The following is a 57,671-nucleotide window of genomic DNA, read 5'->3' as shown; positions in this document are numbered from 1 at the left end:
TCGTACACTTCCGAGTTGTTGTTATATACGTACGGATTTCCGTTGACATCGTGGTTGTACGTTTTCTGCACATCCCAGTGACGGAAGTCGTTGCGTGTCCGGTAGTTTACCTCACCGAAAGTTTTCCAGCCTTTTACAGGTTCAAAAACCATTTGCAGTTGCTGGTACAGAAAGTCGGTCTGGTTGCGGTCCTTACCTCCCTCGGCCATTCCCAATGCAGGCGATGGCGAGCTGAACAGGAATCCATTCGGATCGTAGAGCGGCAAAGTCGGCCAACCCTGGCGACCCAGGTCCTGGTAAAAACCATTCGTCAGGTTAGACGGGCGGTTGTAGTCTTCACGGATAAAACGCGTGCTGTAGTTCACAGAAAGTTGGTCCGTGAGCTTGGTGTTGATCTTCGCAGTAGCGCCGTAACGTGTAAAATCGTCCTGGTTGAAGCGCATCAATCCCTGCTGTCCCATGTAGTTTCCGGAGATATACACCTGCGTTTTCTCGCTTCCGCCGCTCAGACTGAAATTGTGCTCCTGAGACAATGTCCTATTTCTGAACATTTCCTTGTACCAGTCCACATTCGCATTGCCGTAGCCGTAACCGTCAGCCCAGTAAGCTGCATTGTTCGGGTTCACGATCACTGAATTTTGAAGGGTGCCACTCTGGTAATCGCGGATCCGCTGTAAATGCTCTGTATTGAAATGCGGCGCGCTGCCTCCATTCTGTCCTGCGTCGTTGAAATACAATGCAAAAGTGTACGAATCCATCATCTTCGGCATCAGTACCGGCGTAGTCGAGCGAAAGCTGTTGTTGTAGTTGACAGACAACTTTCCGGCTTTTCCTTTTTTAGTAGTAACAAGGATTACCCCGAATGCGGCGCGAGACCCGTACACAGCCGCAGCAGCTGCATCTTTAAGCACCGAAATGCTCTCGATATCCTGCGGGTTGATCGCATTCAGCGAACCCTCCATTCCATCGACCATGATAAGCGGACTGGAAGAAGAGTTGCCGATGGTACCCGTACCACGGATATTAATGCTGGGGTTACTTTCAAGGGAACCGTTGTTTTGAGAAATGTTCAAACCTGTAACCAAGCCCTGTAAAGCCTGGGTTGCATTACGTACCGGCCTGTTCTCGATTGCCTTTGCGTCAACCGTGGCGACCGCTCCTGTCAGGTTCACCTTCTTTTGGGTACCGAAACCAACCACAACGACTTCTTCAAGATTGTTGTTGTCGTTATCGAGCGCCACATCCAGTGAGTAAGTGCCGTTTGCATTTGGAGCGAGTCCGGTCAGGCTCATCTCGCGTGCCTGGTAGCCGATGAATGTAAACACGAGCACCGCATTGTCGGCCGCGTCCAGCTTGTAAATCCCGCTGGCGTCTGTGATCGTGCCGGTAGAAGTTCCTTTAACGACTACGCTCACACCCGGCAACGGGCCCTGAGCATCTGTGACGGTTCCTTCCACTTTTACTGTCTGGGCATATAAGGCTGTCGACGACATCAATGCAGCTAGCATGAGCATCAACACTCCCGTCCTGCCAAAAAGATGGAGTAGTTTTCTTTTCATTGGTTAGAAATTCGGTTTGGGTAAAAAATTGGGTATTCTGGGAAAAGGACAATTATGGCATTTGTCAGAACAACTACTTACTTAGCAGATGTAAAATGACGTTTTAGCCAAATGGTCAAATAATCATTCGAATTATTCAAAATTAGAGAAGCGGGAATGTTCAAAGCGGGTGTTTTTCGTCAGATTCCGGGTGAAATCAGGCAGGCGGGTTGAAATTTTTTGAAGATTTTTAAAAATGAGGAGCAGGATAACGGGAAGCAGATACGTGAGGAGAATGCGCTGGCAATACGCAGGCGCAGAGGTGAAAAAGGGGTTTTGGTACTTGTCTTTTTTACTGATTTTTCTCAGTTCAGGTCAAGGTACAAGGGCGCAAAGCAATGCGCCGCGCTTCCGTTTTGAGCACATTACGGTTGACGACGGACTCGCGCATAGCGACGCTATGACGGTCGTGCAGGGAAGCAGCGGATTTATATGGATTGGTACAAATAACGGGATAGATCGTTACGATGGCTATGATCTCAAACACTACCAGCTGCCTGCCAGTGAGCCTACCGGCGTGGCAACGAACAGGATGCAACTGCTGTCGGTGGATACGCGGGGCAAGCTCTGGGCAGGGACTGAAAATGCGGGTTTGTATTTTTATGATCCGGGGAAAGACCAGTTTGTAAGACCCATTTACAAAGACAAATCCGGTCCTTCGGGTCAGGCTATCTTCGAGCTGAACCGCAGCAATGTGCGGTCCATCGTAATGGACAAAGCAGGCCAGTTGTGGGTGGCGACATTCAGTCACGGCGTTTTTGTTTTGACACTGGACGGTGATGGTGCGGTTTCCAGACTGAGCCGGGTGGTCCTGGGCCAATCAGGCGCAGCCAACTTTGATGCAACTTCCCTGGTCCTGAGTCCGGCCGGTAAGCTCTGGATCGGCACGCCGGGAGAGGGTCTCTGGGAGCTTGATCCCCATGCAAAGGAGGGTGGATATGTACGTCAAGCTTCCAGGAATAATCATATTACAGAAAGTGATATTCGTGTACTGAGTAAAGATAGGCGAGGTAACTTCTGGATCGCATCCAACAACTATGTGTACCGCCTGTCTGCCGGCAATGCCGGGCAAGCCGGTAATGCTATCAGGTTGCCGCAGCTTTTCCACGGGATCCAGTGCCTGTATTCCGATTCTTTCGGCCGGCTCTGGATAGGCTCCGATTTCGGGTTGAGCATGATCGAAGATGTGGACAACTACCTCGCCGCGCCAGGAGCGTCGGGTGTGCATCACTACGCACCCAAAGATACTGACCCGCAAAGCATCAACTCGGGCCGCATTCACCAGATCACGGAAGATTCCTTCGGTAACCTCTGGCTGGCAGCTTCGGCCGGAGGCGTAAATAAGATCAGGCTTCAACCCAAAGGTTTTCACCACCTTAACCGTGAGGTTTCTGAAAGAACTACCCTCAGCAACAACTTTGTCAATGCAATTGCGCGCGACGATTCCCGCGGGCAGCTCTGGATCGGTACACGGAACGGGTACTCTGTTTATGACGAAAAGACGGGCACCTACCGCAATTTCCTGAGTCGCGCCGGTGGTGGAAATGTGACGGGTACAGACGTATCGAGCTTTTGCCTGATCGATGGTCAGATGTGGATAGGCACGCGTTACGCCGGACTTTACCTCAGTGCGGCAGACGGGCAAAAAGCCCCGGTAGCTGTGCGGACAGGCACCGGCCTCATGCCCTGGAACAACATGAGCATTGAACGGATTGTGACGGATCAGCATGGGAATGTGTGGGTAGGTACCTTCGGGGGTGGCTTGAACCTGTTTTCACGGACGGGCAGGTTGATCAGGAGCTTCAACCGGTTCAACAGTCCATTGCCCACCAGCGATATCAGCTTTCTGTTAATCGATCCCAGCCGGGATGTGATCTGGGCAAGTACGGCCGACCAGGGCGTACTGAAATTGGCGTACCGTGGTGGAAAGCTGCTTTTGCTCAACCAGTTCAAGCATGATCCTGCTAATATGAACAGCCTGCAGGCGGACTTTGCGTGGCCGCTGCTGCGCGACCGGAAAGGCAATATCTGGATCGGGACGATAGGCGGTGGTTTACATCGGCTATCTGTCGAAAACGGCAAAGAGACGATCCGGAGGTACCAGCACCTTGTGCCGGACAATGATGTTGAAAGCATCCTGGCCGACCCGGCGGGCAATTTATGGCTGGSGGGTTCCGGGTTGAAGCGCTTTAATCCCGAAACCGGGGAGCTGGTTCGCTATGACGTAAGTGACGGGCTGCAAAGCAACTCTTTCAAGGTGGGCGCATCTTTTCACTCCGCCGGCGGAAACATGTATTTCGGAGGTACTAATGGGGTTACCTGGTTTAAACCCGAAGAAATTCAGCCTAATCCTGTTGCGCCGCTCGTGCGCATTACGGGGCTGCGTGTGCTGAACAAAAACAGGGACGCGACGCAAAAGCAGGCTGGCAGTTCTATGGTAAGCAGGCAGTTTTCAGAAGCAGAAGGAATTACTATCCACGCGGCTGAAAATGACTTTTCATTCGAATTTGTAGGTCTCAACTACATCAATCCCCGGAAGCAATCGTATGCATTCATGATGGAAGGTTACAGCCGGGACTGGATACAGCTTCCTGCCGGACAGCGCGTGGCCAGCTTTGCCAACCTTCCTGCGGGCGATTATGTGTTCAGGGTTAAAGCCAATAACGGGGAAGGCGTTTGGTCGAAGGTACCGGCTTCCGTGCGTGTAAAGGTACTGCCGCCCTGGTGGCAAACGTGGTGGGCTTACCTGCTGTATATCGCTGCATTTTCGGCCGCATTGATTTGGTATAAAAAATTAAGTACCAGTCGTTTGAAGCTTGAAAACAGGCTTGCTCTCGAAAAGCTGAAAGCAGATAATGAACGTGAAATGGCCGAAATGAAGGCAGCGTTTTTTACGAGCGTTTCGCACGAGTTCCGGACTCCGCTTACGCTCATTCTCGGGCCGATGCAGGAGTTTGTCAATTCACTTTCCGAGTCGGAGGCGGTACGTGAAAAGGCACGTATGATGCACAAACAGACGCGGAAGTTGCTGGATCTTGTGAATCAACTGCTCAGCTTCCGCAAAGTGGAGTCGGGTACGATGCAGCTCGCGACGGCCAGGCAGGACATTGCGGTGTTTATCAAGGAAATATTTTCGATTTTCAGGATCAAGGCAGATGAGCTCCGGGTTGACTACCAGCTGCATTTACCCCAACAGGAGCTGCCGCTTTATTTTGATTGCGGGAAAATGGAGGTGGTGATTACCAATCTGTTGTCAAATGCATTCAAGTATACTGCCCCGGGCGGACTGATCAGCTTGTCCGTGCGGGTTATCGGCTCAGCGGAAGGAGAAGGGGTTTGGTTGGAGCAAAAATTGCAGGATAACTACCTCGAAATAGCTGTGTCCGATACTGGTAAAGGAATTGGTGAGCAAGAGCGCGAGCGCATTTTTGATCCATATTTTCAGGCGACAAATACCCGCTCTGACATTACAGGAACCGGAATTGGTCTTGCATTGGTGAGGGATTTTGTAAAAAGACATTCCGGGGATGTGACAGTGAATAGCCGGGTAGGAGCAGGTACCACCTTCATTATCCGACTTCCATTTGGCAAAAACCACCTGAACCCGGGTGAAATCGCCGAGCCAGGTAATTTGCGTCCATTCGCGGTTGAGCCGCTTGATAGCACGCGTTTGTCCGACGCTACAAGTATAGTGGGCAACAAGTCGCTCAAACTGCTCATTGTGGAAGACAATGCGGACCTGCTGCAATACCTCGGCGGTCTGTTCCGCGATCATTTCCAGGTTTTCCTCTCTGCCGACGGCGCGGAAGGCTGGGGCCAGGCGCTCGACATTTTGCCCGATCTGATCATCAGCGACGTGAATATGCCGGGGCTGAATGGACTGGAACTGAGCAGGAGAATCAAACAGCATTTGAAAACCGCACATATTCCTGTCATCCTGCTTACCGCACGCGCCGCTGCCGTGCAGGAGCTGGAAGGATTGGAAACGGGCGCGGATGATTACATTGTCAAACCGTTCAATGAGGATATTCTCAAAGCGAAGGTTACTACTTTGCTTCGGAACAGGAACAGGTTGCAGGAATACTACCAGCGCCAGATCCTGCTGCAACCCACCGAGATCGTAATCCCCGACGAAGACAAGCTGTTTCTGGAAAAAGCAATGGGGATCGTGGAGGCAAACCTGACAGACAGTGACTTTAATGTGCAGACACTGGTAAGTGGCATGCACATGAGCCAGTCCGTTTTTTACCGGCGGATCAAAAGCATTACCGGGCAATCGGTGATTGAATTCATTAAAGATATCAGGCTGAAAAGGGCGGCTCAGCTGCTGCTAAACCCTCACGCGCGTGCTGCGGAAGTCGGCTTTATGGTAGGCATTGAAGATCCCAAGAACTTCCGGGTTTCCTTTCAGAAACTATTCGGAATGTCGCCGACGCAGTATGCCAAGCTGCACCGCTCAGGTGAGAAAGCGCCGGCTGTTCAGGCGGAGGATTGATTTCATAAAAAAAAGCAATGTTACTTGGCTTCTTTAACCGCATTCATGATTTCAGCCAGCGTACCGCGTACATTCATGACCATATTGCTGTTGTCGAGCATTTCGCTTTCAGACTTCACTTTGCCCGTGAACTTGTAGAGAAAACCGGTATCTTTTTTATCGGTCAGAATTTTCCAGCCGCTTTTGAGAATGCTGCCGTCGATCACCTTGGCGTGCATGGAAACATTCTGAGTTCCTTTTGCAGGAATGCTGATTGTTTTTTCCAAAACCCCATTCATTTGTAAAGCATCCTCAATGCTGAAAACGAACGCGCCGTCACTCAGTTTTAATGGGAACAGGTTTGGATTAAAAACCTCTACTTCCACATCCATCCCTTTACTTTTCATTGAAAGTGCATTCAGGTCTACATGTTTCACCTTGATTTTAGGGATTCTCAAAGCTGGTAATTTTCTGGACACATCCATGGTGAACTTCTTTTCACCGGCAACAGGCACATCCACTTCAAAGCTCGTTGTCATCGCATAATCTGCGCTGTCGATCTTGTTATCATCAAAATGTTTCAGCACGCGGGCCATTGGTTTAGCGAGCAGCTCCATCGGCAGTGTGATCGTGGAGCTATCGGAAGACCGGATACTGATCGGTTTTTCATAACTATCCTCGATCACTTTAATGGAATCTATATAGATCACATAGTTGAGGCGTTTTGTATTGATATCTACCGGCAGCGGATTGTAAATCGTGACCTTGCTTTCCATTTTAATCCGCTCTGCATCAATATCCCGGATGTTCAGGGAGGCAACTCCGACCGTAGGGGCCAGTTTATCTCCGGCTTTTTGTTTCGTCTTGTCAGATGAAGGCGACTTCCACCACCAAATGCCGGCTCCGACCAGGACGATCAGTACCAGCAACAAGATTAACCCTTTGCTAATGCGCATATATTATCAGTTTATGAGTGATAATGATTTCGATTAATTCCGTGGCATTGATAATTTCCGTGCCATTTGAAATCAGGCGCGAACGGGAATTATTCATTGCAGCTTCATATTATTTGAAAAAGCGGCTGGAATCGAGAAAATCGTACATCAACAAACTGAAATACAGCGGTACTGGTTACAATGGGATATAAATGCTGAACGTAGTTCCCTGTCCCGGCTCACTGGCAACGGAAATGCCGCCGCCGTGATTGGCAGCAACCCTTTCACAGATAGCAAGACCGATCCCCGTGCCCGAGTACTGACTTCTGCCGTGCAGGCGCTGGAACAACTGGAATATGCGGTTGGCATACTGCTGTTCAAAACCGATTCCATTATCGGTGATATCTATCCGGTAGTACAAGGCCGAAGTCCGCGTTACGACCAGGTTTGAAGGCAGCAATCCGCCGGATATCAGGTCGCTTGAAATGCTGATCACCGGGCGGGTATCAGGTTTTCTGAATTTGATTGCATTGCTGATCAGGTTCAGGAACAGCTGGTTGAGCTGCATCTGGTCGCCCAGGATTTTGGGCAGGTCACCCACCCGCACTACTGCTGAGGTTTCGGTGATAGCCACTTCCAGGTCGCTCAGTACCTCGTTCACAACCTTGGTGAGCGATACCGTGGTGTTCATTTCATTATGTGCGGTAATACGCGAGAATGCGAGCAGGTCTTCAATAAGCTGTGACATGCGCGAGGCGGCCGTTTGCATTCGCTGCAGATAGGTTATGCCATCACCCAGCTTGTCGGAGTAGCGGCTGATCAGCAGATCGGAAAATGACCTGATCTTGCGCAGGGGCTCCTGCAGATCGTGCGAAGCTACGTAGGCAAATTGCTGCAGGTTCACGTTGGACTGCTGCAGCATATTGTTGGAAGTAGAGAGCTCCTCGTTGGTAGATATATATTCCTCATTAATGGCCGCCAGCTCTTCATTAATTGCTTCCAGCTGCTCGGTACGCTGCTGCACCAGCTGTTCCAGCGCCAGTTTGATTTTGCGCTGAGCAGTGACGTCCTGAGCTGTGCCTATCATGTAGCGCGGCTCGCCCGATTCATCGTAAAGTACCCTTCCCTGTACGTGCAGGATGCGGGCAGAGCCTGTTTGTTTCTCGTTCAGGGTATATTCCCGGTCGTAAGTTCCGTTGGCGCCGGGTTCCAATGTCCGTTCTACGGCGTCTATCACATCCTGCCTGTCGTCATCACAGATAGCGGCGTACATGGTTTCAAAGGTGATCTCTGATTTGTTTTTTACCCCAAACCAGTTTCGCAGCCTTTCCGAACAATCAACAATGCCCGTTTTCAGGTCAATAGAGTAGGTGCCCAGCTCGGCGAGCTCAATCGCGCCTTGCAGAAATGCCTGCGTTTCCTCTATTTTCTTGCGGTTAACAACATGGTCGGTCAGTTCTGTGGCCACCACGAGCACACCGAAAATATTTCCCTCCGAATCGCGCTGAGGCTGGTAAGCCAGGTTGACGTAAATCGTTTTCAATACGCCATCGTAGCTGATATTCACAGCCTGCTCCTTGGATATGAAAGGGATACCCGTGGAAATTACATTCTGAAGAAGCTTGTCAAATCCCTGGCCCTGGATTTCAGGCATGGCTTCAAGCAGCGGTTTTCCGAGAATATCCTCCGGCGCGCGGCCAACCAGCTTCGTGTAGAATGGATTGGCCATCGTGAAGGTCAGGTTGTCCTTATGGATCATCGCAATACCGATGGGCGACTGCTCGAACAGGGAAAGGAGCTGCATCTGGCTCTCCTCAATCTGTTTTTCAATGTTCACGCGCTCTGTCACATCGATTGCGATGTCAAGGATTGCATATACTTTTCCCTGACTGTCGTAAACAGGAGAGTAGGTGATATCATAGTAATTGTGGGTCATAACACCCTGCTGCACAATGTCCACCTGCGTTCCATAGCTTTGGTACGTCACTCCCGTGGTATATACATCGTCAAGGATTTTCAGGAAAGGCTGGCTGGCCAGTTCCGGCATTACTTCGCGCAGCGGCATGCCGACGATGTTCGCGCCTTTGCCCACAATATCAATAAATGCCTGATTGGGTAGCTCCACCAGCAAATCGCGGCCTACAAACAACCCGATTGCTGCCGGTGCAGAGGCTATGACCGCTCTCAGCTTGGATTCACTTTCTTCCAGTGCTCTGAGCGCCAGCACCTGGGAGGTAACATCAATGGACATATTGATAATGCCGTAAATGTTGCCTTCACTATCGAAAATGGGCTTGTATGTAAAGTCGAAATAGTAAGTACCGAGCTCTCCATCCACCTCAATGTCTACGGCTGCGCTCTTGGCACTGTACGGAATGCCGGTCCGACGAATTTCCGCAAGGATATCCAGGAAAGGTTGTCCGATCAGTTCGGGCATAGCCTCGCTCAAGGGTTTGCCGATCACCGTTGCATCCTTGCCCCAGTATTCGATCATCGGCTGATTGGCAAGTTCCACAACCATATCGTTGCCTACGAACAAGCAGGTAGCAACCGGTGCCTGATCGATCAGCGCCTTGAATTTGGCTTCGCTGGCTTCCAGCTTTTTCCGGGTCTGGTACTGCCGCGTGACTTCATGCGCCATGATCATGATCTTGTCTACATCACCTGCTTCCGTGCGGACGGGGGTATATACAAAATCAAAATACACATCTTCCAGCTGTCCGTTGCGTTCAAGCCGCGCCGGCACTCCGGTTCCGATGTAGGGTATCCCTGTATGGTAAACGTTGTGTAATAATTCTATAAAGCCCTGATCCTTGATTTCAGGCAGCGCTTCTTCCAGCTTCATGCCGGTAATGGATGCATTTTTTCCCCAAACCTCAAAAATCCGTTCATTGCCAAGCTCGATCACAAGGTCGGTGCCTTTCAGCAATCCCAGTGCCATGGGCGCTTGTTCTACAATGGTCTGGAAACTTCGTGCGTGCTGCTGGTGCTGGCTGAGTTCACTCCGGTTGTTAACTTCTTTGGTAATATCAATGAAAGTACCCAGCGCGCGGGCAGTGCCCGGCGCCCCGCCGGCCAGCAATCTGCCTTTGCAAAGCAGCCAGCGATCTTCCTCCGGAACAGCCGAATTGGTACGGATTTCAGCGGAGAAGAATGCAGGCAGTTCCTGGTTTTCTTTTAATGCTATTTGCTCGGAAAACGAGTCCCTTGTATCTGTATGTATCTGTGCAAGAAGCTGATTCAGCTCAATGATGTCGCCACCTTCGAATGAGAAAAGTTCTTTGCTCCTGTCGCACCAGCGTACCTGGCCCGTTTGAAGATCCAGCTCCCAGGTTCCTATCCCTGCGGATTCCAGAGCAAGTTCAAGACGTTGTATTTCCAGGGCATTATCGGTGTTAAAAGGCTTGGAAGCGGTGGTCATGTACGCGTTTTTTCAAGGCAATGAAGTAAACCAAAAACTTACGGCGCACTTGCCGGCTGGTTTCAGGCAAGAAAACATTGTGCCACAAAGGCGGGATTACCAGTTTCCGTCGTGAAAGTATAGCGTAGTTTTATTAAGTGGGTAATATCAGGCTTTTTCTGCAAGGTCGGTCACGATCCGGTCGCAGTTTTCCATTGTAAGTGGTTTGGAGAGATAGCCGATCACCTGTCTGTATGCCACGGCGGGCATTACTACCCGGCCTTCCGCGGCCGAACTGACCAGCAGAATGCTCGTTTGCTCGGAGTAGGGGCGGCCCTGCAATGCTTCCAGGAACTCCCAGCCGTTCATCACGGGCATATTGATGTCCAGCAGCGCGTAGTAAGCTGTTTCCGGCTCGCAGCTGTCCATAAATTCAATGGCATCGCGGCCGTTGTTCAGGGTATGTACATTGGTGATAATGCCCGCCTTCTTCAAAAGGGTCTTGTGAAGAAAAAGTACAACAGGATCATCGTCAATGAGGAGGACCTTAACTTTCTGGTTCATGCGTTGTTTCTGCTGTATGTACAATCTCACGTATTACTTTGTCCAGCTCACATGCCGATTGATGCACGTAATCCAAGAGGTCCTGCTGGGTTAATTCTTCATAGCCGCCTTCTTTGAGCAGTGAAACCAGCCCCATGATCCTGGCAAGCGGGGCGCGTACCACGTGAGACTGTGTCCAGGCGATCTTCGTGAGCGTCTCATTTTGCTTGTTGATCCGCTGCAGATTCTTGCGGTATGCGGTCGCATCTTTCACATGCCCGATTGCCCGGACAGCAGTGCCCTCTTCGTTCCGCAGGAAAATGACCCTATGCTCAACAATGGCAATACTACCGTCGGCTTTTATGTAATCATATTCAAGGTCGATCATTTCCGTCCCGGGATCGTTCCTGGCCATGCTTACCTGCTGCACCGCACGTTCCTTGTCGTGGGCGCAGATGTAATTTGACCACGACGAGGGATCAGGAGACGAAAATTTATGTCCGAATATGTCTGACAATCCTTCACCCCATTCCACCGATTCCTGCACGATATCCCAGTCGTAAATCGCCTGGTTGGCGGCCTTCATCAGTAGTTTATAGCGGTCATTGCTTGTCTTAAGTGCATTTGATTGGTTGAGCAGGTCGGTGATCTCCGTGGAATTAATAACAATGCCAACCACAGCCTCCTCGTGCGTCAAATTGGTCGCTACTGTGGAAATCCATCGCCAGCGTCCCTTCACATCGGGAAATCTGTAAGGATCGATCCGCACCTTTTCACCGGGCGCCAAAGATTGAACTGTGCTCGCAATACGCGCTTTGTCTTCGGGGTGCAGATAATCGAGGAGATTATGGCCGATCAGTTCATCTGCATGAAAGCCCAATACGGGCAGGATGCTGTCGGCAATAAAAATGCATTTGCCTGACGGCTCCATGATACCCACCAGGTCTGCGCCTTCCTGAGCAAGTGCTTTAAAGCGTTTTTCGCTGGTGCGCAGGAGATTTTGCTGCCGCACGCGTTCGGTAACGTCCTGGATAATGCCATTGATTGAAACGGGCTCGCCGTTTTCGTCACTTTCGAGGTGCAGCCGCTGGAAAACCCAGCGTATCTCGCCTTTCTCAGTTACAATGCGGTGTTCGTAGTCGGATATCCCTTTTTCGGCGAGAATTTTAAAAGCTTGCTGATCAAGTAAATGGCGGTCATCGGGGTGAAAGCATGAGCGTACGTTATCGTAGGTGGGCACAAAGGTGCCGGGATCCCTGCCGTAAATCACGTACATTTTCTCAGACCAATCTGAAATATCTTCACTCATTTTCCTGCTCCAATACCCAAGTTTGGCTATTGCCTGCGCATCTTGCAGCTTTTTTGTAGCGGCAGCCACTTCCTTCTGGGCGGCGAGGGTGGCAGTAACATCTGCGGCAAGGATCAGTTCTGCATTCCGGCCCGCATAGCGGATCTTGCTTCCCCAAACCTGCACGTCGATTATTTCGCCTGTCTTCTTGCGATGTTTGTAAATGCCGGTGGAGAAATCTTCAATGGCGGATTTGAGCTTGTTGATTGCCTGTTCCAGAACAGCGACGTGTTCGGGCGGGCGGATGTCCTTGATTGTGAGGGCTAAAAACTCTTCTTTCCGGTAGCCATAATGCCTAAGCGCCGCTTCGTTTACATTCAGGACCTGGTAAGTATCAATGTCATACACCCACATGGGGAGCGGGTTCAACTCAAAGAGTACTTTATAGTTTCCATCAAACTCGATAAATCTTTCCTGCTGTTCGCCCGGACCACTCTCGAAAATCATTCGGCATTAAAAAGTTTTGCGCCCAACAAATCTTAAATATAGAATGCTAATCTTTATTTGTAGTGTCAATGTAGAATTATTTGATTAAAAAGTGATTAAAAAGGCGCATTAATTGGTAAAAAGAACAATAAGCCGTTTTCAGGGCACTCATGCCGCTCCTTTTACATTTTCGCAGGATTTTGTTATATTTGTTCAAATCAAGCGGTTTGCTGACTGGGAAATTAAAGTCAGCTCTTCTATAAACGCATCTGCCGAAACGCCGGCGGATTTAAAAGCTGAATTTTGAATTTCGACGAATTTGAACTCCACGAGGACGTGATAAACGCCGTGGAATCTATGAACTACAAACAAGCCACACCTATTCAGGAGCAGGCAATCCCTTATATTCTTGACGGTAAAGACCTTCTTGCCTGCGCGCAGACAGGTACCGGTAAAACAGCCGCTTACCTGATTCCGATCCTGGACAAGGTGGCGCACGAATCCAATGTACATACAGGTGCATTGATCCTGGTACCTACAAGAGAACTTGCCGTGCAGATCGACCAGCAGATCCAGGGACTGGGGTACTTTGTTGGCGCAACCAGCATTGCGGTCTACGGCGGGAACAAAGGCCCGGAATGGGACCAGCAGAAAAAAGCACTTACACAAGGCGCAGATATTATTATTGCAACACCCGGACGTTTGATCGCGCATTTGCAGCTTGGCTACGTCAGTTTCAGTGACCTGAAACACCTGGTACTCGACGAGGCCGACAGGATGCTGGACATGGGCTTTTTGGGAGATATCCTCAAAATAATGAGCTACCTGCCTGCAAAACGGCAAACGCTCATGTTTTCTGCGACCATGCCTTCCAAGATCAACGAGCTGGCCAAGCGTATCCTGCAAAATCCGGAAGAAATCAGGCTGGCAGTTTCACGCCCTGCGGACCGGATCGATCAGCAGTTTTATCTGGCAAACGACGAACAGAAGCTGCCGCTCCTCATTCACCTGCTCAGTCAGGTACAAAGCACAAGCATGGTACTTTTCACCTCGCGTAAATCGACGGTGGAGCCTATCGTGAGATCATTGCGGAAGCTGGGAATGGACGCACATGGTATCTCTTCGGATTCCGAGCAGGCCGACCGTGAAATTGTTTTGAGGAACTTCAAAAACAGGCAGTTTCCGGTACTTGTCGCCACAGACGTGCTATCACGCGGGATTGATATTGATAACCTGAGCCACGTGGTCAATTACGATGTACCGCGCGATCCGGAGGATTATGTTCACCGGATAGGCCGTACTGCCCGGGCTGAGTCCAAGGGAACGGCGATCACTTTTATCAATGAGCAGGACCAGAAATACGTCCTGAAAATTGAGCGTCTTTTTGAAAAGGAATTAGAGAAAAAATCCGTTACAAAAGAGCTGGGCCTGGGCGAAGCTCCTGCTTTTGAACCCAAAAAGCACAGGGCACCAGCGGCTGGTGGCAGAAAGCGGCCGCCGGGCAGTAAGGAAGGATCCGGAAAACCTTCCGGCAGCAGACCAAAGCGCCGCAAACCCAAAAAAGAACATAATAACCCTTCTCAGGCATAAGTTGTTTTCAGCGTTCGTCGGATGTTAAGCGAAAGAGAAACGCAGATCTGTGATTATACCAATGTTCCTTATAATGAAAACAATGATATAACCACAGGTTGCTAATTTTCCCTTTCATTTGTCTTGCCTAATAGTCGACAGCATGAACTTAAACTAAGTACGTTTGGACCGTTTAATAGATTGGATAAGAAATTACAAGTTTAGCGTCGCCGATCCTCCTATCATCACCATGGAGGGTTTGTTCTCGCTGCTACTGCTGCTTGTTCTGAGTCTGGCAGCCGTATTTTTTCACCTGATCCGTATTCTTTTCAATGCGCCCGTTGATTTTTCAATGGACTGGAACCTGTTCCTGAGCTGGATTCCGCTTCTTATCGCATTTGTCGCCGACAGTCTTACCAAAAGATATACCGAAATTCCCGTGGGGCTCTCGCTGCTGAGCGTAACCTGGCTGGCGTTTTTCCCCAATGCGCCTTACATGATCACCGATCTCGCGCATCTAACGGTTGATTATCAGCGGGACCTTACCTGGCATGATACCATCATGCTTTTTTTCTATGCGGAAGTGAGCCTGTTCAATGGGCTGGTTTCCCTGTACTGGATCCACCGCGCATGGCGGAGGGTGTTTGAAAGACGGCCGGCTAATATCATGCTGCTGGTTTGCCTTCCATTGGCAGGTTTCGGGGTTTATCTGGGGCGTGTCAGGAGAATGAACAGCTGGGATATCATCCACGAACCCGGATTGATCGTCACCAACCTGATCGAAAGCATTATGGACCGTACTGCGCTGGTATTCAGCTTCGAAATCGGTTTGCTGCTCGGAATTTTATATCTGGTACTCTGGGGGATTATCCGTTTCAGGATCAGGTACAACAAGAAACACCAGTGATTTTCGATTAGCCTTATCAAGAAACCCTGTTTGTATTGAAATATGCAGATTTCTGAAAATGTAAAAGGATCCTACTCTTCCCAGTACGACCAGAGTACGGTAGCATGGCGCAATACCGGCGCCAAATACAAAGCGCTGAATATCGTCGAGCTTGCTAAGGGAATAACTTTCAGGAATGTACTCGAAGTAGGTGCAGGGGAGGGCAGTATCCTGAAATGGCTGGACGAATGGAATTTCAGTCAGGACCTGAACTGCGTCGAAATTTCCGAGAGCGGCATTGAGCTGATCAAATCGAAAAACATCCGCAACCTGCGCGACATTCTGCTTTTCGACGGTTACAAAATTCCGTATCCCGACAACCATTTTGATCTCGTGATCTGCTCCCATGTGCTGGAACATGTGGAACACGAACGCACGCTGTTGCGGGAGATCAAGCGGGTATCCAGGTATCAGATCTTCGAAGTACCCATTGATTTTTCATTTTACGTAGATAAGAAGGTTAAACATTTTCTTTCCTACGGGCATATCAATATTTATACACCTGCGCTGTTCCGTTTCCTTCTTGCGACCGAAAGTTTTGAAGTCAGGAAAGATATTTGTCATTTGTACCACGACGACGTTTTAAAACTTCTTTACAAAAACAACAAAGCGGCGCTCTATATCACGCAGGCCAAATATGCATTGCTGCGGCTGTTTCCTTATCTGAGAGGGATCAAGCCCAGTTCTTATGCGGTATTGACCGAAAAAACAGACAAGCAGCTATCGATCTTTTAAGCTGTTTCAATGGACGATCTTCCAATCATTTTCCGGGACGAATTCCTGATCGCTGTCAACAAACCGCACGGCTTGCTTGTGCACCGGTCTTCCATTGCCGCCGATACCGACCAGTTTGCAGTTCAGATCCTGCGTGACCAGATCGGCCAGCATGTTTATCCCGTACATCGCCTCGACCGTAAAACCTCGGGTGTATTGCTTTTCGCATTGTCCGACGAGGTAAATAGTTTGATGCAGCAGCAGTTTCAAAACGGGGTGGTTAACAAAACCTACCACGCCATTGTACGGGGCTTCACACCAGATCAGCTTGAAATTGACTATCCCCTCAAAAAAGAGAATGGGACTATCCAGGAGGCTTTCACCTCCATGCAAACTCTGCTGCATTCCGAGGTCGCCTTTGAAATCGGGAAACACCCGACTTCGCGTTATTCGCTTGTTGAGCTGAAACCTACCACCGGCAGAATGCACCAGCTGCGGAAGCATATGGCGCACATTTTTCACCCGATCATCGGCGACCGGCCTTACGGCTGCAACAAGCAGAACAGGTATTTCAAGGAGCAGTTCGGAATGATGGAAATGATGCTGCACGGGTCGGGACTTTCGTTTACGCATCCTGTGCTTGGAAGCACGCACACGCTCAGCGCACCGTATCAAGATGCATTTGCCGGAATGCTGGACCTGCTAGGGTTTGATGTGGAAGTAAGTCTTAATCGTATGATTCAGTAACATCAGCGCGTTCTCAAATCACGTTTACACAGCTTTATCAATGGAATCGAGCTACTTAACAAGTGTTTTAAAACAATTTCGGTACTACAAGCACCTGGGTGAAAAGGCTATGGCGCAGCTGCCGGAAGGCAAACTTTTCTGGCAAAATGATCCGGAGAGTAACAGCATTGCTGTAATTGTAAATCATTTGGCGGGTAATATGCTGTCGAGATTCACCGATTTTTTGACTTCCGACGGAGAGAAGCCCTGGCGGAACCGGGACGCGGAGTTTGAAAATCCTTTTGCCAATGCCAGGGAGCTCATGGAACAATGGGAGAAGGGATGGAAAACTCTGTTTGAGGCTATCGAGGTACTCAAGGAACCCGACCTGGAAAGCATTGTGTACATACGGAACGAGGGGCACACTGTCGTGGAAGCATTAAACCGACAGCTGGCGCATTACGCGTACCACATTGGTCAGATTGTGTTTATCTGCAAGATGGTCCGTGGTACGGAATTCGAATCATTGTCCATCCCGCGAAGTCAGTCATCGACTTACAACCAACAAAAATTTTCTCAACCGCAAAGCAAGCGGCATTTTACAGATGACATGCTGCGGGGAAACTCAAGTGAAACCGGCCCGGCAAATTAAGCTACCGCCTTATGTAGGTTATTTATTTAACTTATATTCAGCGATCAGGGCATTGGCCGGAATGTGCAGGAGTTTACTAAATCTGCGGATCATTGTTAAGGAAAGCGCTTGCTTGTAGTTCAGTACCTTGCTGATCGTCCCCTTATCGCCATATTCATTGGCAAGATCAACTGGTTTGTAGCCAAAATCTTCCATTCGTATTTTAATAAGTTCAACCGGATCGACTTCGGGAAGGTCACTGGTTTGATCTTCATAGGCTGAAATGAGATGGGCCAGTAAAAGTTTCTCCTTGTGCAGCTCTGTCCCACGGACTGCATGTTTGATTTCCTCGTAACGGGTTAATGCAGCTTCATATTCCTGCTCGTTCTCAATCAGAAACCAGTTTGATTTTGCTTCTTCCATATTCAATGTGGTCAAATGTTAGACAGTTGAAGCATCAACCGTATCATATTCTGCGTGTGTTCCTATAAACCGGACTTCAACAATTCCATCGTCGAAATCTATTTCGACAATCAGGCGATACTTATTCCCAACAATTTTGAACCTGGCGCGACTACCTGGGATTAGTGTCGCGTTCGGGAAGTCTTGTAGTACATCTGTTCCTCTGTGCCAGCTTGCTTCTTTTACAATCGTCTTCCAAACTGTCAAACTCTTACCGGCATCTGCGTGCTTTCTGGCGAAGTGATCCAGCTTGTGCGCTAAAATTAAAATCATTATGTAAATGACTGCGTTAACTAATTGGAACTAACGTGTTCATATTCATAGTCGGAAGTAGTCAATGAGTAATTGTAGGCCTCACAAAATTAGAATTTAGTTGGTAAACTACCAACTAAATATTTGAGATTACTCAGACCAAACCGCCAATTCGTAACCGTCGGGATCGGTGAAGTGGAAGCGGCGGCCGCCTGGGAATTCGAAGATATCCTTGATGATCGTGCCGCCGGCACTTTCTACTTTCTTTTTGGTGGCAACTACGTTTTCGGAGTACAGGATCACCAGGATACTGCCATTTACGGGCTCGCCCGTTGTGAAGCCGCCATCGACAAAGTCGCCCTCGAATGCAGTGTACTCAGGGCCGTAGTCGGTGAATGCCCAGCCGAAACTCTCGGAGTAAAACCTTTTTGCCGCGGCCAGATCGCGGGAGAGAAATTCAATGTACTGGATCTGCTCGTGCCTGAGCCTTTTTTCCGGTGATTCCATGAGGTATGTATTTAAGCTTGAACCGCTAAATATAGAAAGATTGTGCAGACTGCTTTTTAAGTCAGCCGTGAATAAAGTTTCGGTAAAATAATGCTTTGCAAATCAGTAGAATGCAGCCCCCTCTGTCTCACGTTGTAAAGTCACGCTTTTGCGCTGAGTCCGTTTTGTACAACTGAAAAGTTAATAAATCCGCTCTCTGCCGCTATGTTATCGCTTGTTCCAAAAGGGATTTTGAGATACTTCAATCAACATATCACACCCTTTTCCGGCCTGGTCAGGCTGGTTCTTTGCATGGTTGCGTCTGTCGGACTGCTGGCTGTGTTGCATGGTTGTGTTCAGCCTTTTTCTCCGCCTGAGATTAATTCCAACAAGAGTTACCTGGTGGTTGACGGGTTTTTCAATGTAAGCACGTCGGATTCCAGCCGGGTTGAACTCAGGTGGACACAGAATGTAAACCATGTAACCCAGCCCCCGGTGGAGACAGGCGCCGCAGTCAGTGTTGAAGAGGAGGAGGGACAATCGTACACTTTTACGGAGCAGGCCAAAGGTGTGTACGTATTGCCTCCCGCAGTGTATAATGTATCGGGCAAGTACCGGCTCAGGATCAAAACACGGGGCGGGAAGGAATATCTGTCGGAGTATGTGGCGGTGAGCCGCACGCCTGATATCGACAGTGTAACCTACAAGCTCAATGCTGCGGGGAATGCAATGGTATTTTATGTAAATACCCACGACGCGCAAAACCGGACACAGTTTTACAGGTGGAAATTCGAGGAAACGTGGGAGTATGTTGCGACTTACTATTCTGCATTGAAAGTGGAGAACAAAAAGGTAGTGATCCGGGATGAAAATATCAACCGGTGCTGGTCCAGCCAGAAGTCGGGCAGCATTTTGCTGGGGAGCACTGTACGCCTGAGCGAGGATATCATCAAAGATCTTCCGTTAAACATCGTACCCATCGCTACGAACAAGCTTTATATCAAGTACAGCATTCTGGTTAAGCAATATGGTCTGTCGCGGTCTGCATTTGAATACTGGACCAGTCTCGCCAAAATAACACAGGGAACCGGCAGCCTTTTTGACGCGCAGCCTTCGCAGGTTACGGGTAACATCACCAACGCGGCTGATCCCCGCGACTTCGTGTTCGGATATTTCAGCGCTTCCACCGAGGCAACCAAGCGCATTGTAATTAGTCCGAACCTGGGCATCTTCCCCAGATGCACCGAACCCGACACGCTTCCGATTGCATGCAATGGCCGGGGAGACGTGAATTGCGGATTGAACACACCCGATATGCTGCTTAGCTACTGGGGCATTCGCGCCGACTCCGTTCTGGTGGCCAATGCATCCTGTACCGATTGCCGCCTGGAAGGAGGTACCATTCAAAAGCCGCCTTTCTTTTGAAATCACTTCTTTATATTCTCCATCAATCCTCATGCTCCTGCTGCATTGCTTAAACCTGGCGAACCAATGCAAAAGGCGATACTGCATTACATTGTAGTAGTAATGTAGTGGTGACATTTTCAAGAAAATCTTCCATTTATCAGATGTGAGGTAGTAATGTAGTAATGCATCTGCTACTGCTGTCGCAGCCCTCCACATACCTTTGTTGCTATAACAGTATTGTTACTATTTCAATAATTAATTGGGCAAATAGCATTTGCCGTGTCTACTAATTAATAAAAACATCTATGAAAAGAAAAATTGTACTATTGTGTAGCCTGTTAATGCTATACGGTATGGTGCAGAGCGCTTTTGCCCAAAGCAGGACTGTGAAGGGCAAGGTAACTGTGAAGAATGGAGGGGAGGAATTGGTAGGAGCCACCGTGTTAGTAGAAGGAACCAACCAGGCGACGATTACCGACGCCGCCGGAAATTACTCAATCGACGTGCAGCCTGAGGCGGTACTTGTCACGAGCTTTATCGGAATGGTCACTCAGAAGGTACCGGTTGGCAACCAGAGCGAGATCAACTTCCAACTGGTTGAATCAAGTGATAACCTGGAAGAAGTAGTGGTGGTAGGTTATGGTGCCCAGAAGAAGAGTGTAGTAACGGGCGCCATTTCCAGTGTGAAGGCAAGCGACCTGGAAACAATGCCTATCAACAGGCTGGAAGAAGCATTGCAGGGACGCACCTCGGGGCTTACCATTGCGGCAAACTCCGGACAGCCGGGATCGGCGGCCACGGTGCGCGTGCGTGGTGTGACTACGCTGAACAACAACAATCCGCTTTGGGTGGTAGACGGCGTGGTGGTTGATAACGGCGGTATCGGTTATCTGAACCAGTCGGACATCGAGTCCATTGAAGTATTGAAAGATGCAGCTTCACAGGCAATTTACGGCGCGCGTGCTGCAGCAGGGGTTATTCTGGTCACTACCAAAAAAGGTAAAGCAGGCGGCATTCGCATTAATTACAATGGTTATGTAGGTACGCAGGCACCTGCGAGAAAACTGGATCTGCTGGATGCGAGCCAATATGCAACGATCCGGAATGAAGCCGCAGTGGCAGCCGGACAGGCGCCTGTGTACGCAGATCCCGCTTCTCTCGGAAAAGGAACCGACTGGCAAAAGCTGATCTTCAACAACAATGCGAAGCGTCAGAACCACGAGCTGAGTATTAGCGGCGGATCGGAACGCTCCACATTCTACCTGTCGTTTGGGTACTTGGATCAGGAAGGTATTGTAGCGAGCGATATTTCCAAATACAAGCGTACAAGCATTCGTCTGAACTCAGAACACAAATTGGCAAAATGGCTCACGTTTGGCCAGAACCTGGGTTATGCGCACGATAAGTCAGTTGGGCTGGGGAATACCAACAGCGAGTTCGGCGGTCCGTTGAGCTCTGCTATCAACCTCGATCCGATCACCCCCGTAGTAGTTACCGATCCAGCCATTGCCAATGCGGCTCCTTATACCAACAAAGGTGTTCAGCGCGACGCAAACGGACATCCTTACGGGATTTCTTCGGCAGTAGGGCAGGAGATGAGCAACCCGCTTGCGTATATTCAAACCCGTTTAGGAAATTACAGCTGGAGTGATAACGTAGTCGGAAATGCATATTTAATGGCAGAGCCGATCAAGGGATTACAACTGAAATCTACATTGGGGGCTAAGCTGGCTTTCTGGGGAAATGAGAGTTTCACACCGATCTCGTGGCTGAATGCAGCGTCGGTTACTTCGCAGACCAATTTCAACCGCTCGAACAACCGCCGTCTTGATTACAACCTTGAAAACACAGTGTCTTATACGCGGGCATTCGGGCTGCACAATGTGAATGTTCTGCTTGGACAGGGCGCTTACCTGGACAACAACACGACGATGACGAGCGTGACTTTCTTCAACGTGCCGGCAGATAACTTCGAAGACGCTTCGCTTAACTTCAAGGTACCTGCCGACCAGCGGAATTCCGACGGATCGGAAGGAGCGCGCCACACGGTAAGTTCACTTTTTGCACGTTTGAACTATGATTACAATGAAAAATACCTGTTGCAGGCCCTGGTGAGAAGGGACGGTTCTTCACGCTTTGGTTCAAACCATAAATACGGTGTTTTCCCATCGTTCTCCCTGGGCTGGGTGCTGTCCCGTGAAGACTTTTTCCCTGAAACCAATGCGGTTAATTTCCTTAAACTACGCGGAGGTTACGGTGTGGTTGGAAATGATGGAATCGGCGACTTTGCTTACCTGTCAACCATCGGAAGCGGCCGGAATTATACAATCGGTAACTCAGGAAGCTACATTATCGGATATAGTCCGAATGCACCTGCCAACCCTGACCTGAAATGGGAGCAGACCAGCCAGACCAACATTGGTTTTGACGCAACGATCTTCCGCAATGTGAATATCACCTTCGAGTGGTTTAAGAAAGCAACAAAGGATATTCTGCAGAATCCGCGGATACCGGGGTACGTAGGAGCGATTTCCAATCCGGCCGCCAATATCGCCGATATGGAAAACAAGGGTGTGGAACTGGAACTGGGATACAGAAAGCAGTTTGGCCAGGTTGATTTCTCTGTGAACGGTAACGTTTCTTACATTGAAAACAAGGTAACCAACCTCGGAAATGGCGTAGAATACCTTTCGGGCGGCGCGAGCTTCCAGGGTGCACCTCCGATCACCCGCACGCAGGTAGGTCATGCAATCGGGTCATTTTTCGGGTATGTCAATGAAGGTATCTTCCAGACGCAGGAGGAAGTTGACAGTCACGTAGCGGCAAATGGTAACAAAATACAGCCGAATGCAAAGCCAGGTGATTTCCGCTGGGCTGACTTGAACGGAGACGGCGTAATTACTGAAACGGACCGGACTTTTATCGGTAATCCTACTCCGAAATGGTCTTACGGTTTGACGATCAATGCGGCGTACAAAGGTTTTGACGTGGTTGTGTTTGGTCAGGGTGTGGCTGGAAATGACATTTTCCAGGGACTTCGTCGTCTGGATATCGCGAATGCAAACTGGCAGGCTGACGCAATGGGCCGCTGGACCGGACCGGGGACTTCCACAGCATACCCGCGCATTGTGAACGGAGATCCGAACAAAAACTTCCAGAACCCGTCCAGCTTCTACCTCGAAAAAGGCGATTTCTTCCGGATGAAAACTTTGCAGGTAGGTTACTCGCTTCCAGCCGCATTGATCAGCAAGGTTGCATTGAAAAAGGCACGTGTATATGTGATGAGCCAAAACCTGTTCACGCTGACAAAATATACGGGTTATGATCCTGAGATCGGCGGCAGCGTACTGAGCATTGACAAAGGGATTTACCCGCAGGCGCGCTCGTTCATGGTAGGTCTGAACATTGGTTTTTAATTGATTAACAAGATGATGATGATAAAAAATAAAAAATTCATAGCTGCATTGACATTGTTGGCGGGGTTGCAGCTGATGTCGTGCTCGGAGAGCTTTCTGGAAGTGAAGCCGAAAGGGCTGAACCTCGAATCCAACTATTACCGGAACCAGGAAGAAGCATACAATGGACTGGTAGCTATTTACGATGTGGTAGGCTGGCAGGGTGCCGGCTATGTGACCACGATAGCCACGATGAATGCTGCTTCTGACGATCACTACGCAGGTGGCGGCGGACCGAGCGATATCATGGATTTTCAGATTATTTCCAATTACACCCTCAACCCAACCACCGGGCCGCAGGGCGAATTATGGAGAAAAGGATTCTCAGGCGTTTTCCGGGCTAATTCACTTTTGGAAAAGCTGCCGTCGGTACCCATGGACGAAACGATTAAAAAGCGCTATGCGGCTGAGGCTAAATTCCTGCGCGGGTACTTCTATTTCGAACTTGTCCGGTTGTTCAAGAATGTGCCTCTTTTTACCAAAACGGTTTCCACACAGGAAATGTACGACGTAACACAGGCGGCTCCGGCGGAAGTATATGCGCAGATTGAAAAAGACTTGTCGGAGTCAATGGCCGATCTGCCGGTGACGATCAATGCGGCTACGGAAGGCGGCCGCGTGGGGCAGGGCGCTGCGCATGCGATACTTGGAAAAGTGTATTTGTACCAACAGAAATACGCACAGGCGGCACAAGAGCTGGCTTTGGTGAATGGTACGCCGGGCGGCACCAATCCTTATGGTTATAAACTGCTTAGTAACTTTGCCGACCTCTGGAAGAGCGATAACAAGTTTAACAGCGAGTCTATTCTGGAGATTTCCTACACCAATACTTCGGCTGGTACGTGGGATTGCGTGGCTTGTACAGAGGGAAATATCATGAACATCATCACAGGCCCGCGCGGCTACAACCGTAAGTCTGACACTGCGCCCGATTACGTTTCCGGATGGAGCTTTTTACCGGTAACCCCGTCCTTATTTGAGGCGATCCACTACGACCCTCGCTATAAAGCGACCGTCGCTAACCTGGATAGTCTCGAAAAAGCCGGACTTGCCAGTTACGAAAAGGGGTACATGAACACGGGATACTTCCTCGAAAAATTCGCGGGAAGAGTTTCCAACCGCTGGACGGGCGCAGGAACACCCGAGCTGAACTTCCCTCAGAATATGTACGACACGCGCCTGGCAGATACTTATCTGCTTGAAGCCGAGGCGCTCGTTCGCGGTGGTGGCGACCAAACCCGCGCAACTGCATTGCTCAGTGCCGTAAGAGCGAGGGTAGGCTTGAAGCCCGTGGCAGCTACGTTTGAGAACATCAAAAAAGAACGCAGGCTTGAACTGGCAGGCGAAGGTCACCGTTGGATGGACCTTGTCCGCTGGGGAGATGCGCCGAAAGCATTGGCATCCAAAGGCTTTGTGGCTGGTAAAAATGAAATATTGCCTATCCCATTGCTCGAAATGGAAAATACCAAAATCGAGCAGAGCAAAGAGTGGGGCGGCACGAAATAGGATTTAGCGTTATGTAGAAAGCTGAGCGCAGATGTTGCGCTCAGCTTTTTTTATGACTGTGTCCCTTTGCTATCCCTGGATTCGTCAATGTGAAAACCCAGTAAGAAGTTAAACATGTTGACCTCGGTAGGCAATTGCAGCTTCTTGCGAAGCCGGTACCTGCTTACTTCTACGCCGCGGAGCGAGATGTTCATCAGTTCTGCGATTTCCTTGCTCGACAGGTTCATCCGCAGGTAGGCGCTCATTTTCAGCTCACTGGCTGTCAGTTTCGGGTATCTCTCCTTCAATGCGATCAGGAAGTTACTGTGCACACTGTCAAAATGTTTGGAGAACTGCCCCCAGTCTTTATCCACCTTATTTTCCTCTGCTACCACCTTAATCACCCTTTTCAGGTCGTCGTTGATCTTCTCGTCGTCCGCAGTTTTGGTGATCTTGACCAGGTCTGTTTTTAGTTTTGACAGCAGTTCGGCTTTTTGTACCAGATGCATCGCCGAAGTGGCCAGGTCTGTGTTCTTATGCAGGATCTCGGCTTCGAGCTTTTCGTTTTTCAGTTTGATAATCTCCTTTTCATTTTTTTCGAGTTCCAGCTGGTGGAGGTACTGTAACCTTTGCTGCTCCTCCTCATGTTTTTGCCGCTGTCGCAAAAAGCGTTTTTCCTGCCATTCATAAAACAGGAAAGCCAATCCCAGCAGCAGGACACCGTAAGCGAGATATGCCCAGGAAGTTTGGTACCACGGCGGCTGAATGACAAATGTGTAGCCGGTGACCGGCGATTCACTACCGAAATTATTGCGTGCTTTGACATAAAACGTGTACTGGCCCGCAGGAAGGCTGGTGTACTCCTTCGCACTTTTCACCGACCAATGCGACCAGCCTGCATCAAATCCATCGAGAAAATACGAATACGCAATGCTGGATTGCTGACTGAACAGGGTGGATGAAAATTCAAAACCAATGGAGTTCAGCTCGTGCGCAATTTGCGGTACCTGGCTTTCGGTTTGCTTGTTCAGCTGGTTAACCTCGCCCAGATAACCTCCAAAAAGGACCGTATCCGACTTTGCGACCGATCGCAGCATCCTGATCTGCACGTCAATGCGGTTTTTGTTCTGCTTATATTGCTGGTAGTTAATGTGGTAAATGCCTTTTTCACTGCCCACGAGGATGTTTTTTTCATTCAAAGGCTGAATGTACTCGAAGCCCGACACGAGCTTCTGGTTCAGTTCCGGCAGGAAAATGATCTTCGGCTTGTTGCCGGATACATCCAGCACGCCCAGCTCTTTACCAGTCACAAACCACACGTTACCGGCCTGATCTTCTTTCAGGTAGCGCACGTCCACACCCTTGAAAATCTCATTGTAGTAGCTGGACGCAGCAAAACGGTCTTTTCCAGGATTGTATTCGTAAATGCCGCTTTCTGTCGCTACCAGTATCCTGTTTTTGACTTTATATACATAATTGTTGTTGAGCGAAAGCGGCAGGCCATCTTTGCTGGTGTACAACCGGGCCGCAGATTTTCCGTCGGGTTGCAGGGATATTTTGAAAACGCCGCGATAGGGGTGAGAAGTCCAGATTACATTCTCGTCATGGGTGTCGGTGCAGAGAAAACGGGAGGCGATGTCAAAGCCACTTACCTCGCCGGCGGGCCGGAATTCTTTTCCGTCATAGGCAAGAAAATTGATCCCATTGTAATTACCTACTGCTACCCGTGAAACCGGATCGATCCGCGACAGCGGTACTGCGCCCCAGAATCCATTCCGGCGTTCAATCGCGAATGCTTTATCCTGACGTATTTCAAACATGCCTTCGTGGTGCGACATCAGCAGTTTTCCATTGATCTCCGACAATCCCCAAACCTGACCGCGCGAATTTTCGACAAATGAAAACGCCCCTTTAACAAAACTAAGATCACTGAATTCACCCACCGGAACTGAATAAAGACCGTTGGAAGTACCTACATAGAGGCGGCCTTTGAAGATAATCGAAGCATAGCCGGCTTCGTCTTTGGTGGCAACGGGATAAATGGTCTTGATCGCATTATCATACGCGATGAAATCGATCCCATTATCGAGCCCCAGCCAGAGATTGTGATCACGGTCGCGGAAAACACTCAGTACATTGTTGTTTTGCAGACCATCTCCCCGCGAAAACCGGTGCACAAATTCACCTTTATTTGTAACGATATAGCAGCCACCCAGGCTCGTGGAGAGTGCCAGCAGCTGGTCATTCACGCGCATGGCTCCATAAATACGTTCTTTCCTGATCTGGTTAATGAATGCAGACTCCATTTTAACGGCACTATTGCCGGAGAGTCTGTAAAGCCCCGCATCCATCGTTACGAGAATGGTCGTATCCCGGCCCATAGGCAGCAATGCATTACTGAGGAATTCGGATGGCAGCGCGCTATTGGCGAGAAACGGCTCCCAGCGGTCGTTGTTAAACCTTAAAAGTCCATTTGTGGCATCCTGCACTATTACTTGCCCATTCGCCATCCCCATAAAACGCCAATGCGATACAGGATTGAATGTGATGATGGATTTGTCTTTGTACAAAAAGATCTTGTTACTGGCCCTGAAAAAGACACTTCCTTTCCATGCGGTCACATTCCAGATATCGGCAAAGCCGCGGTCTTTCTCCTGAACGAGCTCGCGCAGTGAAAAGTACCGGAGTACCCCTGACTGATCCGGTGAAAAATACCCGAACTCATTTTCTCCGCCGATGTAAATACGGTTATCATCGCCCATTTCGAGCGAGCGTACTTTTGTTTTATTGGGAAGCGGGTACACTTTCCAGTACACACCATCGAAACTCAGCAGCCCCTCGTTATTGGCAAAGTACATTACTCCATTACGCCCCTGGCGGATTGCCCAGTTCTGTGTTCCGGCCCGGTAAGCATGTTTACTATAATTAACGACTTCCGGCAGCCCGATGGTCGGCAGTCCGATGGTCGGCAGCCCGCCGGTCGGTACCGCGATGGTCGGCAGTCCGGCGGTCGATGCCGCGCCGGTCGATACCGCGCCGGTCGGTGCCGCAGTGGTACTTTGGGCGTGTAGCGTGTTTGATAAAATCAGGAAGGTTAGAAAAAGAATCACTCGCTTCATTATCCGTGTACACTGTTTCTCTCTCACTGGTTTGACGTAGTTAAAAACCGCGTCAAAAACTGTATTTTGCAAATTATAAAGGATTGTTGTAGTAATGTAGTAGCTACCTGCTAGCAGCTTTGTGCCGGCCCGGCTACATTTGGGTTCGCAATATATTACATTATTTTGTGTGTTTTTCAATACGAGGTGACTCACTGTAATCAACCGGTTACTCTTAACCTGCCGCAAGGCAACCAGCATGAAAATGACTATTCCTAAATCCTTTTTGTTGATCCTGTTGCTCTTGTCCGGCGTGCTTGCATTTGCACAAAACACAAAGAAAGCTGTTGATTTCTGGCTGACCAATCTGGACCAGTCCGTACTATTTGCGAGGCAAACTGCACCAATCCGCTTTTCGGCCGGGAATGCATCGGGAAAGGTGATCAAAGTGGACGATCGTGAGACTTACCAGACGGTCGACGGATTTGGTTTTACATTAACAGGCGGCAGCGCGTCCCACCTGATGGCGATGAGCATGCCGGCACGCGCTGCATTGCTCCGGGAGCTTTTCGCTGTAAATGGCAATAACATCGGCATTTCATACCTCCGCCTCAGCATTGGTGCGTCAGATCTTAATGAGACGATTTTTTCGTACAATGATTTACCGGTAGGGGAGACCGATCCTGAGATGAAGCGTTTTGATCTCGGTCAGGATAAAAAGGATGTAATACCGATGTTAAAAGAGATCCTGGCGATTAATCCTGCAATCAAAATCATGGGATCGCCCTGGTCGCCGCCGGTTTGGATGAAGGATAATGGAGACACGCGCGGCGGCAGCCTCAAACCTGATTCGTATCCGGCTTACGCCAGATACCTGGTCCGTTATGTACAGGAAATGAAAAAGGAAGGTGTAAGAATCGCCGCGATCACCGTGCAGAATGAACCGCTGCATCCGGGTAACAATCCCAGCTTGCTGATGCTGGCGAAGGATCAGGTTGTTTTTGTGAAAAATCACTTGGGACCAGCTTTCAGAAATGCAAAAATTGACACGAAGATCATTATCTACGATCATAACGCCGACAAGCCCGAGTACCCGATCTCTATTCTGAATGACCAGGAAGCGCGGAAGTATATCGACGGTTCTGCTTTCCATTTGTACGGAGGTAAGATCGAAGCGCTTTCCGAAGTGCACAATGCGCACCCGGACAAGAACCTGTATTTCACGGAACAATGGATGAGCGCACCCGGCAATTTTGCGCAGGATTTTCCAGATCATATCACCAAGCTGACCATCGGCGCTACCCGCAACTGGGCGCGTACTGTGCTGGAATGGAACCTGTCTAGCAATCCGCAAAACCGTCCGTTCACAGACCGCGGCGGCTGCGACCGTTGTTTGGGCGGGGTTACCATTGATGGGGATAAAGTAACGCGTAACCCGGCTTATTACGTGGTGGCACATGCTTCAAAGTTCGTGCTGCCAGGTTCTGTGCGCATTGCTTCCAATATGGATGCGCAGCTCCCGAATGTTGCTTTTAAAACACCAGATGGGAAAAGAGTGCTGATCGTCTTCAATAGCAGCGACGACCAGCAGGCTTTTCAAATCCAGGATGGGAATGCGTTTGCCTCTGCCGTGTTGAAGGCAGGCTCGGTCGGCACATTCGTGTGGTAGGAGAATTACGGAAAGATCTTATTAAGCGGCTATTTCAGGATTTTGTGTAAGCGGCGGCAACGTTTTCAGCGGGCAGCGTGTCTGTCAATTGATCTCGTAAACAGCTAGCTATGAAAAATTCTTTCCGCCTTCTCTCTCTCGTGTTGATCTGCCTCGCCTGCGTTGAGCCGAACGACAATGCGCCCAATGGCGTGCCTTTCGATGGTACAGGCTACAAACCCATTTATGCGACTGCGGACGAAGCTGCGAAGGTTCAGGTAGCTGCCGCACAGCCGCTCGTCCAGCCTGGCAAGATCTACCTTTTCGATCCCTATATTTTTGTAAATGAAACAGGGAAGGGCATTCACATTATTGATAATAAAGATCCCAAAAATCCGCAAAACCTTTCCTTTATCTCCATTACCGGCAACTATGATATTGCTGTAAAGGGAAATTGGCTGTATGCTGATAACCTGTCAAACCTGCTCGTTTTCGAAATATCCGATCCGCTTTCACCGAAACTGGTGAAGACGATCAATGATGCCATTTCGGTCAATAATTTCCCGCCCTACCAGAATGTTTACTTTGAATGCGCCGACAGCAAAAAAGGCGTTGTAGCAGGTTGGGAAAAGGTCCCGATGACAACGCAGCCTAAATGTTTCAGATAACACTTCCTCTTTTAGATAAAAAACCCTTTTTACATCTTGCCATGAAAAAATTAATGCCTTTTCTATTTCTGGGACTTGCCTTGCTGGGGCTTTGCATGATCCTGACTGCCTGCAATGATGGCGAAAGCAGCGTTGGTCCGCAAACCGGCACGGGCGGCTCAATGGCGCGTTTTGCAATTACCGGCAATACGCTCTACATCGTTTCAAAGCAATCCCTGGAAGTGTACGACATCACAAAAGGAGAGGCGCCTGTCAGGACGGTGCGTAAAGAAATGAATGTGGGCATTGAGACGATTTTCCCTTACAAAAACAACCTCTTCATAGGTGCCAATGACGGTATGTACATTTATAATAATGCCAATCCCGTCAGTCCGGTGTTGCTGACCAAGTATACGCACATACAATCCTGCGACCCGGTCGTGGTTCAGGACAAATACGCCTATGTGACATTGAGAAGCGGCGTTGCCTGCCGCCGGGGAAATACATTGAGTTCATTAGATGTGATAGACGTGTCTGTCCCATCCAATCCCACGCTGGTACATTCGCAGGTAATGGCCTCACCTTACGGGCTCGGTGTGTCGGGCAACAAGCTGTTTGTGTGCGAAGGAAGCAATGGACTCCGGGTCATGGATATATCAGACCCCGCACTTCCTGTCGACAAATATAATTTCAGCGACGTTCCTGCTTATGACGTGATCGTCAGACCAAATCACCTGATCGTGACCGGCGAAAAAGGACTGTACCAATACAAGTTCGGGAATTCAAATGAATATGAACTACTCAGCAAAATCCCGGTACTATGAAGAATATAGCTTTAATAGAACTGTTTTTGCTGATTGGTACCACGTTAAGCCACGCGCAGATTAACGCGGAAAATGCAGCTAACCACGTGATCATCAAGTATTCGCCTGCCGCGATGTTCGACAGTGATAATACGATTCAATTTGGGGTAGAAGTCCCGCTCGGAAAGAGCGGGGTCAGCTTGCAGCAGGACCTTGGATACGGACATTCCAGCTTCAATCTCTGGTACTATGAAGTGACCACAGTTCCTGATAAATCAACTTACAAAAGCCGCACGCAGCTTCGATACTACTATTTCAGCAAGCAGCGTGTGAGAGGCTATTTTGCAGGCGAGTTTATGTACAAAAGGGTAGTGTACCGTCAAAATCAATGGGTAGGAATGGATTGTTCAGGCTCGGGCGGCTGTAATTATTCTGAAAACAAGGATGTGAAAATAGGCAGGACTGCGGCTGCCGGACATGCCCGATTGGGCTGGCAGTTCTATTTCCCCAGCCGGATGACGCTGGACCTGTTTACAGGATTCGGTCTGAGAAACATTAATGTGAAGACACTTACACCCGGACTGGGAAATGCGAGGGTACAGTCTCCGCGAGAAATGTGGTCAGAAACAACACCAGGCACGCACTATGTTGTGCCGAGCCTGGTGTTGGGTTTTCATTTGGGCGTTGTGCTGGGCAAGATCCGCCAGGAAAGCGAGTAACTCAGCTTCCTGTATTTGCCTTTTTCTTATCAGCGTACTTTTTCTCGGCGGTCTTCGCTTTTTCAAAGTCTAGTACAACACCGTTGATGCAGTAGCGCAAACCGGTTGGCGGCGGGCCGTCGTCGAAAACGTGGCCTAAATGCGACTTGCAACGGCCACACATTACTTCCGTCCTGCGCATTCCGTGACTGTTATCCTGCGCTTCGATAATCGATTTTTTATTGATCGGTTCAAAGAAGCTGGGCCAGCCGCAGCCGCTCTCGTATTTGGCGTCACTTTTGAAAAGTGCATTCCCGCAAACTGCGCAATAAAACGTCCCGATCTCTTTCGAATGCTCGTACTCGCTGGTAAATGGCCTTTCGGTACCTTTCAGTCGCGCTACTTCATATACCTCCGGAGAAAGGATCTTCTGCCAGTCCTGGTTGCTTTTGTTCACCGGAGCGGCATCAGAGCGGGAATATTCAGGAGCCTTTTTCTGATCAGCAGGCTTTGAAGCCGACTGCCCGTAACAGTTCTGAAGCATGAGCATCAGCACGGCCGAGGCGGCAAGTGTTACTATATATTTCATGTTGCTGATTAATGGTTTGTTTCTTTCATATATACGATAAATGATCGGATATAGTTGTGAACAAGCCATTGTTTGCGAAGTTTCTTTTATACCTGGTGCAGCGCTGATAATTGATCTGCTTGCTCAATGTCACTGGTTGCGACGGGAATCCGAAGGTAGAATTTAGTCCCGGCTCCCGGTGAGCTGGCAAAGGAGATCTTGCCGTGGATTGCGTCTGCATACTTTTTAGCCAGCACCAAACCCAGGCCGCCGGATCGGGAGGTATTCCTGAATTTGTTTTCCCAGCTTTCTATAATCGCCTGCTGGGCATTCTTGCTGATTCCAGGGCCATTGTCTGCAACACAAAATTCATGAAAAGTATCTATCCCCGAATAAGAAAGCGTGATCGTGCTGTTTTTGCCTGAATACTTTACTGCATTGTTAATGAAGTTCCTGATCACCACAGAGAAGAGGTTAGGCTCGGAATAAACAGTCAGGTGTTCAGGTATCTCGGAGTTAAGACTGATCCCTTTTTCCTTTGCAATGCCGCTGTACACCCGGAATGTTTCATCAATGGCGTCGCTGACCTTGAAATCCTGCCGGGCCACATCCGATCCCGGTTCAATGTTCCCGTTGGTTATAGCCAGCAGGTTCAGGAGCAGATTCTGCGTATTTACAACAGAATGGCTGAGTTCGGCTTCCAGCATCTTGCGCTCATCCTGGCTCAGTTCGTAGCTGCCCAGTATTTCCAGGTATTTTTTCAGCGAGATCAATGGCGTTTGATAATCATGTGAAATTACCGAGATCAGCCTCGCCTTCTCCTCGTGCAGCTCGTCCAGAAGCATTGCGCGTTGTTCCGCCTTTTCCCTTTCCGCGCGGTAGCTGCCGATGATGTAGCCAAGCGTAATCAAAATCACGACGACACTGACTATATAAGTGGAACCAATGTCAATAAACCGCTGCTCGGTATTGGCATAACCTGCTACTACAAACTCCGGATGCAGGTACTCAGTTACAAGCAGTCCGCCTACGATAACAATGTTCGCAACAGTCAGGACAAGGTATTGTTTCCTGGGGCCGATCGTCAGCGACAAAAAGTACACGAGACCGAAAGACAGGAGCGTTGACCCTGATATTCCCGCACCAATGCGGTAAGAGGCTATAAAAAAGATATAGATCACTGTCATGTACAGGTTGAACGAGAGCGTGGTGCGCTCCCGGAACCTGGACAGGTAGTAGAGGAAAATCTGGAAGGGGATAAGTACAGCGGTGATAGCCGCCTCTGCGATCAGGCCGGTGAAGAGGCTGAATGCAAATACGTACAGCATTACCAGCGTTGTGGCCGTACATGCAAAATGGTAAATCCTGCTTTGAAGTGAAAACAGGTCACTATCACCTTGCAGGTACTGCCAGTATTTGGATATAAATCTGTGAATCTTGTTGATCAAAGCATTGCATTTAAACAAAGAAATTCACGTTGAAAGGAGGTGAAAAATAGCGGGTTGAAGTGTTCCCTTCAATCAGATGAATGCGCCGATATCACGCACGCCGAGCATTCTTGCACTGGTAAAGCCTTCCCCAAAATTGACACCCACCGCGTGTCCCATTTCACGCGCACGTGCAATGATAAATTCCAGGAACTCAGGAGTGGAAATGTAACTCTGCGGCTCGCCTTCAATCTGATAATCAGGTATGTGAAACTGGCTTTTGAAAGCACGCACAGCTTCTATCTTGCGGTCGTGAAAGTCGGTGATATCCACAACAAAGTCAGGCTTGATATACCTGTCCTGAACAGAATGGAACACTTGTCTGGGGCGCCACGCTTCCTGCTCGTTTCCATTGTCGTCATATGTTTTCACCATTCTCAGGCCTGAGTAAAAGCAGGCGTCTGCGACCAGTTTGGCTCCGCGGCCATGATCAGGATGCCGGTCGTCGATCGCATTGGTGATCACAATGTCGGGCTGGTACTTTCGGATAAATGGAATGATCGCTTTCTGATGCGCTTCGTCGTTTGTGAAAAAACCGTCAGCCAATCCCACATTCTCCCGCACAGCTACGCCCAGTATCGCTGCTGCATCTTTACCTTCCTGAATGCGGCCTTCGGGCGTTCCCCTCGTTCCAAGCTCACCTCTTGTAAGATCAATGATCCCGACCTTTTTGCCGAGGGCCATTTGAGACAATAAAGTCCCGGCACAGCACAGCTCAACGTCGTCCGGATGAGCTGTGATGGCGAGTATATCAAGTTTCATGTTTTTGATTATTTAATGCGAAGCTTTTGTCCGATGCGCAGCGTAGAGCGGCTGGACATGCGGTTGCGGCGGGCAATGGAAGAAACACTCACTCCATATCGTTCTGCGATAGCGCCCAGCGTGTCGCCAGGGCGTACTTTGTGTAATACAGACCGGCTGTAAGCAGCAGGTGCCGCATCGCCGGATTCAAATTCGCTTCTGTTGGATTTGCCTCTTAAATGGTTCCAAACCGAGCTGGTCAGCAGGAAATGGTCTGATTTGATGGTCTTATTGTCCCAGTCAAAAATATGTCTCGGGTCAAATGGATTTCCTTCGTAACGGTTTTCATAGTGCAGGTGGGAGCCGGAGCTTCTTCCCGTATTTCCGCCTAACCCGATCACTTCACCAGCCTTGACAATCTGGCCGGATTCGACCATTTGTTTGGAAAGGTGACCATATAGAGTTTCAAGTCCGTTGTAATGCCGCACAACAATGAAGCGGCCGTAGCCAGATCCGTCCCAGGCAACAATCCTGACCATTCCGTCATAAGTACTTCTTACCGTATCTCCGGTTTCCAGGTCCAGGTCGGTACCATTGTGCCAGCGGCCCCAGCGGTAGCTGAAATTGGAAGTAGTAGGGGTTCTTTCCATCGGCGTGCTCCATTTGCGGTTCAGCGCCTCGTTGTATAGTGTCAGATCAACCGGCTCGTCGAATTCAAGGGGATTCAGTCCGTAGGGGTTGATTGTTCGCGCATCCCAGATCACGTAGTATTCTGCTGCTTTTACCCATTCATCACCTACCTGCAAGGAATCCACCACTTCCACAACCTCAGTCTCGCCTTCGTCAATGGTAGTGGTATCTTCGTTTACAACAGGATTAAGGGGTTTTACGGGCTCAAACTGGTTCTGAAATTTCAGGTTTGAGGTTTCCACCTGGTATTCATCTTCGGGCTGGGGAACGGTAGCCTTGGTGGTTGGTCCTTCGTTGGCGTTGTTTCCGGACTGGTTAATCTTCGGGTTTCTTCTGAATTTACCTCGCTCTTGCGCTTGCGTGTTCCATGAAATCAAACACACCATCATCAGCAAACTTACAATAAGCTTTACTTTCATATTTAAAATGGGTCAGACTACATATAAGCGGAGAGCTCCTATGTAGTCTGACTAAATTTTAGGGGTTGGGCAAAAATTAAGCTGTTGTTTCTTCGATAATCTCTTCCACTTCTCTCTCCATCAAAAAACGCTCTGCGTCCAAAGCCGCCATACATCCCGTTCCTGCTGCTGTAATCGCCTGTCTGTACACATTATCCTGTGCATCTCCGCAGGCAAATACACCTTTAATATTGGTGCAGGCACTTCCTTTTACAGTTTGAATGTAGCCGGTTTCGTCCATGTGCAGATATCCTTTGAAAATATCCGTGTTAGGTTTGTGGCCGATTGCTACAAAGAAACCGGTTACGTCGAGAAGTTGCTCCTCGCCGGTCTTATTATTTTTTACCAAAACAGATTCAAGTCCTTCATCTCCATTCAGCTTCACAGTCTCTGTGTTCCACAGCACTTCGATATTTGGAAGCATTTCAACGCGTTTCTGCATGATTTTGGAAGCGCGCATTTCATCACGGCGTACCAGCAGGTATACTTTGCGGCAAAGTTTTGCAAGATAGCTTGCCTCTTCCGCAGCCGTATCGCCGGCACCTACTACTACCACATCCTGGCCCCTGAAGAAGAAACCGTCGCAAACCGCACAGGCAGATACCCCGCGGCCATTCAGCCTGTCTTCTCCTTCAATGCCCAGCCACTTCGCCGAAGCGCCTGTGGACACAATCACTGCGTCGGCAATGATTTCGTGTTTGTTATCAATGATCACTTTGTGCGGGTAGGAAGTGAAATCAACTTCCGTCGCCATTCCGTAGCGGATATCAGTTCCAAAACGTTTGGCTTGTTTTTCAAAATTGATCATCATTTCGGGGCCGGTAATTCCGTCGGGATACCCGGGGTAATTATCAACTTCCGTAGTAATGGTAAGCTGGCCGCCTGGTTGGGCGCCTTGGTATAGTACAGGATTCAATCCTGCTCTGGATGCATATATAGCGGCAGTATATCCGGCAGGGCCGGAGCCGATAATTAGGCAGGAAACTTTCTCAGATGACATGGGTGACAATAACTAGCGTATACAAAAAAACGTTACAAAATCTATTCAGGATTTCACTTGAAAAAATAAGTGTGTGGAATTGAAAAGGCCTTTGCGGCACTCGTATAGTACAACAGCGACAGATCAACAAAAGTGCGAAATTTAGCCCCGTAATGCAAGCTGTCAGAGAATGCGCCACTCAATGCGCCTGTTTTTCTGACGGTTCGCTTCCGTATCATTGGCCGCTACGGGCTTTGTTTCCCCATAACCTTTCGACAAAATCCGAGGCTGCGCAATACCCGATTTGTGCAAATACTGCTGCACAGATTGCGCACGCCGGCGCGACAATTCCATGTTTTCGCTGTCCGAACCTACATCGTCGGTGTGCCCTGAAATCTCGATTTTTACATCTTTGTTCCGGGTCAGGAAGTCTGCCATCTTGTCGAGCTCCACTTTTGATTTTTCATCCAGCTCGTATCTGCCAGTCTGGAAAAAGATGTTATTCAGGATCTCCGCCCGGTCTTTTTCTATTGCCTCCAGAGGAATTTGCAGGTCAACAAAAGATACTGAGTCGCTGACCGAGAAAGAAAGACTTTTAAACAGGTACCCCGGTTTTGAAACATAAAATGCATACTCTCCTCCTTTATTAAGCACAGCCAGGAAAGAGCCCGTACGGGCATCGGAAGTGAATGCGCCCACTTTCTCCTGCGTTTTCAGATCAAAAAGATCGATATCAGAAGCGACTGGCTGGCCCGTTTTCTTGTCGGTAACCCTGCCTTTGGCATACCTTGTAGGTACGATCATATTTTGCAGCGACTCAGGCAGGTCGAAAGTATAGATGAGCGAGCGGCCTTTTCCCTTATCGGAACTGTCGTCGGTATAATAAGCGCTCTTTCCGTCGGAAGCAATGAAAAGCCCGACCTGATCTGCAACAGTATTAATGGGATACCCGAGGTTATTCGGCGCCGCCCAGATCGTGTCTGTTTTTTGAGAAATGAAAATATCGAAACCGCCCATTCCGGCTAAGCCGTCGGATGCAAAAAAGAGGGTCCGGCCATTTGCGTGAATGAATGGCGCGTTTTCATCATCGGGCGTATTGATAGCCGGTCCGAGGTTTTTCGGGGCGCTCCACTGCTTTTTATCATTTAATGTGGTAACCCAGATATCCCTTTTCCCGATTCCTTCCTTTCGTTCGGAAGCAAAATACAGGGTGTGTCCGTCAGCGGAAAGTGATGGCTGTGATTCCCAGTCGCGGGTATTCACCTGCTCGCCGAGGTTCACGGGCGTAGTCCAGTCTTTTCCCTCCTTATGTGATATGTATAAATCGCAGCTTCCATAGCCTTCGGGCCGGTTGCAGGCTGTAAAAACGAGGGTACGACCGTCAGCTGAAACACTGCACGTTCCTTCATTATTAATGGTATTGATTGCGGGTGAAATATCTTCTGGAACATCCCAGCCACTTGCGTCGCTGCCTTTTTTGCGGTTTGTTACGTAGATATTTTCATCGCGCTCCTCGGTGAGCCCCGTAAAAATCAACGTTTCATTATCGGCTGTCAAAACGGGGAAGTACTGTGTCCTGAGGAAATTGACAGTATCGCCCATTGATTTCTTCTGGATAGCCAGCGGCTTTTTGATCGCTTCTGCGGCAAATTTGGACGAGACGATCGACTTCTCGGCCAGCCTGAACAAGCTGGATTTTGGCGGAAAAAGCTTGATCGCTTTTTCGAAATAAAACTGCGCCGAATCGTAACGCTCAGCCTGGAAATGGTACCTGCCCAGCCACTGAAATCCCGGCCCTGATTGCGGCGCGTCGGGTTTCAGCCGGGTAGCAAGCGTGTAATGCTTGCGGGTAAGATCGGCATTGCGCTGCAACTCGTAGATCTGCGCGAGCCTTAAATGGGTGTCGTAACTTTGGGGAGTTTCCTGAAGTACTTTTTCAAACAGTATAATGGCCTCGCCGAGCTGGCGCTGCTGCCACGCTTTTTGCGCCTTTTCATAATTTTCTCGTCCTTTCCGGGATAGGGTAGCCTCCTGTGCCACCACTTTGAACGATCCTGAAAAACTTAGAATAACAATTAAAAAGACGGCCCAGCGCATTACGGAATGTTCATAAACTTGTGAGTTTGTAACGACATTTTCCATTTGGGATTGTCTTTGATATAGTCAATCATCAAAGGCAGCATGATATCGTGCTTACTCCATTCCGGCTGCATCAGCAATGTGCAGTTTTCGTTGACCAGCGCGGCGTGCTCTTCTGCGAAATCGAAATCACTTTTGTTGTAAATGATCGCTTTTAGCTCGTTGGCATTCTTGTAAATATCAGGGTGCGGGGTCTTGAATTTTTTAGGTGAAAAACAAACCCAGTCCCAATGCCCCGAGAACGGGTAAACGCCCGAAGTTTCGATGTTCGTCTTAAATCCTGCTTCCTGCAATGCGCTGGTAAGTGCATCCAGGTTATACATCAAAGGTTCGCCGCCGGTAATCACGGCCAGGCGGCCGGGATATTGCAAAGCGCCTTCCACAATGGAATCGATCGGGTACTTGGGATGCGCATTTGCGTCCCAGGATTCTTTCACATCGCACCAGTGACAGCCTACTTCGCACCCGCCGAGGCGGATAAAATAAGCGGCCCGCCCACTGTGCTGCCCCTCGCCCTGTAAAGTATAAAACGCTTCCATCACCGGAAGTGCTTTTGTGTAGATTGGTAAAGTTTCGGTTAACATGCCGCAAAGATACGAAAATCGAAATTGCCGATTTCCATAATCACTCGGCGCGGCATTCGTCCGCCTGATCTTTGCCCGACCGTAGATTTAGTCACATATTTGCAGGATGGATACTGTACCAATTCACCAGCAGGAAGTTATTTGCGCGTTGGCGACCCCCTCAGGAGTAGGGGCAATTGCCGTGATCAGGGTCTCGGGAGAAGGCTCTATTTCCATTGTTAACAGCATATTTAAAGGCAAGAACCTGGAAAAGGCAGACAGCCACACAGTCCATTTCGGGACCATTTCAGACGGGATCGAGGTTATCGACGAGGTGCTGGTCACTGTCTTCAAAACACCGCGTTCATTTACAAAAGAGGATTCGGTGGAAATTTCCTGTCACGGATCTGATTACATTATCAGACAGATTCTCAAAGTACTTATATCTAAAGGTGCCCGCATTGCCAAGCCGGGCGAATTCACGCAGCGTGCATTTCTGAATGGGCAGTTTGACCTGGTACAGGCAGAAGCTGTGGCTGATCTGATCGCCGCAGATTCGCAGTCCAGTCACAAAACGGCGCTGAACCAGTTGCGCGGCGGTTTTTCCAAAAAGCTTACTTCATTAAGGTCAGAGCTGATCCATTTTGCTTCGATGATCGAACTTGAACTCGATTTCGGCGAAGAGGATGTTGAGTTTGCCCAGCGTGACGATTTAAAAAGACTGATCGACTCGCTGCAAGAGACTATTGCGCCATTGATCGAATCATTTGATGCGGGTAACGCGATCAAGGAAGGAGTGCCGGTCGCGATTATCGGCTCGCCGAATGTAGGGAAGTCTACGCTGCTGAATGCGCTGCTCAATGAAGAAAAGGCGATTGTGACCAGCATTGCCGGCACAACGCGCGACGTGATAGAGGATACCATGATCCTTGGTGGAATCAAGTTCCGGTTTATTGATACAGCCGGCATCCGCGAAACAGTTGATCTAGTGGAGTCGATCGGCATAGAGCGCTCCAAAGCTGCGATGGCGAAGGCGGATATCGTGATATTCCTTTTTGACAGTGAAGAAACTTACAACGATATCAAGGTACTTGCAGAATCGCTGCCGAAAGACAAGCAGGTGTTGTTTGTTTTGAACAAAATTGACACTGATAATGGCCAAAATGTGCGTCTGCATGCATTGGACGATGATCTTATCCCTATTTCCGCCCAAATGCAGAGCGGCCTGGCGGCATTGACCACGAAGCTCATTTCGCTGGTCCACAAACAATCCGCTGCCGACACAGTAGTCACCAACCTGCGGCACTACGAACATCTTGTAAAAACATTCGACTCACTCACGGACGTAGTTAACGGATTATCCCTGGGCGTCACCGGCGACTTCCTGGCGCAAGATATCCGCCTGGCGCTCCATCACCTGGGAGAGATTACGGGAACGATTGTGACGGATGACCTGCTTGAAAATATTTTCAGGAAATTTTGCATTGGCAAGTAGACTTAATAAAAATTTAGTAGCCAGTAAATATGAGATTGAAAAATTTGAAGTGTGTGTATGTAGTAATATTTTTCATATTGTTTTTGGCTTGTAAAAAAGAGGAATTACCAATTCCTCCAAAGGCTCTGACGCTTTCCATCGAACCTTCCGAAGTCAAACTGGCGAAGGAAGAGCCCTACGGCGAGCGCTTAAAACTTACCTTTCAAAACTATGAGTATGAGCCGGGCGAAGACCTGTCATTCGTATGGAGCAGTGAAAACCCAAGGATTGCCCGGGTAGATACAAATGGTGTCGTGTGGCCGGAAGGTGCTGGCGAGACTTACGTAATAGCAAAATTGATTAATGGCAAAGCCCAGGCGCGGTGTAAGGTAACGATTACAGATGGCTATGATTATAAATACAGGTTGGTACTAAAAGATAAGGGCACCACAGATCTAAATCTAAATAGTCCGGGAGCATTCTTATCAGCAAAAGCCATTGAGCGCAGGCGCAAACAAGATATAGAAGTGAATGAAACGGACCTTCCGATTTCCGCAGATTACCTTCGGATCATTCAGCAGGTAGGCGGAAAAATTGTCGCTAAAAGTAAATGGCTCAGTACCGTAAGTGTTCATTGCCAGGATCAGTTTTTGATTGATCAGTACAAGGCATTGCCATTTGTAAAAGAAGTCGTACTTGTGTGGGAAGGAAAAAGGTCCGAATCCTCCAGTACGGAAAAATATAAGGATATTCCCCAGGTAGGTTCGGTAGCCACTGATAACACCAATCCCTTGGATTATGGAACGGCCCGTAATAACATCAGTGTCAACAACGGTCAGTATCTCCATGACAAAGGGTACAGAGGAGCAGGTATTGATATTGCAGTTATTGATGCAGGATTCATCAATCTCAAAAATAATGCAGGTTTTAAAAGCGTAAATATTAAAGGAGCCAAATCTTTCATATTTGAAAATGATGATCCGTATAGCGTAGATAGTCACGGCGTATGGGTCACATCCTGTTTGGCTGCAAACGTTCCTGGTTATTATGTTGGCACAGCACCAGAGGCGAATTATTGGCTGCTGAGAACCGAGGATCAATCCTCGGAATACCCCATTGAAGAAGATTACTGGGTCAATGCCGCGGAATATGCAGACAGTGCAGGTGTTGATATTATCAATTCATCTCTTTATTACAGCACTGGATATACTTTCCCATCAATAGTATACAGCTTTAAAGACATGGACGGTAAGACCGCAATGGCTAGTCGAGCAGCCAATGTTGCCGCCAGTAAGGGAATATTGATCGTTAATTGCGCCGGAAATGAGCAGTCCTGGGTTGGGACTCCTGCTGATTCTCCAAACGTACTAACAGTTGGTTCTGTACATAAATCTCTGGAAGCCGACAGTTTTACATCGTATGGCATTACTGTTGATAATCGCATAAAACCTGATGTGATGGCATTAGGAGGCGGGGCCGCTGTAATGAATGTACTTGGAGAAAGCGAATTTCGCTTTGGTACTTCGTATGCAAGTCCGATCCTGTGTGGTCTGGCAGCCTGCCTATGGCAGGCCTATCCCAAACTGACCAATCTGGAACTGATCGATATTATCAGAAAATCCGGTGACCGGGCCAGTCATCCTGTGGTTCCTTATGGCTATGGTATTGCTAACATGGAAACGGCTTCGGCACTTGCCAGAGCAAGAGGAAAATGAAAGTCAGCGGTGAAAACCGGTTAATAATATAGTCAGATAATGTTTGAACTAACAAACTAAAATATCTACTTTTAATCCATCGGCAGCCACAATATTTCATATTAAAGTTTAGTATTGTATCGCAAAAGCTCGAATTAGAATACGGTCAATGATTCTCTATTGACAGCGAGGGCCTGTTTACCCCAGCCCATGTCTACTCCGCGAATCGCATAAGCGATTTAATTTCCCACTGATTGACAATTTACCGGAATTAACAACAGCAATAATATTGCGCCGATCTGTTGTTACCAAATACTTTCAAACGAAAGACAGGATTCCTATTGCCTACACAATTGCCCACCCGAAATACAAGTATCCAATAATCAACTTAAATTTTATAAACTATGTCAAAGCAACAAGTAACTCGTACTGTGCTAACGGGGAATACAGACCATCTTACCCCGGAAATGTTGAAAGAACTGCAAGAAAAGTTTCAGCTGACTGTCAAAATCCGGGGGCATGAAGATGTAGTTGATAAGATGATCGGTCAGATATCTGATGCTGCTTCGTATGACAGAACACATCCCGGTTATGACCGTTCGTACGATAAGTCACCTGGGGCGGATTTAATGGATATTCTGAAAAATAGAATCATAAATCCTGAAATTAATGTCAGAAATCTCGATCAACCCGATGCTCCGGGCGGGAACCAGTAGTGAAATATCTATTATTTATATCCGCGCATAAATAACATTTGCTTTGGAAAATGTAATTGAACCAGAAAATTATGTTTGCACCGACTTGCTGGTCAAGTTGGCAAGTCGGTGCAATATCAATTGCAGTTATTGCTATTGGTTTAAAGATCCGTCTGTTTATGATCTGCCCGCGATTATGACCGAATCAGTGGAAGAGGCTTTATGCACGCAATTAAAAGCACATATAAATACATACCATTTAAAAACATTTTTAATAGGTTTTCACGGTGGCGAACCGATGCTGTTTGGATTAAAAAGGTTCAGGCGCTTCATGAACAAGTTAAGTGAAATAGCAATCCAAACGAATTGCAGGATCAGATATTCCATCATGACCAATGGAATATTAATTACGGAAGAGTGGATTAATTTCTTTAAAGAATTTCAAATTGGTGTCGGCATAAGTTTGGACGGACCCAGGAAATTCAACGATGCAAACAGGATCGATTTCAAAGGGAATGGAACTTACGACAGGATAACCGAAAAAATCAGGCTCTTGCAAACCAATGGAATAGAGCCGGGCATTATTTCCGTGTTCTCCACTGCGCTGAATGGGATGGAAATCATCGATTTTTTTGTCGAACAAGTGGGTGTCAAACAGTTCGATGTGTTGATTCCCGATGCAACATATAGAGATACCGTTCAGCCGATTGCGGTTTTCTATAAGGATCTTTTTGATGATTGGTACGACAGCCACGCAAATTCAGGTGTCACGATCCGGATCATTTCTTCCATGGTAAAAGGTCTTCTCGGAGGGCAGAGTAATTCGATTACACTCGGACTGGGCGCGATTACTACCGTCACTATTTCCACGGACGGAAGCATCGAAGGGCTGGATGTGATGCGCGTACTAGGCAAAGGCGCGGTGACGAGCAGTCTCAATATTCAAACGGATCCCATTCAGGCTGTGCAGGGAAATGACCTGTGGAGCAAAATCCGAAGTGCGTCTCTAAATGTCAATGCAAGGTGCAAGAAGTGCGAATTTCTGAATGCATGCGGCGGCGGGCCTATCGTTTCGCGCTGGTCTGCGGAGAATGAATTTGACAATGCGAGCATCTATTGCGACGATCTTAAAGAGATATTCGGCCACGTCTGGAAGCGACTCAAAGAGGATATATACGTGTAGTATCCAGGTAACAATTTTAACCAGCTGCAAATGAAAACAGTCCGGTATTCCAAAAACATTGCCTCTTTCAACAAACCTTACCCGCACCTTACTGTGGACGGCATATTGTCGGAAGATCTTACGCGAAAAATTGTCCATTGGTTTGATACAAAGGCGGAATGGCAACCACATACTTCTTCCTTTTTCAATCAATTCGATTGCATGAACCTGAGTATGGGAAGGCTCGACGGGCTGGACGGTTTGTTCAGCCGGCCCACTGTTACTTACTTCCGAAAGCTGATCGAAAAACATATGGAAGTAGATCTTAGTGAGACAAGGATTAGCTATTGTGCACATAAATTCACGCAGGGATTGGGCGTGGGGATTCATACAGATTCTCCACATGATGGTACCGAAACACACCGTCTTATTATTCATTTGAACAGCCATTTCTCTGATCGGTTTGGTGGACATCTGGTTGTGCTAAATGAAAATAATATCGGTAATATCAATAAGATTGTAAGGCCTGTTAATAATTCGGCTTTCGCATTTGAATTGTCAGACAATTCCTTTCACGCGGTATCGGATGTTGAGGAAGGAATCAGATATTCATTGATTTATTCGTTCTGGAAAAAGGGGTTAGGTCCGGAAGTTTCCAATACCAGATTCTTGCGATCTGAATATCAATTGAAAGGGTATATCTCATTTCTAAAACAAGAAGGTGCAGATCTTGTCAACCACACAAACCGCACATTAATGGCGCATTTAATTGGCACGGCAAACATTCTCCGTAGCTGGAATGCACCACGTTACCTTTGGCTTGCAGGATTATTTCACAGCGTATATGGCACCGGCTCTTTTTCAAAGGCGTTAATCGATCCTGAGAGGCGACAAGATATTGCAGAACTAATTGGTGAGGAAGCGGAAAGGTTGGTTTATATCTTTGGTAATTTAAATACCAGTCAATTTTGTCAGGATTTGTTGGCAAATGACAATTCTTTTGATACTACACTTTTGAATGGTGAATCAATGCTGATTAATACATCAGAAGTGACTTCCATTTTAATGTTGATCCTGGCAAATGAGCTTGAACAATCTTTTCACCTGGCCGTGGATCATGCGAATATGCAACAGGCTGCTGCATTAATTGAACTGATCGCTGACAGAATACCAGCAGCGCAGTACGAGCGCATTCTCAATAGTTACAACTTCAATTATTCTCATCATGTTTTATGAAATATTCAATCGAAAATGACGAAGTGATGACCGCGATACCGATCCACGGATCGGGTACGGAGAGTCTGCATGCATTGCTCAAAGCATATTCATTAAACCACATTCTGGAAATAATTCAAAACAAATCTGACTTCAACATTTCACATCGTAACTATGATCTTTTGATCAATGTATCAGTCCATGCTACTACGGAAGAATGTGTGGAGATATTCCGGTCTGTTTTCTTTATAGCCTGGTTAAAAAGGATGAACAGAATGTTAAAGCAGCCCGAGAATGAATTAGATTCTCATTTACTATATCTGCCCGTCATTTTGATAAAATACTTACCGAAATTTCCCGGTGAAAATTATCAGTGCAAAATACCACTTGCAGATCAGTATTGTCCGATCGGGACAAGCTGGCAGGTATATACACACACCAGTTCGGACGATCTTGCCATGATCAGTGCCAACCACGACGGTTCCATTGATCTCGCAGCTGCGGATACCCGGATACATATTTCCGAAGCGTGCAAGGTGGCTGTTGTGCGGGCCGGGGGCAGCATACAGGTTGCGGAGCGCGTTTTTATCACACGTTATCACATTGAACTGCTGAACAGCTCCTTTTTCGGTGAGTTGAGCGAGCTCCGCCTTGCCGAGGAGGAACCCTCGGAAATGGACCTGGCCGATCTGGAAGCTGCATTCACCAGGTCGCTGGACCTGATCGAAGATGTGTGGCCCGAATGTATGCCCGATATCAGCCTGCTTTTCAACGGCGTACTGCCGATGTCAATGCCGTCACACCGCTGGAACAGTGCGTCGACCAACGAGCTTCCCTACATTTTGCAATTAACGGTACGCAAAGATGCGTGGCCGTTTCTGCTGGCCGAGTCTGTTATCCATGAATTATCTCATGTGAAAATGGATCTGTACAGGTCCATTGTGCCCGTTCTGCTGAGCGACTCAGCGAAGATTTACAAGCATCCTTGGCGACCCGATCTGCGGCCGATATCCGGGGTTCTGCTTGGCGCCCACGCGTTTCTGGCAGTGTTGAAATTCTACCGGCAGGCAGCGAAAATCTGGCCTGACAATGCGCCGGTACAAAATGAAATCACGATCAGGCGCGGCGAAGTACAGGTAGCCCTGCAAATACTCGAAGAACACGCCAGGTTCACGCTTGAAGGAAATGCCATTTTCGCAGGAATGATCTCCGCATTTGGAGATAACTGATCTGGGATCAATCCAAAGTGCTTTCCCGCTTACACTCGGTGTACCAGCAAACATTAAACACGATCGCTTATGTCGGAAGTTGTTTTAAATTCTTGGGAAGACCTTCAGAAAGCCGTTACCAAAATTACCATTGCACTTAATAACGACGAAAACCTGAAACTGGCAGCTGCTGTCAACCCGCTGCTGGCGCTCGCCGAACTGTGTTACCGGATCAATCCGGATATTCTGGATAAGGTGGAAGACAGGCTCCGCTTCGGCCCGGAAACGGCGGCGAAACTGGACGAACTGCGTTCAACGATTCACCGCGAGGCAGGCGGCGCATTCGATATCCGTTCGGAAAGAGACCTGAACAGGGTGCTGTTTGACGAGCTGAACATAGAAGCATTTGATCACAAAGGTTGTCCGGTCTGTGAACCGGTACGTCCCAGACGGAAAGGGGAGGCGGACGATACATTGAACACCTATGCCGGCCTGCATCCCGTGATCGGGCCGCTCCTGGCTTTCAGGGAAATAGATGCCTCTGTGGCCGCCTTCGGTGACCGGTTTGCCTACGATCAGATCCGTCAGGGAAAGTATGGCAAGGATTCCAACATTCATTTGCACATCAAGCTGAAAAAGAGAAAATCGAATTGACATGGCAGATACACATGGATTTGAATTAATTATTCAAGCTTCTCAAAGCGTTGTCGTTAAAGCCTTGAAAGGAGCCTGGAAGTCAGCCGAATGTCCGGATCAGCCCGATGATGCGGGGCGCATTCCCGAGTTTATGGATATTCCGGCGGTGGGTACGATCGGGGGTTTCCCCGTGGTGGACGGACAAGTGCAGATCCCGCAGGACGAACTCGATGCTGCTTTCGCAACGGATGTAGGCGGTGTAGAGCTGATACTGGGCATTAATGTGCAGATCGAAATCGGTGATCCGCCGGTACCTTCCGCCCGGCTGCTCGATTTTCATACAATATTGCACGCCAAGGCGCCTGTTAACACCATGCCCGGTTCGCAGAATGTAGGTATCCTGCTCGGTGATATGGTCCGTGCCAATGTGTGGGCTGTGCTGGATGCGGGGCACCCGCTGGATGCAAGTATACCTGAGCTGTTGCAGGACTATGTACATAAAGCCTACGAAGACGAGCAGATACCACATTTGATTGTTCAGAATAATGTGGCTTTTGGAGTCGGTACTTGCAGTACGACCACACAGATTTATGACGACGAGGCGAACCCTGCGCGCCAGATCCTGAATTCATTTCCTGATCCCGCTACGTTGCGTATATCCATACCCGTTTATCTGCGCATGTACGCATTCATCCCGGATAGCATCGGTCCGCTGCATATCGAAGCGCCGATGGGAATTGAAACGCGGCTGATCATCGACGCGCCTTTTGAGAAACATCCTGAAAAATACGTGGCGCGGTTTGGCGATGTGGTACTGGCCAATGTATCCGTCGGGCCGATTGCCGGTGCCGGATCGGATATAGCCGGAAACCCCAACGAAGCGAATAATTACAACACCAATAAAGCCCGGTTTTCGGCGCTGGACCTTGAAGCGGTACTGTCTGCACAGTTGCGGAGCAAAGGCGTGACGTTTGCCAACGATCTGGGAAACAGGGAAGTTGCCATTCCTTCTTCCGCTGAAATTGAGGCTACCATTGCTGATCTGTTTTTTACAGAGCTGTCATCCAGAAGCCATATTTCGATCTGGACACCGACTGCCTCAGATGACGAGTTTGAAGTAAATAGTGTCGATGTAAAAGTGTTTTCCGACTCATTGAACATCGCTCTGAACTCAGGCGAGGGGGCCGATATTGATGCGATTACGTTCTTCATTCCTGCCCCGATGGAGTTTAGTATCGCCATGAGCAAGGCTTCTCTCGAAGAAAAAATCAGCCAGGCAATTGCGGAGAACGGATTTGACAGTTTTCCCAAACGTTTCCATGAAGACGGCAAGGATGTCGATCTCAATAGCTTGAATATATCCGTGGTCAACCACGCAATTCGCCTGACGGGCTCAGTGACTGTAATTGACGCGGTGCTGGGTTCTATTGATGTGGATGCAGATTTTACAACTAATGTGGGCCTTCACTGGGAACCCAGCGGTGTCCAGAGCGCAGAAGGTTTTCAGGAGCTCAAACACCATATCATCGGAGATCCCGATGTGGATGTGGATGAGGGCATTGCTTTCTGGATCGTTGCGATCATTCTTGCGGTCATATCATTCGGTGTTGGGGGCGTTCTGATCGGCATTATCTCCATTGTTATCATTCTGGTCGTGGAGGCAATCGTAGAAAATATCGGCAGCGACTCGCTCGTAAATGGCGTTTCTGGTGCTGTGGAAGGGATTACCGCGTGGCCGCCCGAGCTTTCCAACATAGGCAGGGTGAAAGCCGTTTTCTTTGATCCTGTCGATATTTCTGACACCGGACTGGTTCTTTCGGGACAAATGGAGGTGATCAGTAGCTGTGAAACTACGGAGGTCGTTCCTGCCACCACTGCTAAGAAGTATACCGTCAACGCCGTTCAGGCAGCCGAGCTGAAAGCACTACGCATTTATCCGCAGGCTGACTATTTCTGGAACCCCGGCGACGGTAGCGCGACACAACCCGTAAAGACTATTTTTCACGCTTACGACAACAGCGGTATTTACCTGGCCAAGCATGGATTGAAGGTCAATGAATTCGGAGGGGCTCAAAGCAGGCATTTTGGTTTGGTCAGGGTAAAAAATGTTGGCCCCACTGTGGATGCCGGGCCCGATATCACAGTCAATGAAGGCGAAATCGTAACGCTGGAAGCTTACTTTGAAGACGTTGAATACCTCGATACCCACTGGTCCGTCTGGAATTTTGGCGACGATCAGCCTACCAAAAAAGGTTTTGTCGAGGAAACCAATATCAAACCAAAATCAAAGGGTGTCACCAAAATCCATCACGCCTGGTGCGATAATGGCGTGTACGCGGTGAGTGTACAGGTGATCGATAACAATGGGGGCGTGGGCACGGCAACAAAAATGGTAACCGTACTGAATGTCCCGCCGACGGTCGTAACTCCGGAGAGAATATATGCCTACACATGCAGCCCGATAACGCTGACAGGCGATTTCACAGATCCCGGCTGGTGCGACACGCACGTAGCTACCTGGCACTTCGGCGATTGTTCGGGATTGAAAATGGCAAAGGTGGAGGGAACCAACAAGCCGCCTGCTGCCAAAGGCACAGCAGTCGCTTCCCACATCTACAAACAATGCGGCAGCTTTTATGCCGAATGTGTTGTGACCGACGATGATGGTGGTGTAGGTAAATCGCAAACCATCGTGGAGGTAACAGGGATTCAGAACGGTCATTTCAATGAAGGATTTTCATATCATCCCGCAGGAAAAGTAGCCAATTGCTGGCACCCGTTCGCCTTAGCCGGAAACCCGGCCCGTTCAGCTGCGGGACAAACAGGCGAGGCGGTTTTTTATTGTGAAAAATGCCTTGTGCTCGATGGGTTAAGCTCCCAGCGAATAGTGCTGAGTGGTGGTTCGGCAGGTATTTACCAGCAAATCAAAGCCAATCCGGGCTGGGTATATCAGGTGGAAGCGAGGTATATGCTCCAAAGCGGCAGCGGGTTTGCGAGACTTGGTATCGATCCGTTCGGACAAACGGACCCGGCGTCGCCACGGGTGATCTGGTCGAAAGGGAACACAGAGCGGGCCTGGTCGCATTTGATGCAGCGGACCTGTGCGAAGGAGAACCTTATTACGGTTTTCCTCGGTCTGGAAAGTCAGGCGGACAGGCAGGCGAACGAATGTTGTTTTGACGTGGCGGACCTGATCGCGATGCAGAATATTTCCTGTGAAACGGTCGATAAGCCGGTGCCTGAAAAGAGTACCTGCGTGGATTTCAGTGATGTGAAAGAAAAGCAGGAGCTGCCTGCTGAATGGACTTACAAACGCGTCACATTCATTTCTTCCACGGGGATGGCCAACTTTATCACGTCTTCATTCCCGCCCGACCACATTCCCTGTCTGGCAATCAGGCGCGGGCTGCTGCTCAGGTTCGGGCAGCCCGTAGAGGACCTGACGCTGGAATTCAGGTACCACCGATCTATCGGCGTCGGGATTGTCGCCAGCGATAGTGAAGGCGTGCATATCTCGAAGAAAAATGAAGAACTCAATAATCCGGCTTTCGTGGTGACCGTCGAGGGGAGTAGGATTTCCCAGGTCCAGATCGTGCTGAAAGGAGAAGCCGGACTGGCAAAAGTGTGCTTTCGGAAGACCAGTTATAAGCAAGAAGAGCATCCATTTTACATTAAAACTTTGAAACAATGAACAAGGAAGAATTTCACAAACACCGGATTTTAGCCAGGTCGGTTAAAAAGGTCAATGTAGGGCAGTGGCTCAAAAACCCTAATGTCGTTGGTATGGCATTTGGTCGCAGGATCGTGAATAACCGGTTTACCGAAGATCCTGCCGTGGTCGTATATGTCATGAAAAAAGTGCCGCGGGCGTTTTTACCGCTTTCCCAGCTCTTGCCAAGACGACTTTTCATCGGCGGAGATAGTGTGCAGGTGGATGTCGTGGAAACGGGTCCTATCTACCCGCTCGCATTTACCGGGCGCGACAGGCCGGCCCCCTCGGGCATCAGCATCGGGCATTTCAACGTCACAGCAGGAACACTTGGCTGTCTGGTTACGGACAGAACGGACGGTTCGCTGTGTATCCTGAGCAATAACCACGTGCTGGCCGATGAAAATGCAGCTGCGCTCGGAGATAGTATTATCCAGCCGGGTTCTTTTGACGGCGGGGTCGTGCCTGCTGACGTGATCGCCACGCTGAAAAGATTTCAGATGATCAATGCGACGGGGAACACCATTGATGCGGCTATTGCCCAGGTGACAGACCGTGGGAATGTGATCAATGAAATGAAGAATAACCTGATGCCGGTACCCTCAGCCGACCACCCTGCAATTGGTTTGCTTTTCGCAGGAAGCTGCAACCGTACGATCATGAATCCGATTGATGATGTATTGAAAACATTGCAGATTGATTTCCTGAACGGGAATGCCGTCGCAGCAGCAGAAATCGGTATGAACGTTGAGAAAGTCGGACGGACCACCGAGTATACGAGTTCCACAATAACGGAAATAGATGCTACTGTTTCCATCGGCTACGATTTTGGCTCGGCTACTTTTGACAATCAGATCGTCACTGCATGGATGTCCGACGGAGGCGACTCCGGATCCATTGTTTGTAGAGGCGGTGAAGGTGGAAATGAAGATAAATGCAGCGATTGTAATTCTACCCAGGCTGCAAAATCGGTGCTCCGTCGTGATATTTCGGGTGACGTGGCGACTGAAAAGGTTTTCCGCGAAAAATATCTGTCCCGGACACTGACCGGCCGTTTTGCGATTGATACTTATTTTGAAAATGAAGATCAGATCCTGCAACGCGTAGATAAGCTGAGGGCAAATAGAGAGGATACCGAATATCTGCAATACCTGTATGATAAATATGCCGATCAGGCCAGAAATATGGCCTGGAACCCGGACAGCAAGGAAACGATCACATCCGAGCACCTCAATGAGGCAAGACAGGTTCTGGGAAGGATGCAGCGTTATCTCAAAGACGACGAACAGCAGGCTGCCAAACAGCTTTTCGAGATTGCGCAAAGCTTTGAAGGCAACACCGTAAGCGAGGCTCTGAGGAAACTTGACGACGAGAAAATCTTCAATGAAGTGGTTTCCATTATTTCAAAAGTGGAATCATTGAGAAGAAAAGACTGCTGACGAATGGCTGCTACGAACTCAGAGTGGCTGACCTGCGGCCTGACAAAGGCAAGGTTGCTGTCGATCGATGATATCCTTGCTTTTCAGATTGATTCCGCAGATCGGGAATTCAGCCAGCTGGTGTTGCATACGGTAAAGTTGGGCGGGAAAAAGCTCCGCCCGACTTTATTTATGCTCGCCGTCAAAACTGGGGATTATTACGAAAAAGACCTGCTTTTCCCCGCCGCGGCGGTGGAGCTGATCCACATTGCCTCCCTGCATCACGACGATGTGATGGACCGCGCCGAGACCCGGCGTAACGAAGCCAGCGTGAATGCCCGCTGGGGGAATGTCAATGCGACTTACTCAGGAAATTACCTTTTCTCAAAGGCGATCTCAATGCTGTCGGACTACAACCAGGAAATCAACCAGATCACCTGCCAGTATGTAGCCGACCTGTGTCTCGGGCAGCTCAAAGAGGCTGAAAATGCCTATAACCTGCAATTACCGGTAGACGATCACTTGCTGCATATCCGGCAAAAGACGGGCTCTCTTTTTGAACTTCCCTGCAAACTGGGTGCGATACTTTCCAATGCAGACCGCTATACTGTGGATGCGATGGTCAGTTACGGCCAGTCGCTCGGCATTGCTTTTCAGCTGATCGACGATATACTGGACCTGAAAGGCGACCCTGTGAAGACGGGCAAGGAAATCGGTAAAGATCTTCGCGAAGGCGTTTACAGTTATGCCACGCTCCATGCGCTGAATTACCCGGCCACACAGGCGGAGCTCAGGCAGCTGCTGCTGATCGAGGATATGAAAAGGGAGCACATCGATCGGGCCATTGAGCTGATCAAATCCAGTGGGGGGATTGCGCGGGCGAGGGAACAAGCGGAAGCATACATTACAGAAGCCACATCGGCCATCGCATTCCTGTCCGAAGGGACCACAAAACAATCATTACTCAACCTGGCTGCATTTATCCTTTCGAGGGATCATTGATATGGAAAATAATTCTTACGACGCCATTATTGTCGGAAGTGGCCCGGCAGGCTCCATTGCTGCATTGTGCATTACCCGGCTAGGTTACCGTGTGCTGCTGATCGATAAAAGTGATTTTCCTAGGGATAAAAGCTGTGGCGACGGACTGACGCGGACGTCGGCCAGATTGTTGCACACGCTTGGTCTGCTGGAACATTTCAGTGCGTATCAAAAAACAGGCGGTGTGCGGGTGCTCGTGCAGGACGAAGGCGAACGGAATTTTGAATATCCCGGCTACCTCGCCGAACCAGGCTACGGCCTCGTGGTACCCCGCATGCAGCTAGACCAGATATTGCACCGGAAAGCGCTGGAAGCAGGAGCAGAGTTTAAAGGCAAAACAATTTTCGATAGCCTGCTGTACAATGCGGCCGGCACACAGGTAACAGGCATCCGGATCAGTACGCGAGAAGAATTCTTCGCAGACATTGTCATTGCGGCCGATGGTGCTGCTTCCAAAATAGCCTACCAGGCCTCGCTCGCCAGTACGCCCCGTAACAAGCTGGGGTTTGGGATCAGGGGTTATTATGAAAATATTGAGGGATTAACCGATAAGCTGGAAATTCACTTGCCCATTCTGGACAGTTCCAATAAATACGTGCTGCCCTCGTATGGCTGGGTGTTTCCTATGGGCAATGGGAAAGCGAATATTGGCGTCGGGCTTATTGAAAAGACGGAAACCGACAATATCCAGACCGTGATGGATATGTTTGTTGAAAAGCTGAAAAGAACGGATAACAGGTTTGCGGCAATGCAGATACAGGGTAAGTTGTTCGGCGCGCCGATGCGTTTCGACTTTAATCCTTACCATACCTTTGCGCCCGGGTTAATGCTGACCGGCGACGCGGCCGGCATGATCAGTCCATTCACCGGGGAGGGGATAGGCTATGCGATTGAGACAGGAACACTTGCTTCTGAAATCTACCTGGAACAAAAGCGGGGCGGGCGGGACTTTGCTGATCTGTCGGACTATGGCAGGCTGCTGGCGTCGAGATACCAGGGTTATTTTGAAACGGGGAATACCTCGGTGAACCGGTACCATCTGGTTTGGAAGATCCTGAAAGGCACATTTCAGAACGATAAACCATTATTCAGTGCAATCCGTCAATCCGCAGTATTTCCCGAAGGGATCGGCGAAAATTTCACACAATACTATTTTGACGATGTTTCGGCTTATATAAACCACAACAGACACCAGCTGAAAACCGACCTGCTGGCTGTGAACGAAAACCTGATCAAGCTGACGCGGCAGGATTGGCCATTTTTGTCCAGGATGTTTACTGCGGCGCAAACCTCCTCGGGAATACCATTCCGGCCATCGCTGTTCCTGCTGCTATCCGGTTACTCGGCAAGATCGGACCGGAACAAGCTGGTCAGGCTGGCTACTTCGCTGGAGCTGGGCTTTATTTCTTCCATTTGTCACGACAGCGTGATCGAATCCAGAAATGATTCCGAGAGGAGTGCTTTCAACTGGGGAAACATGATCTCCATTCTCGTGGGCGACTTCCTGCTGAGCAAATCCTTTGAAATGATTACCTCCATGGAGAGCGTGTATGCCAAGATTATTTCCGAAGCCATCGCCACTTCCAATACCGGACTGATCCTGATGAAGAGGAAAGCGGAGACAGGCGCAGCATTCAGCATTGCGGAATATCTTGCTATTCTTCATCAGAAAAACAGCAACACATTTGCGCTTTGCGTGCAGCTGGGCAGCGTGGCCCGAAACGCAACCGTTTCCGAAACCAATGCATTGACCGCATTTGCCAGGCATTTCGGAGCAGCCTATTTTTTAGTGGAAGATACTGCCAACTACCTGCATCGAAATGATACCCCCGGTGCGAATCCTGATTCGATTTCGTATACCGGCAACCCGGAGCTCAGCCTTATGCACCTGCTTTTAATGCAGCAAGGTCAAAGCGAAGTAAATGTAAATGAGGCATTACTGGCACGCCGGTGCTGTGGTTATGCAAATGACGAAATTCAGCAGGCACTTACTCAGATAGAGAGTCTGGATAATCCAGAACTCAAAGAAATGTTGATCAATCTGTGTAAATTTATTTCAATAAAGGCTCACGCAGATGTTTAGGATAATATTAATAGGCTTCGGGCTGATGATGGGGATCTGGATACTGCAAGCCTGCAACCAAACGAAAGTAAAAATGAGCAATAGTCTGGAACACGTGAAGGAGGTTTTTCACCAGGATAAGCAGGAAATCATCGGTAAATACAATGCGACCGGAGCCGGCATTGGAAAGGAAGGCGAGGAGTACGTCATCGTGGTTTACCTGCGCGGGCCTGGCAGAGAGGAAAAAACGGAGCAATGGAAAACAGTCAAGCTTAAATTGAAGTATACTGGCGAGATGAAGGCGTTGTAAGTTCTAGGTTTTAGAAAACCTAGAACTTACATGCAAGCGACTTTGAACTGAATAGCCGCAGAGCAGCTCCCTGTTTATAGGGAGTCGCTCTGCGGCTATTCAGTTGACCGAGGTCTTTAAGTCACTTATTCTAGTGTCTACTTCGGGAACTTTGCGTCGCTTTTTACTTTGCGGATCTGTCTTAAATGCCGGTCTACGTGGCCCCATTGATAGATGTAAACCTGGTGCATGTTTCGCGGGTTGGGGGTTCCGGTTAATTCAAAATGGGCACGCATATCTGCATCTGTCTTTTTTACAAAAGCAATGTTCTGCTCGCGACGGCTCAGGAAGAATGTCAGGTTGTCTTTTCCTTTGATAAAACCAGTCGGAATGGCGATATCTGCTGCCACGTGCGGATTGGTCTCCATAATAAATTCCGAATAATAGCTGTCTGGCCGCGCGGTTTGGTTGAGTTCAGGCTGTGGCTTGCTGCGGGACCCCATACTGATTTCCCGCGCCCAGATGATCTCCCACAATGCAAGGTGTTCGACAATCTGCGCGATAGACCACCGGTCGGGCGACTCTTTGAAATCCCATTGCGCTGGTGTCAGGTGCTCTGTTTCTTTGACCAGTTCGTCCCTGGTGCGGCTTAGCTGATCGATGGTGTACTGGCGGTCTGTTTCTGTCCAAAGCTTTTCCTGGGCAAACGACGGACATGCAAGACCAATGAAGAGCAGCAAGGTGCAACATCTTGTAAGTTTCATTTCCTGTAAGTTTATAGGTTTGCCCAAAACTAGACGGAAATCGAAAAGGCACTGATCAGATTGAGCCACCGGTAGACTTAATGAGCAAACGGAAAATGCCTCTTTGCGTAGCGCTACCTTAGATTTTTGAAAAGATAAGAAAGCGTGTCCGCCTCAGCCGCATTATTGCCCGCTTCGTCTGAATGTGTAGAATCGCTTAAAAAGATTGATAGTATCATTACATATGTCTTTTTAAGCAACCGATACATATGGGGAATTTGTACTTTGTCAGGTTACGATCTTTTGTTTGCTTACTTACAGTCGCCACTGTCTCAGCTTGCGCAGTCAGCTGCATTACACCAAAACAAATGGTGTATTTCCAGAATAGCAATTCTGAAAATTCGATCGATTCGATCATGCAGGACTATATTCCTACGATTCAAAAGAATGATATGCTCTCGATTACCGTGGGCAGTCTCAATCTGGAAGCGAATGATCTTTTCAATACCGTAAGTCAGCGCGGGCCTTCTGTTGCTGTCAATGGCGGACAAGCTACATCGCAGCCGTACGGACATCTGGTATTTGCAGACGGCAGCATTGAAATGCCGCTCATCGGAAAGGTACATGTAGAAGGGCTGGAATTGCAGCAGGCCGCCGACACCCTCCGGAGAAAACTCAATAAATACCTCAAAGCGCCCTCGGTAGCGATCCACATCCTCAACTTCAAAGTATCCGTTTTAGGCGAAGTCAACAAGCCAGCAGTTTATACGATCACCGACGGTAAAGTGACGCTGCCCGAAGCATTGGGGCTGGCGGGGGATCTGACCATTTACGGTCGCCGTGACAATATTCTTGTTGTCAGAGAGGAAAAAGGAAAACGTGCCTACACCCGCGTAGACCTCACTTCAAAAGCAATTTTCGACTCCCCTTATTATTACCTCCACAAAGA

Annotated in this window: 44 protein-coding genes (2 of these 44 running past the window's edge); 27 read left to right on the top strand and 17 right to left on the bottom strand. The window is 48.8% G+C overall.

Annotated features, from left to right (window positions below; all coding sequences use genetic code 11):
• Nucleotides 1-1,559: the start of a TonB-dependent receptor gene (locus ASG33_RS21460; protein WP_082489355.1), read on the bottom strand. 1,669 nt of this gene lie to the left of the window's left edge; only the first 1,559 of its 3,228 coding nucleotides appear in the window; it begins with the start codon at nt 1,557-1,559; its stop codon lies off the left edge, out of view.
• Nucleotides 1,560-1,794: 235 nt separating this feature from the next.
• Between ASG33_RS21460 and ASG33_RS21455 the strand changes: the two genes are divergently transcribed.
• Entirely contained in the window at nt 1,795-6,093 is a 4,299-nt protein-coding gene (locus ASG33_RS21455; RefSeq protein ID WP_056290377.1) for a two-component regulator propeller domain-containing protein, read from the top strand.
• Nucleotides 6,094-6,113: 20 nt separating this feature from the next.
• On the opposite strand, the gene ASG33_RS21450 is transcribed toward ASG33_RS21455, so the two are convergent.
• From ASG33_RS21450 to ASG33_RS21435, 4 genes are all read right to left on the bottom strand, one after another.
• On the bottom strand, nt 6,114-7,028 hold the full coding sequence (locus ASG33_RS21450) for an LEA type 2 family protein (RefSeq protein WP_056290374.1): 915 nt from the start codon (nt 7,026-7,028) through the stop codon (nt 6,114-6,116).
• Between the two features lie 175 nt (nt 7,029-7,203).
• Nucleotides 7,204-10,428 (bottom strand): PAS domain-containing protein, encoded by a 3,225-nt coding sequence (locus ASG33_RS21445; RefSeq protein ID WP_056290370.1) that lies wholly within the window; start codon nt 10,426-10,428, stop codon nt 7,204-7,206.
• Between the two features lie 147 nt (nt 10,429-10,575).
• Entirely contained in the window at nt 10,576-10,971 is a 396-nt protein-coding gene (locus tag ASG33_RS21440; RefSeq protein WP_056290367.1) for a response regulator, read from the bottom strand.
• A complete protein-coding gene (locus ASG33_RS21435) occupies nt 10,955-12,745 on the bottom strand; it encodes a PAS domain-containing protein (protein WP_056290365.1) in 1,791 nt (596 codons plus the stop codon). Before ASG33_RS21435 ends, ASG33_RS21440 begins: the two co-directional genes overlap by 17 nt.
• A 112-nt stretch (nt 12,746-12,857) precedes the next feature.
• On the opposite strand from ASG33_RS21435, the gene ASG33_RS25845 reads away from it, so the two are divergent.
• The 6 genes from ASG33_RS25845 (at nt 12,858) to ASG33_RS21410 (ending at nt 17,331) form a co-directional block, all read left to right on the top strand.
• Nucleotides 12,858-13,031 (top strand): hypothetical protein, encoded by a 174-nt coding sequence (locus ASG33_RS25845; protein WP_157474889.1) that lies wholly within the window; start codon nt 12,858-12,860, stop codon nt 13,029-13,031.
• Between the two features lie 50 nt (nt 13,032-13,081).
• Entirely contained in the window at nt 13,082-14,314 is a 1,233-nt protein-coding gene (locus ASG33_RS21430) for a DEAD/DEAH box helicase (RefSeq protein WP_310589215.1), read from the top strand.
• A gap of 163 nt (nt 14,315-14,477) precedes the next feature.
• The gene (locus ASG33_RS21425) at nt 14,478-15,200 is read left to right on the top strand and encodes a DUF1361 domain-containing protein (RefSeq protein WP_229238778.1); all 723 of its coding nucleotides are present in this window, start codon (nt 14,478-14,480) and stop codon (nt 15,198-15,200) included.
• A gap of 42 nt (nt 15,201-15,242) precedes the next feature.
• Nucleotides 15,243-15,974 carry a class I SAM-dependent methyltransferase gene (locus ASG33_RS21420; RefSeq protein ID WP_056290356.1) on the top strand — a complete coding sequence of 244 codons (732 nt, stop codon included), beginning with the start codon at nt 15,243-15,245 and terminating at the stop codon, nt 15,972-15,974.
• 9 nt (nt 15,975-15,983) lie between these two features.
• Complete coding sequence (locus ASG33_RS21415; RefSeq protein ID WP_056290354.1) at nt 15,984-16,700, top strand: pseudouridine synthase; 717 nt, start codon at nt 15,984-15,986, stop codon at nt 16,698-16,700.
• Between the two features lie 40 nt (nt 16,701-16,740).
• The gene (locus tag ASG33_RS21410) at nt 16,741-17,331 is read left to right on the top strand and encodes a DUF1572 family protein (protein WP_056290351.1); all 591 of its coding nucleotides are present in this window, start codon (nt 16,741-16,743) and stop codon (nt 17,329-17,331) included.
• 18 nt (nt 17,332-17,349) lie between these two features.
• Here ASG33_RS21410 and ASG33_RS21405 read toward each other — a convergent pair whose 3' ends face one another.
• The 3 genes from ASG33_RS21405 to ASG33_RS21395 all read right to left on the bottom strand — a co-directional run bounded on the left by ASG33_RS21405 (nt 17,350) and on the right by ASG33_RS21395 (nt 18,531).
• On the bottom strand, nt 17,350-17,733 hold the full coding sequence (locus tag ASG33_RS21405) for a type II toxin-antitoxin system HigA family antitoxin (RefSeq protein ID WP_056290349.1): 384 nt from the start codon (nt 17,731-17,733) through the stop codon (nt 17,350-17,352).
• Between the two features lie 18 nt (nt 17,734-17,751).
• Nucleotides 17,752-18,045: a type II toxin-antitoxin system HigB family toxin gene (locus ASG33_RS21400; protein ID WP_056290346.1), complete on the bottom strand. Its 294-nt coding sequence runs from the start codon at nt 18,043-18,045 to the stop codon at nt 17,752-17,754.
• A 129-nt stretch (nt 18,046-18,174) separates the two neighbouring features.
• A complete protein-coding gene (locus ASG33_RS21395; RefSeq protein WP_056290343.1) occupies nt 18,175-18,531 on the bottom strand; it encodes a VOC family protein in 357 nt (118 codons plus the stop codon).
• A 204-nt stretch (nt 18,532-18,735) separates the two neighbouring features.
• Between ASG33_RS21395 and ASG33_RS21390 the strand changes: the two genes are divergently transcribed.
• The 3 genes from ASG33_RS21390 (at nt 18,736) to ASG33_RS21380 (ending at nt 24,878) form a co-directional block, all read left to right on the top strand.
• Nucleotides 18,736-19,935, top strand: a complete 1,200-nt coding sequence (locus ASG33_RS21390; RefSeq protein ID WP_229238776.1) for a DUF4249 domain-containing protein — start codon at nt 18,736-18,738, stop codon at nt 19,933-19,935.
• 287 nt (nt 19,936-20,222) lie between these two features.
• Nucleotides 20,223-23,333 (top strand): TonB-dependent receptor, encoded by a 3,111-nt coding sequence (locus tag ASG33_RS21385; RefSeq protein ID WP_056290337.1) that lies wholly within the window; start codon nt 20,223-20,225, stop codon nt 23,331-23,333.
• Between the two features lie 12 nt (nt 23,334-23,345).
• Nucleotides 23,346-24,878: a RagB/SusD family nutrient uptake outer membrane protein gene (locus tag ASG33_RS21380; RefSeq protein ID WP_229238774.1), complete on the top strand. Its 1,533-nt coding sequence runs from the start codon at nt 23,346-23,348 to the stop codon at nt 24,876-24,878.
• Nucleotides 24,879-24,928: 50 nt separating this feature from the next.
• Here ASG33_RS21380 and ASG33_RS21375 read toward each other — a convergent pair whose 3' ends face one another.
• Nucleotides 24,929-27,976: a two-component regulator propeller domain-containing protein gene (locus ASG33_RS21375; protein ID WP_162242768.1), complete on the bottom strand. Its 3,048-nt coding sequence runs from the start codon at nt 27,974-27,976 to the stop codon at nt 24,929-24,931.
• A 244-nt stretch (nt 27,977-28,220) separates the two neighbouring features.
• On the opposite strand from ASG33_RS21375, the gene ASG33_RS21370 reads away from it, so the two are divergent.
• The 4 genes from ASG33_RS21370 to ASG33_RS21355 all read left to right on the top strand — a co-directional run bounded on the left by ASG33_RS21370 (nt 28,221) and on the right by ASG33_RS21355 (nt 31,772).
• Nucleotides 28,221-29,624 (top strand): glycoside hydrolase family 30 beta sandwich domain-containing protein, encoded by a 1,404-nt coding sequence (locus tag ASG33_RS21370; protein WP_157474887.1) that lies wholly within the window; start codon nt 28,221-28,223, stop codon nt 29,622-29,624.
• Between the two features lie 110 nt (nt 29,625-29,734).
• Nucleotides 29,735-30,271 carry a hypothetical protein gene (locus ASG33_RS21365; RefSeq protein WP_056290327.1) on the top strand — a complete coding sequence of 179 codons (537 nt, stop codon included), beginning with the start codon at nt 29,735-29,737 and terminating at the stop codon, nt 30,269-30,271.
• A gap of 41 nt (nt 30,272-30,312) precedes the next feature.
• Nucleotides 30,313-31,074, top strand: a complete 762-nt coding sequence (locus ASG33_RS21360; protein WP_056290324.1) for an LVIVD repeat-containing protein — start codon at nt 30,313-30,315, stop codon at nt 31,072-31,074.
• Nucleotides 31,071-31,772: a DUF3575 domain-containing protein gene (locus tag ASG33_RS21355; RefSeq protein ID WP_056290321.1), complete on the top strand. Its 702-nt coding sequence runs from the start codon at nt 31,071-31,073 to the stop codon at nt 31,770-31,772. The genes ASG33_RS21360 and ASG33_RS21355 overlap by 4 nt, the downstream gene beginning before the upstream one ends.
• A 1-nt stretch (nt 31,773) precedes the next feature.
• Here ASG33_RS21355 and msrB read toward each other — a convergent pair whose 3' ends face one another.
• From msrB to ASG33_RS21320, 7 genes are all read right to left on the bottom strand, one after another.
• Nucleotides 31,774-32,340: a peptide-methionine (R)-S-oxide reductase MsrB gene (gene msrB / locus ASG33_RS21350; protein WP_056290318.1), complete on the bottom strand. Its 567-nt coding sequence runs from the start codon at nt 32,338-32,340 to the stop codon at nt 31,774-31,776.
• Between the two features lie 86 nt (nt 32,341-32,426).
• A complete protein-coding gene (locus ASG33_RS21345) occupies nt 32,427-33,767 on the bottom strand; it encodes a sensor histidine kinase KdpD (RefSeq protein ID WP_157474885.1) in 1,341 nt (446 codons plus the stop codon).
• A 72-nt stretch (nt 33,768-33,839) separates the two neighbouring features.
• Nucleotides 33,840-34,568 carry a bacillithiol biosynthesis deacetylase BshB1 gene (gene bshB1, locus ASG33_RS21340; RefSeq protein ID WP_056290312.1) on the bottom strand — a complete coding sequence of 243 codons (729 nt, stop codon included), beginning with the start codon at nt 34,566-34,568 and terminating at the stop codon, nt 33,840-33,842.
• Nucleotides 34,569-34,576: 8 nt separating this feature from the next.
• Nucleotides 34,577-35,656, bottom strand: coding sequence for a M23 family metallopeptidase (locus ASG33_RS21335; protein WP_056290309.1), 1,080 nt, complete (start codon nt 35,654-35,656; stop codon nt 34,577-34,579).
• A 76-nt stretch (nt 35,657-35,732) separates the two neighbouring features.
• Nucleotides 35,733-36,695 (bottom strand): thioredoxin-disulfide reductase, encoded by a 963-nt coding sequence (gene trxB / locus ASG33_RS21330; RefSeq protein ID WP_056290306.1) that lies wholly within the window; start codon nt 36,693-36,695, stop codon nt 35,733-35,735.
• Between the two features lie 162 nt (nt 36,696-36,857).
• The gene (locus tag ASG33_RS21325; protein ID WP_229238772.1) at nt 36,858-38,816 is read right to left on the bottom strand and encodes an OmpA family protein; all 1,959 of its coding nucleotides are present in this window, start codon (nt 38,814-38,816) and stop codon (nt 36,858-36,860) included.
• The gene (locus tag ASG33_RS21320) at nt 38,771-39,397 is read right to left on the bottom strand and encodes a 7-carboxy-7-deazaguanine synthase QueE (protein ID WP_056290301.1); all 627 of its coding nucleotides are present in this window, start codon (nt 39,395-39,397) and stop codon (nt 38,771-38,773) included. The genes ASG33_RS21325 and ASG33_RS21320 overlap by 46 nt, the downstream gene beginning before the upstream one ends.
• Before the next feature lie 106 nt (nt 39,398-39,503).
• On the opposite strand from ASG33_RS21320, the gene mnmE reads away from it, so the two are divergent.
• From mnmE to ASG33_RS21260, 12 genes are all read left to right on the top strand, one after another.
• Nucleotides 39,504-40,871 (top strand): tRNA uridine-5-carboxymethylaminomethyl(34) synthesis GTPase MnmE, encoded by a 1,368-nt coding sequence (gene mnmE, locus ASG33_RS21315; protein ID WP_056290298.1) that lies wholly within the window; start codon nt 39,504-39,506, stop codon nt 40,869-40,871.
• Nucleotides 40,872-40,900: 29 nt separating this feature from the next.
• A complete protein-coding gene (locus ASG33_RS21310) occupies nt 40,901-42,565 on the top strand; it encodes a S8 family serine peptidase (RefSeq protein ID WP_056290295.1) in 1,665 nt (554 codons plus the stop codon).
• A 383-nt stretch (nt 42,566-42,948) separates the two neighbouring features.
• Nucleotides 42,949-43,260, top strand: a complete 312-nt coding sequence (locus tag ASG33_RS21305) for a hypothetical protein (protein ID WP_056290293.1) — start codon at nt 42,949-42,951, stop codon at nt 43,258-43,260.
• A 43-nt stretch (nt 43,261-43,303) separates the two neighbouring features.
• Entirely contained in the window at nt 43,304-44,422 is a 1,119-nt protein-coding gene (locus ASG33_RS21300) for a radical SAM protein (protein WP_056290290.1), read from the top strand.
• A gap of 30 nt (nt 44,423-44,452) precedes the next feature.
• Nucleotides 44,453-45,637 (top strand): cyclophane-containing peptide 2OG-Fe(II) oxygenase YhhC, encoded by a 1,185-nt coding sequence (gene yhhC, locus ASG33_RS21295; RefSeq protein ID WP_056290286.1) that lies wholly within the window; start codon nt 44,453-44,455, stop codon nt 45,635-45,637.
• Entirely contained in the window at nt 45,634-46,845 is a 1,212-nt protein-coding gene (locus ASG33_RS21290) for an aKG-HExxH-type peptide beta-hydroxylase (RefSeq protein WP_056290281.1), read from the top strand. The genes yhhC and ASG33_RS21290 overlap by 4 nt, the downstream gene beginning before the upstream one ends.
• A gap of 69 nt (nt 46,846-46,914) precedes the next feature.
• Entirely contained in the window at nt 46,915-47,478 is a 564-nt protein-coding gene (locus tag ASG33_RS21285; RefSeq protein ID WP_056290278.1) for a hypothetical protein, read from the top strand.
• Nucleotide 47,479: 1 nt separating this feature from the next.
• Nucleotides 47,480-51,151, top strand: a complete 3,672-nt coding sequence (locus ASG33_RS21280) for a PKD domain-containing protein (protein ID WP_056290275.1) — start codon at nt 47,480-47,482, stop codon at nt 51,149-51,151.
• On the top strand, nt 51,148-52,608 hold the full coding sequence (locus ASG33_RS21275) for a hypothetical protein (RefSeq protein ID WP_056290271.1): 1,461 nt from the start codon (nt 51,148-51,150) through the stop codon (nt 52,606-52,608). Before ASG33_RS21280 ends, ASG33_RS21275 begins: the two co-directional genes overlap by 4 nt.
• A 3-nt stretch (nt 52,609-52,611) precedes the next feature.
• Nucleotides 52,612-53,589: a polyprenyl synthetase family protein gene (locus tag ASG33_RS21270; RefSeq protein WP_056290269.1), complete on the top strand. Its 978-nt coding sequence runs from the start codon at nt 52,612-52,614 to the stop codon at nt 53,587-53,589.
• Between the two features lies 1 nt (nt 53,590).
• A complete protein-coding gene (locus ASG33_RS21265) occupies nt 53,591-55,711 on the top strand; it encodes a geranylgeranyl reductase family protein (RefSeq protein WP_056290266.1) in 2,121 nt (706 codons plus the stop codon).
• Nucleotides 55,704-56,000, top strand: coding sequence for a hypothetical protein (locus ASG33_RS21260; protein ID WP_056290263.1), 297 nt, complete (start codon nt 55,704-55,706; stop codon nt 55,998-56,000). The genes ASG33_RS21265 and ASG33_RS21260 overlap by 8 nt, the downstream gene beginning before the upstream one ends.
• 137 nt (nt 56,001-56,137) lie before the next feature.
• Here the strand turns inward: ASG33_RS21260 and ASG33_RS21255 are convergent, their stop codons facing one another.
• Entirely contained in the window at nt 56,138-56,743 is a 606-nt protein-coding gene (locus ASG33_RS21255; RefSeq protein WP_056290261.1) for a DinB family protein, read from the bottom strand.
• A gap of 347 nt (nt 56,744-57,090) precedes the next feature.
• Here ASG33_RS21255 and ASG33_RS21250 point away from each other — a divergent pair, with 347 nt between their 5' ends.
• Nucleotides 57,091-57,671: the 5' portion of a polysaccharide biosynthesis/export family protein gene (locus ASG33_RS21250; RefSeq protein ID WP_229238771.1), read on the top strand. It continues 124 nt past the right edge of the window; only the first 581 of its 705 coding nucleotides appear in the window; the start codon lies at nt 57,091-57,093; its stop codon lies beyond the right edge, outside the window.

Origin of the sequence: Dyadobacter sp. Leaf189 (assembly GCF_001424405.1) — a bacterium.
GTDB lineage: Bacteria > Bacteroidota > Bacteroidia > Cytophagales > Spirosomataceae > Dyadobacter.
This window is presented reverse-complemented; position numbering and strand designations above follow the sequence as displayed.

Excerpts from the sequence above, each read along its gene's own strand:
- ASG33_RS21385 (WP_056290337.1), top strand. The coding sequence starts at position 20,223 with ATGAAAAGAAAAATTGTACTATTGTGTAGCCTGTTAATGCTATACGGT.
- ASG33_RS21415 (WP_056290354.1), top strand. The coding sequence starts at position 15,984 with ATGGACGATCTTCCAATCATTTTCCGGGACGAATTCCTGATCGCTGTC.
- bshB1 (WP_056290312.1), bottom strand. The coding sequence starts at position 34,568 with ATGAAACTTGATATACTCGCCATCACAGCTCATCCGGACGACGTTGAG.
- ASG33_RS21320 (WP_056290301.1), bottom strand. The coding sequence starts at position 39,397 with ATGTTAACCGAAACTTTACCAATCTACACAAAAGCACTTCCGGTGATG.
- ASG33_RS21405 (WP_056290349.1), bottom strand. The coding sequence starts at position 17,733 with ATGGAAGAAGCAAAATCAAACTGGTTTCTGATTGAGAACGAGCAGGAA.
- ASG33_RS21440 (WP_056290367.1), bottom strand. The coding sequence starts at position 10,971 with ATGAACCAGAAAGTTAAGGTCCTCCTCATTGACGATGATCCTGTTGTA.
- ASG33_RS21265 (WP_056290266.1), top strand. The coding sequence starts at position 53,591 with ATGGAAAATAATTCTTACGACGCCATTATTGTCGGAAGTGGCCCGGCA.
- ASG33_RS21430 (WP_310589215.1), top strand. The coding sequence starts at position 13,082 with ATGAACTACAAACAAGCCACACCTATTCAGGAGCAGGCAATCCCTTAT.
- ASG33_RS21420 (WP_056290356.1), top strand. The coding sequence starts at position 15,243 with ATGCAGATTTCTGAAAATGTAAAAGGATCCTACTCTTCCCAGTACGAC.
- ASG33_RS21290 (WP_056290281.1), top strand. The coding sequence starts at position 45,634 with ATGAAATATTCAATCGAAAATGACGAAGTGATGACCGCGATACCGATC.
- ASG33_RS21365 (WP_056290327.1), top strand. The coding sequence starts at position 29,735 with ATGAAAAATTCTTTCCGCCTTCTCTCTCTCGTGTTGATCTGCCTCGCC.
- ASG33_RS21435 (WP_056290365.1), bottom strand. The coding sequence starts at position 12,745 with ATGATTTTCGAGAGTGGTCCGGGCGAACAGCAGGAAAGATTTATCGAG.
- ASG33_RS21445 (WP_056290370.1), bottom strand. The coding sequence starts at position 10,428 with ATGACCACCGCTTCCAAGCCTTTTAACACCGATAATGCCCTGGAAATA.
- ASG33_RS21260 (WP_056290263.1), top strand. The coding sequence starts at position 55,704 with ATGTTTAGGATAATATTAATAGGCTTCGGGCTGATGATGGGGATCTGG.
- mnmE (WP_056290298.1), top strand. The coding sequence starts at position 39,504 with ATGGATACTGTACCAATTCACCAGCAGGAAGTTATTTGCGCGTTGGCG.
- msrB (WP_056290318.1), bottom strand. The coding sequence starts at position 32,340 with ATGAAATATATAGTAACACTTGCCGCCTCGGCCGTGCTGATGCTCATG.
- ASG33_RS21395 (WP_056290343.1), bottom strand. The coding sequence starts at position 18,531 with ATGGAATCACCGGAAAAAAGGCTCAGGCACGAGCAGATCCAGTACATT.
- ASG33_RS21280 (WP_056290275.1), top strand. The coding sequence starts at position 47,480 with ATGGCAGATACACATGGATTTGAATTAATTATTCAAGCTTCTCAAAGC.
- ASG33_RS21255 (WP_056290261.1), bottom strand. The coding sequence starts at position 56,743 with ATGAAACTTACAAGATGTTGCACCTTGCTGCTCTTCATTGGTCTTGCA.
- ASG33_RS21270 (WP_056290269.1), top strand. The coding sequence starts at position 52,612 with ATGGCTGCTACGAACTCAGAGTGGCTGACCTGCGGCCTGACAAAGGCA.
- ASG33_RS21380 (WP_229238774.1), top strand. The coding sequence starts at position 23,346 with ATGATGATGATAAAAAATAAAAAATTCATAGCTGCATTGACATTGTTG.
- ASG33_RS21450 (WP_056290374.1), bottom strand. The coding sequence starts at position 7,028 with ATGCGCATTAGCAAAGGGTTAATCTTGTTGCTGGTACTGATCGTCCTG.
- ASG33_RS21360 (WP_056290324.1), top strand. The coding sequence starts at position 30,313 with ATGAAAAAATTAATGCCTTTTCTATTTCTGGGACTTGCCTTGCTGGGG.
- ASG33_RS21370 (WP_157474887.1), top strand. The coding sequence starts at position 28,221 with ATGACTATTCCTAAATCCTTTTTGTTGATCCTGTTGCTCTTGTCCGGC.
- ASG33_RS21335 (WP_056290309.1), bottom strand. The coding sequence starts at position 35,656 with ATGAAAGTAAAGCTTATTGTAAGTTTGCTGATGATGGTGTGTTTGATT.
- ASG33_RS21355 (WP_056290321.1), top strand. The coding sequence starts at position 31,071 with ATGAAGAATATAGCTTTAATAGAACTGTTTTTGCTGATTGGTACCACG.
- ASG33_RS21390 (WP_229238776.1), top strand. The coding sequence starts at position 18,736 with ATGTTATCGCTTGTTCCAAAAGGGATTTTGAGATACTTCAATCAACAT.
- ASG33_RS21310 (WP_056290295.1), top strand. The coding sequence starts at position 40,901 with ATGAGATTGAAAAATTTGAAGTGTGTGTATGTAGTAATATTTTTCATA.
- ASG33_RS21400 (WP_056290346.1), bottom strand. The coding sequence starts at position 18,045 with ATGATTTTAATTTTAGCGCACAAGCTGGATCACTTCGCCAGAAAGCAC.
- yhhC (WP_056290286.1), top strand. The coding sequence starts at position 44,453 with ATGAAAACAGTCCGGTATTCCAAAAACATTGCCTCTTTCAACAAACCT.
- ASG33_RS21375 (WP_162242768.1), bottom strand. The coding sequence starts at position 27,976 with ATGAAGCGAGTGATTCTTTTTCTAACCTTCCTGATTTTATCAAACACG.
- ASG33_RS21410 (WP_056290351.1), top strand. The coding sequence starts at position 16,741 with ATGGAATCGAGCTACTTAACAAGTGTTTTAAAACAATTTCGGTACTAC.
- ASG33_RS21275 (WP_056290271.1), top strand. The coding sequence starts at position 51,148 with ATGAACAAGGAAGAATTTCACAAACACCGGATTTTAGCCAGGTCGGTT.
- trxB (WP_056290306.1), bottom strand. The coding sequence starts at position 36,695 with ATGTCATCTGAGAAAGTTTCCTGCCTAATTATCGGCTCCGGCCCTGCC.
- ASG33_RS21325 (WP_229238772.1), bottom strand. The coding sequence starts at position 38,816 with ATGGAAAATGTCGTTACAAACTCACAAGTTTATGAACATTCCGTAATG.
- ASG33_RS21285 (WP_056290278.1), top strand. The coding sequence starts at position 46,915 with ATGTCGGAAGTTGTTTTAAATTCTTGGGAAGACCTTCAGAAAGCCGTT.
- ASG33_RS21305 (WP_056290293.1), top strand. The coding sequence starts at position 42,949 with ATGTCAAAGCAACAAGTAACTCGTACTGTGCTAACGGGGAATACAGAC.